The 57240-nt window shown below is 58.1% G+C and carries 52 protein-coding genes and 2 pseudogenes (1 of these 54 only partly in view); 24 read left to right on the forward strand and 30 right to left on the reverse strand.

Going from position 1 to position 57240, the window contains the following annotated elements; genetic code table 11:
* The 3 genes and pseudogenes from HBN61_RS12570 to hutC form a co-directional block, all read right to left on the reverse strand.
* A pseudogene (locus HBN61_RS12570) lies at positions 1-268 on the reverse strand (urocanate hydratase); the annotation flags it as partial.
* 273 nt (positions 269-541) lie between these two features.
* Positions 542-1120, reverse strand: coding sequence for a HutD/Ves family protein (locus tag HBN61_RS12575; RefSeq protein WP_169964519.1), 579 nt, complete (start codon positions 1118-1120; stop codon positions 542-544).
* Positions 1117-1872: a histidine utilization transcriptional repressor HutC gene (gene hutC, locus HBN61_RS12580; RefSeq protein ID WP_170046893.1), complete on the reverse strand. Its 756-nt coding sequence runs from the start codon at positions 1870-1872 to the stop codon at positions 1117-1119. The genes HBN61_RS12575 and hutC overlap by 4 nt, the downstream gene beginning before the upstream one ends.
* 101 nt (positions 1873-1973) lie before the next feature.
* Between hutC and HBN61_RS12585 the strand changes: the two genes are divergently transcribed.
* Entirely contained in the window at positions 1974-3338 is a 1365-nt protein-coding gene (locus HBN61_RS12585) for a formimidoylglutamate deiminase (protein ID WP_170046894.1), read from the forward strand.
* A 121-nt stretch (positions 3339-3459) separates the two neighbouring features.
* On the forward strand, positions 3460-4590 hold the full coding sequence (locus HBN61_RS12590) for a hypothetical protein (protein ID WP_169964525.1): 1131 nt from the start codon (positions 3460-3462) through the stop codon (positions 4588-4590).
* 64 nt (positions 4591-4654) lie between these two features.
* On the opposite strand, the gene HBN61_RS12595 is transcribed toward HBN61_RS12590, so the two are convergent.
* Positions 4655-6592: a RecQ family ATP-dependent DNA helicase gene (locus tag HBN61_RS12595; protein ID WP_170046895.1), complete on the reverse strand. Its 1938-nt coding sequence runs from the start codon at positions 6590-6592 to the stop codon at positions 4655-4657.
* Positions 6593-7874: 1282 nt separating this feature from the next.
* Between HBN61_RS12595 and HBN61_RS12600 the strand changes: the two are divergent.
* Positions 7875-8966: pseudogene (locus HBN61_RS12600) on the forward strand (IS630 family transposase).
* Positions 8967-9170: 204 nt separating this feature from the next.
* On the opposite strand, the gene HBN61_RS12605 reads toward HBN61_RS12600, so the two are convergent.
* Entirely contained in the window at positions 9171-9866 is a 696-nt protein-coding gene (locus HBN61_RS12605; protein WP_170046896.1) for a DUF4225 domain-containing protein, read from the reverse strand.
* Complete coding sequence (locus HBN61_RS12610; RefSeq protein WP_170046897.1) at positions 9863-10360, reverse strand: Hcp family type VI secretion system effector; 498 nt, start codon at positions 10358-10360, stop codon at positions 9863-9865. The genes HBN61_RS12605 and HBN61_RS12610 overlap by 4 nt, the downstream gene beginning before the upstream one ends.
* Before the next feature lie 313 nt (positions 10361-10673).
* Between HBN61_RS12610 and HBN61_RS12615 the strand changes: the two genes are divergently transcribed.
* Positions 10674-11024 carry a DUF1493 family protein gene (locus tag HBN61_RS12615; protein WP_169964532.1) on the forward strand — a complete coding sequence of 117 codons (351 nt, stop codon included), beginning with the start codon at positions 10674-10676 and terminating at the stop codon, positions 11022-11024.
* A gap of 66 nt (positions 11025-11090) precedes the next feature.
* On the opposite strand, the gene HBN61_RS12620 is transcribed toward HBN61_RS12615, so the two are convergent.
* Together HBN61_RS12620 and hslO are read right to left on the reverse strand one after the other, a co-directional pair.
* Positions 11091-12632, reverse strand: coding sequence for a phosphoenolpyruvate carboxykinase (locus HBN61_RS12620; RefSeq protein ID WP_094994272.1), 1542 nt, complete (start codon positions 12630-12632; stop codon positions 11091-11093).
* A 179-nt stretch (positions 12633-12811) separates the two neighbouring features.
* Complete coding sequence (gene hslO / locus HBN61_RS12625; RefSeq protein ID WP_170046898.1) at positions 12812-13714, reverse strand: Hsp33 family molecular chaperone HslO; 903 nt, start codon at positions 13712-13714, stop codon at positions 12812-12814.
* Positions 13715-13815: 101 nt separating this feature from the next.
* Here hslO and HBN61_RS12630 point away from each other — a divergent pair, with 101 nt between their 5' ends.
* Positions 13816-14613, forward strand: a complete 798-nt coding sequence (locus HBN61_RS12630; protein WP_094994275.1) for a phosphatase PAP2 family protein — start codon at positions 13816-13818, stop codon at positions 14611-14613.
* Positions 14614-14647: 34 nt separating this feature from the next.
* On the opposite strand, the gene hslR is transcribed toward HBN61_RS12630, so the two are convergent.
* The gene (hslR, locus tag HBN61_RS12635) at positions 14648-15055 is read right to left on the reverse strand and encodes an Hsp15 family ribosome-associated heat shock protein (protein ID WP_094994276.1); all 408 of its coding nucleotides are present in this window, start codon (positions 15053-15055) and stop codon (positions 14648-14650) included.
* 116 nt (positions 15056-15171) lie between these two features.
* Between hslR and rimA the strand changes: the two genes are divergently transcribed.
* Genes rimA through rimK form a run of 3 tightly spaced genes read left to right on the forward strand, consistent with a single transcriptional unit; the run spans position 15172 to position 17351 of the window.
* Positions 15172-15951 (forward strand): S6 modification regulatory phosphodiesterase RimA, encoded by a 780-nt coding sequence (gene rimA / locus HBN61_RS12640; RefSeq protein ID WP_094994277.1) that lies wholly within the window; start codon positions 15172-15174, stop codon positions 15949-15951.
* Positions 15952-15966: 15 nt separating this feature from the next.
* Positions 15967-16449 carry a retropepsin-like aspartic endopeptidase RimB gene (rimB, locus tag HBN61_RS12645; RefSeq protein WP_094994278.1) on the forward strand — a complete coding sequence of 161 codons (483 nt, stop codon included), beginning with the start codon at positions 15967-15969 and terminating at the stop codon, positions 16447-16449.
* The gene (rimK, locus tag HBN61_RS12650; protein WP_047272929.1) at positions 16446-17351 is read left to right on the forward strand and encodes a 30S ribosomal protein S6--L-glutamate ligase; all 906 of its coding nucleotides are present in this window, start codon (positions 16446-16448) and stop codon (positions 17349-17351) included. The genes rimB and rimK overlap by 4 nt, the downstream gene beginning before the upstream one ends.
* A gap of 71 nt (positions 17352-17422) precedes the next feature.
* On the opposite strand, the gene HBN61_RS12655 is transcribed toward rimK, so the two are convergent.
* Positions 17423-18736 (reverse strand): ATP-binding protein, encoded by a 1314-nt coding sequence (locus HBN61_RS12655; RefSeq protein WP_094994279.1) that lies wholly within the window; start codon positions 18734-18736, stop codon positions 17423-17425.
* Positions 18737-18847: 111 nt separating this feature from the next.
* The gene (ompR, locus tag HBN61_RS12660; protein WP_047272927.1) at positions 18848-19588 is read right to left on the reverse strand and encodes an osmolarity response regulator transcription factor OmpR; all 741 of its coding nucleotides are present in this window, start codon (positions 19586-19588) and stop codon (positions 18848-18850) included.
* A gap of 359 nt (positions 19589-19947) precedes the next feature.
* On the opposite strand from ompR, the gene HBN61_RS12665 reads away from it, so the two are divergent.
* The 4 genes from HBN61_RS12665 (at position 19948) to HBN61_RS12680 (ending at position 25084) form a co-directional block, all read left to right on the forward strand.
* A complete protein-coding gene (locus HBN61_RS12665) occupies positions 19948-22269 on the forward strand; it encodes a Tex family protein (protein WP_170046899.1) in 2322 nt (773 codons plus the stop codon).
* Positions 22269-22652, forward strand: coding sequence for a PaaI family thioesterase (locus HBN61_RS12670; protein ID WP_094994280.1), 384 nt, complete (start codon positions 22269-22271; stop codon positions 22650-22652). Before HBN61_RS12665 ends, HBN61_RS12670 begins: the two co-directional genes overlap by 1 nt.
* A gap of 198 nt (positions 22653-22850) precedes the next feature.
* Positions 22851-24434 carry a glutamate--cysteine ligase gene (gene gshA, locus HBN61_RS12675; RefSeq protein WP_169964536.1) on the forward strand — a complete coding sequence of 528 codons (1584 nt, stop codon included), beginning with the start codon at positions 22851-22853 and terminating at the stop codon, positions 24432-24434.
* A 386-nt stretch (positions 24435-24820) separates the two neighbouring features.
* Positions 24821-25084 (forward strand): DUF3077 domain-containing protein, encoded by a 264-nt coding sequence (locus HBN61_RS12680; RefSeq protein ID WP_169964538.1) that lies wholly within the window; start codon positions 24821-24823, stop codon positions 25082-25084.
* A 68-nt stretch (positions 25085-25152) separates the two neighbouring features.
* Here HBN61_RS12680 and argA read toward each other — a convergent pair whose 3' ends face one another.
* The gene (gene argA, locus HBN61_RS12685) at positions 25153-26451 is read right to left on the reverse strand and encodes an amino-acid N-acetyltransferase (RefSeq protein WP_170046900.1); all 1299 of its coding nucleotides are present in this window, start codon (positions 26449-26451) and stop codon (positions 25153-25155) included.
* Positions 26452-26586: 135 nt separating this feature from the next.
* Positions 26587-27738, reverse strand: a complete 1152-nt coding sequence (gene argE / locus HBN61_RS12690; RefSeq protein WP_170046901.1) for an acetylornithine deacetylase — start codon at positions 27736-27738, stop codon at positions 26587-26589.
* Positions 27739-27895: 157 nt separating this feature from the next.
* Here argE and HBN61_RS12695 point away from each other — a divergent pair, with 157 nt between their 5' ends.
* Complete coding sequence (locus HBN61_RS12695) at positions 27896-29284, forward strand: CYTH domain-containing protein (RefSeq protein WP_169964544.1); 1389 nt, start codon at positions 27896-27898, stop codon at positions 29282-29284.
* A 46-nt stretch (positions 29285-29330) separates the two neighbouring features.
* On the opposite strand, the gene HBN61_RS12700 is transcribed toward HBN61_RS12695, so the two are convergent.
* The 4 genes from HBN61_RS12700 to HBN61_RS12715 form a co-directional block, all read right to left on the reverse strand.
* Complete coding sequence (locus tag HBN61_RS12700; RefSeq protein ID WP_094994286.1) at positions 29331-29900, reverse strand: lipocalin family protein; 570 nt, start codon at positions 29898-29900, stop codon at positions 29331-29333.
* Between the two features lie 21 nt (positions 29901-29921).
* Positions 29922-30176: a hypothetical protein gene (locus tag HBN61_RS12705; RefSeq protein WP_094994287.1), complete on the reverse strand. Its 255-nt coding sequence runs from the start codon at positions 30174-30176 to the stop codon at positions 29922-29924.
* Between the two features lie 214 nt (positions 30177-30390).
* On the reverse strand, positions 30391-31401 hold the full coding sequence (locus HBN61_RS12710) for a class 1 fructose-bisphosphatase (RefSeq protein WP_094994288.1): 1011 nt from the start codon (positions 31399-31401) through the stop codon (positions 30391-30393).
* A gap of 202 nt (positions 31402-31603) precedes the next feature.
* Complete coding sequence (locus tag HBN61_RS12715) at positions 31604-34051, reverse strand: glycogen/starch/alpha-glucan phosphorylase (RefSeq protein ID WP_170046902.1); 2448 nt, start codon at positions 34049-34051, stop codon at positions 31604-31606.
* 252 nt (positions 34052-34303) lie between these two features.
* Here HBN61_RS12715 and HBN61_RS12720 point away from each other — a divergent pair, with 252 nt between their 5' ends.
* A complete protein-coding gene (locus tag HBN61_RS12720) occupies positions 34304-34741 on the forward strand; it encodes a YkgJ family cysteine cluster protein (RefSeq protein WP_047272954.1) in 438 nt (145 codons plus the stop codon).
* A 140-nt stretch (positions 34742-34881) separates the two neighbouring features.
* On the opposite strand, the gene typA is transcribed toward HBN61_RS12720, so the two are convergent.
* Together typA and thiI are read right to left on the reverse strand one after the other, a co-directional pair.
* A complete protein-coding gene (typA, locus tag HBN61_RS12725; protein ID WP_047272916.1) occupies positions 34882-36702 on the reverse strand; it encodes a translational GTPase TypA in 1821 nt (606 codons plus the stop codon).
* Positions 36703-36841: 139 nt separating this feature from the next.
* Positions 36842-38296 (reverse strand): tRNA uracil 4-sulfurtransferase ThiI, encoded by a 1455-nt coding sequence (gene thiI / locus HBN61_RS12730; RefSeq protein ID WP_170046903.1) that lies wholly within the window; start codon positions 38294-38296, stop codon positions 36842-36844.
* A gap of 337 nt (positions 38297-38633) precedes the next feature.
* Between thiI and glnA the strand changes: the two genes are divergently transcribed.
* From glnA to ntrC, 5 genes are all read left to right on the forward strand, one after another.
* Positions 38634-40040, forward strand: a complete 1407-nt coding sequence (gene glnA / locus HBN61_RS12735; RefSeq protein WP_047272914.1) for a glutamate--ammonia ligase — start codon at positions 38634-38636, stop codon at positions 40038-40040.
* 188 nt (positions 40041-40228) lie between these two features.
* Entirely contained in the window at positions 40229-40651 is a 423-nt protein-coding gene (locus tag HBN61_RS12740; protein WP_186347881.1) for a cupin domain-containing protein, read from the forward strand.
* Between the two features lie 7 nt (positions 40652-40658).
* Positions 40659-41183 (forward strand): DUF4124 domain-containing protein, encoded by a 525-nt coding sequence (locus tag HBN61_RS12745; RefSeq protein WP_094994292.1) that lies wholly within the window; start codon positions 40659-40661, stop codon positions 41181-41183.
* 265 nt (positions 41184-41448) lie between these two features.
* Complete coding sequence (glnL, locus tag HBN61_RS12750) at positions 41449-42534, forward strand: nitrogen regulation protein NR(II) (protein ID WP_094994293.1); 1086 nt, start codon at positions 41449-41451, stop codon at positions 42532-42534.
* On the forward strand, positions 42531-43964 hold the full coding sequence (ntrC, locus tag HBN61_RS12755) for a nitrogen regulation protein NR(I) (RefSeq protein ID WP_094994294.1): 1434 nt from the start codon (positions 42531-42533) through the stop codon (positions 43962-43964). Before glnL ends, ntrC begins: the two co-directional genes overlap by 4 nt.
* Positions 43965-44301: 337 nt before the next feature.
* On the opposite strand, the gene HBN61_RS12760 is transcribed toward ntrC, so the two are convergent.
* Positions 44302-44742, reverse strand: coding sequence for a hypothetical protein (locus HBN61_RS12760; protein WP_094994295.1), 441 nt, complete (start codon positions 44740-44742; stop codon positions 44302-44304).
* Here HBN61_RS12760 and trmL point away from each other — a divergent pair.
* The gene (trmL, locus tag HBN61_RS12765; RefSeq protein ID WP_094994296.1) at positions 44741-45196 is read left to right on the forward strand and encodes a tRNA (uridine(34)/cytosine(34)/5-carboxymethylaminomethyluridine(34)-2'-O)-methyltransferase TrmL; all 456 of its coding nucleotides are present in this window, start codon (positions 44741-44743) and stop codon (positions 45194-45196) included. The genes HBN61_RS12760 and trmL overlap by 2 nt on opposite strands.
* A gap of 59 nt (positions 45197-45255) precedes the next feature.
* Here the strand turns inward: trmL and secB are convergent, their stop codons facing one another.
* The 3 genes from secB to HBN61_RS12780 are packed head-to-tail and all read right to left on the reverse strand — an operon-like array spanning position 45256 to position 46450.
* Positions 45256-45738, reverse strand: coding sequence for a protein-export chaperone SecB (gene secB, locus HBN61_RS12770; protein WP_047272909.1), 483 nt, complete (start codon positions 45736-45738; stop codon positions 45256-45258).
* A gap of 41 nt (positions 45739-45779) precedes the next feature.
* Entirely contained in the window at positions 45780-46034 is a 255-nt protein-coding gene (gene grxC, locus HBN61_RS12775; RefSeq protein ID WP_094994297.1) for a glutaredoxin 3, read from the reverse strand.
* A gap of 2 nt (positions 46035-46036) precedes the next feature.
* Positions 46037-46450, reverse strand: coding sequence for a rhodanese-like domain-containing protein (locus HBN61_RS12780; protein ID WP_047272907.1), 414 nt, complete (start codon positions 46448-46450; stop codon positions 46037-46039).
* A 148-nt stretch (positions 46451-46598) separates the two neighbouring features.
* Between HBN61_RS12780 and gpmI the strand changes: the two genes are divergently transcribed.
* The 4 genes from gpmI (at position 46599) to HBN61_RS12800 (ending at position 51737) form a co-directional block, all read left to right on the forward strand.
* Complete coding sequence (gene gpmI / locus HBN61_RS12785) at positions 46599-48131, forward strand: 2,3-bisphosphoglycerate-independent phosphoglycerate mutase (RefSeq protein WP_170046904.1); 1533 nt, start codon at positions 46599-46601, stop codon at positions 48129-48131.
* A gap of 183 nt (positions 48132-48314) precedes the next feature.
* Positions 48315-49601 (forward strand): murein hydrolase activator EnvC family protein, encoded by a 1287-nt coding sequence (locus HBN61_RS12790; RefSeq protein WP_094994299.1) that lies wholly within the window; start codon positions 48315-48317, stop codon positions 49599-49601.
* Between the two features lie 35 nt (positions 49602-49636).
* On the forward strand, positions 49637-50953 hold the full coding sequence (locus HBN61_RS12795) for a S41 family peptidase (protein WP_094994300.1): 1317 nt from the start codon (positions 49637-49639) through the stop codon (positions 50951-50953).
* A gap of 1 nt (position 50954) precedes the next feature.
* Positions 50955-51737 (forward strand): divergent polysaccharide deacetylase family protein, encoded by a 783-nt coding sequence (locus HBN61_RS12800; protein ID WP_094994301.1) that lies wholly within the window; start codon positions 50955-50957, stop codon positions 51735-51737.
* Between the two features lie 3 nt (positions 51738-51740).
* Here the strand turns inward: HBN61_RS12800 and HBN61_RS12805 are convergent, their stop codons facing one another.
* The 7 genes from HBN61_RS12805 to HBN61_RS12835 all read right to left on the reverse strand — a co-directional run.
* Positions 51741-52496 (reverse strand): substrate-binding periplasmic protein, encoded by a 756-nt coding sequence (locus tag HBN61_RS12805; protein ID WP_094994302.1) that lies wholly within the window; start codon positions 52494-52496, stop codon positions 51741-51743.
* 71 nt (positions 52497-52567) lie between these two features.
* Positions 52568-53338 carry an imidazole glycerol phosphate synthase subunit HisF gene (hisF, locus tag HBN61_RS12810; RefSeq protein WP_003438568.1) on the reverse strand — a complete coding sequence of 257 codons (771 nt, stop codon included), beginning with the start codon at positions 53336-53338 and terminating at the stop codon, positions 52568-52570.
* A gap of 10 nt (positions 53339-53348) precedes the next feature.
* Positions 53349-54086 carry a 1-(5-phosphoribosyl)-5-[(5-phosphoribosylamino)methylideneamino]imidazole-4-carboxamide isomerase gene (hisA, locus tag HBN61_RS12815; protein ID WP_094994303.1) on the reverse strand — a complete coding sequence of 246 codons (738 nt, stop codon included), beginning with the start codon at positions 54084-54086 and terminating at the stop codon, positions 53349-53351.
* Positions 54087-54125: 39 nt separating this feature from the next.
* Positions 54126-54383 carry a DUF2164 domain-containing protein gene (locus HBN61_RS12820; protein WP_047279761.1) on the reverse strand — a complete coding sequence of 86 codons (258 nt, stop codon included), beginning with the start codon at positions 54381-54383 and terminating at the stop codon, positions 54126-54128.
* The gene (gene hisH / locus HBN61_RS12825; RefSeq protein ID WP_094994304.1) at positions 54383-55021 is read right to left on the reverse strand and encodes an imidazole glycerol phosphate synthase subunit HisH; all 639 of its coding nucleotides are present in this window, start codon (positions 55019-55021) and stop codon (positions 54383-54385) included. Before hisH ends, HBN61_RS12820 begins: the two co-directional genes overlap by 1 nt.
* Positions 55021-55614, reverse strand: a complete 594-nt coding sequence (gene hisB / locus HBN61_RS12830; RefSeq protein ID WP_047272898.1) for an imidazoleglycerol-phosphate dehydratase HisB — start codon at positions 55612-55614, stop codon at positions 55021-55023. The genes hisH and hisB overlap by 1 nt, the downstream gene beginning before the upstream one ends.
* A gap of 169 nt (positions 55615-55783) precedes the next feature.
* A protein-coding gene (locus HBN61_RS12835; RefSeq protein ID WP_094994305.1) for an OFA family MFS transporter crosses the window boundary here: on the reverse strand, positions 55784-57240 show its 3' portion. 205 nt of this gene lie beyond the right edge of the window; only the last 1457 of its 1662 coding nucleotides appear in the window; its start codon lies off the right edge, out of view; the stop codon is at positions 55784-55786.

Consider the following 57240-nt stretch of genomic DNA (forward strand, 5'->3'; position numbering starts at 1 on the left):
GCAAGGTTTCGTCATCATTCAGGTTCGTCAGGCTTTCAACAATTTTGTCGTAGCAGGCCCAGTTACGTGCTGCCCGGCCAATGCCGCCATACACCACCAGCTCGGTCGGGTTCTCGGCCACTTGCGGGTCAAGGTTGTTCATCAACATCCGCAACGGGGCTTCGGTCATCCAGCTTTTGGCCGTAAGACGGGTGCCACGGGCGGCGCGGATTTCACCTTCGCGGTGACGGGTGGACTCGGCTGGCGATTTAGGGGTTGTTGAAGTCACGGGTAACTCCTCAGCAATGGGCAGACGCACACTTATGTACTTGTACATACAAGCATATGCAAGTAAGCGGCCAATTTGGGAATTCTTCCCATGAAAATGACGAGAACCCCGAAAATAGTGGTCCGGAGCACCGTGAGGGATTTTCTGGAAGGAAAGAGAGAAGGCAGAGAGATGTTACGAGAGGAAATTTTTGCGCTGTTCTGAGGCATTCGGTAACAAACGGGCCCCAAGGTGAGCGCACAGCAGCGGCAGACCGCTGCTATGCGATATGCATCAGGCGGCACTTAACTCAATCACACAGCAGCGCCCTGTGACGGTGATTTCCAGCAACCGATCTGCATTGCTCAATTGCAGGCAATCGTAACGGCCAAGGTGTTCATGATGGGTGTTACCGACACCGACCTGGACCTGCTCGCTGGCACTGAATACCAGCACGGTGTGGGCCGAGGTGAAAAAGCGTTGCGGCGTTGTAGCCGCCAGCCATTGCAGGCGGGCGCGGAAGCGATCCGGGGCGTAAATCAGGTTGAAATCGCGGATCGGCCCATCTATCAGGGTGCAGCTCACTGCGCTTTCGCCGCTGAAGGCAAACGCATCGAACGGTAACAAGGCACGCGTGCGCGCGCCGTCCACTTGCAGATTCATGCCCGCGCCTTGTAGCACGCTGATGATGCGCTGATAGCCCTCAAACTGCGAAAAACCGCCCGACTCGCCAATGTCAGCAATCGACAGGCGCCAGCCAAAACCTTCAAGCCCCTCACCTGCATCGCGGGTGATTTCTTCGGTGCTGCCACCGCCGTTTTTCCACGGCATGCGCGGGTAATCAGCGGCGCGTAAAACGCTCAATGCATTCATTTACTGAAACGTCCTTCAAGGCGATGGCGGGAGCCGGGATGAATCAGCCGGGCCGCCGTCACGGGCTGGCGTCCCGACCAGGTCCGACGACGAACCAGCAGGCAGGGCTCGCCGGGTTCAATTTGCAGCAGCTTGCACTCTTTCGGGTCAGCCAGAATAGCTTCGACCACGTGTTCACCCTCCGTCAACGGTGCGACTTGAGACAGATAGGCGTAAGGCGTTTGCAGGGTGAAGTCCTGCTTGAGGTAATCCGGTGCTACCAGCGCATTTACGAAACGGTCCTCAATTTGCACAGGAATTCCATTCTCGTAATGCACGATCAACGAATGAAAAACCTTTTGCCCTTCGCGCATGTCCAGCACCGCCGCACGTTCGGAGCCGGCAGCTTCTTCGCCCAGGCTGATGACCTTGCAGCTGTGCTCATGGCCACGGGCGGCAATCTCGTCAGCGATGTTGTGAACTTCAAACAGTGCAGACTGGGTTTTGGGCTCGGCCACAAATGTGCCGACCCCTTGCATGCGGACCAGCAAGCCGTCAGCAGTCATTTCACGCAAAGCGCGGTTAATGGTCATACGGCTGAAGCCCAATTGGCTGACCAGCTCGCTTTCCGAAGGCACACGGTAATGCGGCGGCCAGTTACCACTCTTGATTTGTTGAGTGATCATCTGTTTAACGCGGGCGTACAGGGGCGCCGGACTATCGCCCATTTGGGCAGCCAGCGGGTTCACGGCAGGCGGAGTCGGCACGGGCATTCCTTGTTGATGAGTAAAGATGCGTAGCTTGCCGGAGTTTACCGAGCAGGCAAACGTCTGTATATGTATATACAAATAACAAACAATAGGGTGCGAAACCGATGTCCGTCTTCTTTGCCGAACGTGCGCTGTTATCCACAGGCTGGGCGACCAATGTCCGAATAGAGATCGGTGAAGATGGCCGGCTCGCGACAATCCAGCCTGATGCCCACGCGCAAGGTGCCGAACGCTTGAATGGCCCATTGTTGCCGGGCATGCCCAACCTGCATTCCCATGCGTTCCAGCGTGCCATGGCCGGTTTGGCGGAAGTGGCTGGCAACCCCAATGACAGTTTTTGGACATGGCGCGACTTGATGTATCGCCTTGTCGGCGAAATCAGCCCGGAACAGTTGGGCATCATCGCCCGCCAGTTGTACATCGAGATGCTAAAGGCCGGTTATACCTCGGTGGCTGAATTTCACTACGTTCACCACGACCTATCAGGTAAGCCCTACACGAATCCGGCCGAGCTGGCGTTAAGAATCAGTGAGGCCGCACGCTCTACGGGCATAGGTCTGACGCTGCTACCGGTACTTTACACACACGCCGGATTTGGGGGCCAAGCGCCAAATGACGGTCAGCGGCGTTTCATCAACAGCACAGAGCACTACCTGAAATTGCAGCAACAGTTAGCGCCATTGCTGGCCGGGCAACCGGCTCAAGCCCTGGGCGTGTGTTTTCACTCGTTGCGCGCTGTGACCCCGGAGCAAATCCATGAGGTCATGAGCGCCAGCAATAGCACGTGCCCGGTACACATACACATCGCGGAACAGCAGAAGGAAGTGGATGACTGCCTGAGCTGGAGCGGCAAACGTCCGATCGAGTGGTTGTATGACAACGTTGAGGTCGATGCACGCTGGTGCCTGGTGCATGCCACCCACGCCAACGCTGACGAAGTGACGCGCATGGCGCGTAGCCAGGCCGTTGCCGGGTTGTGCCTGACCACCGAAGCCAATCTGGGCGACGGTATTTTCCCGGCAGTGAACTATCTGGCACAGGGCGGCCGCCTGGGGATTGGTTCCGACAGCCACGTCTCCTTGAGCGTGGTGGAAGAACTTCGCTGGCTGGAGTACGGCCAGCGCTTGCGCGACCAGCGCCGTAACCGGTTGCATCGCGCCGGTCAGCCCATGGTGGGGCGTACGCTGTTTGACGCGGCGTTGGCTGGAGGCGCGCAAGCCATGGGGCAACCGGTTGCCGGGCTGGCGGTAGGCCAACGCGCCGATTGGCTTGTGCTGGACGGCAACGACCCGTATCTGGCCACGGCACAGGAAGATGCCATCCTCAACCGCTGGCTGTTTGCAGGCGGTGATCGTCAGGTGCGTGATGTGCTGGTCAATGGCAAGTGGGTAGTGCGTGAGGGTCACCATGCTGATGAAATCGAAAGCAGCCAAGACTTTACCCGCGTGCTCAAAGCGCTATTGGGGTAAGCCAGCAACAGTGACTGCAAACAGCTAAGGAAAGTATTCCCATAGCGGCCAAATCTCCTTCTGATGCAGGAGCTTTCCGATCGTTACCTTGCGTTCTCTCCAATGAACGCAAGGATTTATCGTGACTACAGTAACTGTTTATTTCTGCGGCACCGGCTCCACCAAGTTCGACGCGACCCACGAGAACTATTGGAATGGCGAGCTGATTTCGACGCTGGCGTCCCACAGCACAGGTCGTGAATTTGCTGAGTGGATCGTCGTCGATGGCCCCGGCAGCGGCAACTTGCAAGCCGATGAGATGTTCGTGCAGAACAAGGAATACGGCATGACCGGCAGCCTGTTCGGCAACGGCTGGGAAGAGAACGTGAAGCACGCGCTGAGCATTCTCAAAGGCAAGTGCGAATGGCAACGCGAGAAGCTCACCGAAGCGGAATATAACCGTCTCAAAGCGGCCGGTATCCCGATCGAAGACGTGACCGTTACCGGTTCATGGATGTGGCGCAAATACGATTACGGCAACCGCAGCGTGACCCAGCAACAACTGCAAGAGCAGTTGATCAAAACCTTCCGCAAGGACGGCGTGATTCCGACCAAGGTCAATCTGGTGGGCTGGAGTCGCGGCGCCGTCAGTTGCCACATGTTGGCTAACGCCATGCTCAACGACAGTGAGCTGAAAAACATTGCGGTCAACATTTTCGCCGTGGACCCGGTACCGGGCCCGCTTAACTTCCAGAATTCGCGGGTTGAGCTGGGTAAAAACGTTCAGGAGTACGTGGGCTTTTTCGCCCGTGACGAACGCTCCAAAGGGTTTTCTTGCGTGGTCCCGGAAACGGCATCCAATACGCGCGTCCACATTTACCCAATGGCCGGGCGCCATGCCACGCTGGTGGGCAACGCTGCGCCTGATGGTGACAAAGGCGCCAAGGTGCTGGTCGCGCCAGGGATGGTGGTGCGTCATTTCGCAGAAACCTGCCTGACCCGCTGGGGCGTGGCGCTGGATAAGCGCTTGAACCTGTCTGCTGCGGATCTGGAAGCCCAGCACAAAGCCATCGTCAGTGACGATGCGAAATACGCCGCGATGCATAAGTATTCCTACACCAAAATCACGGAGTCGGAGAAAAACGAACGTTACGCATCACTGGGCAGCAAAGGCATCGCCTTCAGCGCCATTAAAGGTGCGCCTTACCAGCCAGTGGCCGGTTTGTCGCAGAGCCTTGCGTACAGCCCCAACACCTACAAAGACATCCTTTGATGTAACGCGTTGAAGCCAACCCTCAGGGATGGGGGTTGGCACGTTCGTGTGCCTGAGGTCCGGGTCAAGCCCCTTGCACATACCGCGCGGCCCAATCGCGAACTTCAGCGTAGGGATACAACTCAAGGGCGGCAAACCCCGGAATGGCACGGGCTTTCATCTTGGTAAACATGGGCACGCTGATACCGCACAAGAAGCGGGTCAGCCGTTCTGCCGGGGGATAACAGCCCGTGTATTCCTGATGCCTGTGGATAAACGGGCCGCATAAGCCTTCAACGTTTTTATCCACAAGCGGCGCAAGCGGTGGCGGCTCAGGCAATTGCGCCACCTGCCCGGCGCAAACCGAACAATGCCCGCAACGTTGCGGTGCATTGTCGTCGCCAAAATACTGCGCCAAGCGATAGCTCAAGCACGTGTCGCTGGCAAACAGCGCCAACATGGCGTGAATGCGCGCGATTTCTGCACGTTCATGGGCCGTAAAGTAGCGATGCAGCTCCAGGCTCAGCGCATCGACGTCCACCTCGTTCACCAGCACGCTGTAAACGTCGGTCATCTGCTTGCTTTCGAGCTCAATCCAGCCTTTCTCCTGAAAATAGTCCAGCGCCTTGACCACGCGATTGCGCTCAGCCTGATGCTGTTCATACAGCGCATCGAAATTTACCGTCCACCAGGTTCGGGCGCGGCTGGAGGTCTGAATGATGCCCGACACAAAATCCCGGCGTTCGCCTTCAAACTGGGCCAACAAGGCCTCGGGCTCGATCAGGCACTTGAAACGGTACTCGGCGAAGTAGGCATAGCGCGGTGCAATCAGGCCACGCAGTTCCAGTTGCACCAACAGGGTTTTCAGGGGCAACTGACGGATATTGCTCTGATCGGACAAGGGCAGGAGCATAAATTCCCACTGACCCTCCGCGATTGCCGCACGCACGTCTTCCAGTACCGTGCGAATGCCTTGCAGCTCGGGGGTGTCGCCATAGACGAAGTTCTCCAGCACATTGAGGCTGTCCCGGTTGGCCAGCACCAGGCAATCCGACGCCTGGCCATCGCGCCCTGCCCGCCCGATTTCTTGGCTGTAATTTTCGATCGACTTGGGCAGGTCAAAATGCACCACATTGCGGATGTCACTTTTGTCGATGCCCATGCCAAAGGCGATGGTGGCAACGATGCAGTTCAACTGCCCGCCCATGAACTGACGCTGAATACTTTCGCGCTGATCGTGGGGCAAACCGGCGTGATAGGCACTGGCGCTGACGCCGTGCTGATTCAGGTGCTGAGCGATGTGCTCGGCCGTCTTCTGCAAGGTGACGTAGACAATACTCGGTTGGCCCTGACGCTCACCCATCCACTGCACCAACCGCTGGCGCTTGGCAGCACCGGTGACAGGTTCGACCCACAGATTGAGGTTAGCGCGGTAAAAACCGGTGGTGACGACATCGGCTTCAGCAATCGCGAACTTGATTTGCATGTCCACAATGACCGCAGGCGTGGCGGTGGCCGTAAGCAACAACACTTGTGGGATATTGAACTGGCGCTGATAGTCCGGAAGCTTCAAATAGTCGGGTCGGAAGTTATGGCCCCATTCCGAAATACAGTGCGCCTCGTCCACCACCAGCAAAGAAATCGGAACCTGCTGCAGAAAATTTCGGAAGCGCTCGTTTTTCAAGCGCTCAACCGAAATCATCAAAATTTTCAACTCCCCCGACTTGGCCCGCGCCATCACCGAACTGGCTTCATCGCGACCTTGTGCCGAGTCAATACTGGCCGCCGGGATGCCGTGGCGCTGGAGAAACGCCAGTTGATCCTGCATCAGCGCCAGCAGCGGCGAGACCACCAACGTCAGGTGAGGCAACAGTAGAGCAGGCAGCTGGTAGCACAGCGACTTCCCGGAACCCGTGGGGAAAATCGCAGCCGCTGAGCGCCCCGCCAACACCGCACGGATGGCCGCCTCCTGGCCGGGACGAAATTGTGGATAACCGAAAACCTGTTCCAGGGTGTTGTGCATCACTGTCACTCCATTGACCGTTGCAAAGCCCGCCAGGCTAACGCCCGCTGCGCAACGGATCGAGAAAAGGTCAGGGGAAATTGAAAGGGAATGATACAGGGTCGAGTTCAACTGTTCGGTGTTGATCGACGAAGGCAGACCTTCAGCCAGGGATACCCCCTGCCCTGCTGTGCTGATGGGTTGAGCGCTGCACAGCGATCGCAACTTCTTGCCTCGACCAGCCCCCTCAAGCGCTTAAGCCCGGTCACCATAGAGTCATTAATGCCGCGAGCCACGATCTTTCAGCGAGTGGCCGAGACGGGTGCATATCCAACCTGGCGGTTTTACTCCTGCTATTGCTACGAACATCCAGGGTCGTTGGATGTTGAAAAGTAGACATTTTTACTGGATGCACTCCCGTCTGCCGCCCAAGAGCTCTCTGCTTGATGGACGCGGCGGGCAAATACGCCGGGGTATTGATTAACCTCCTTGGTCTACAATCTAGTTCAGCGTCAGAACGAAAATTAAAGTCTGCCGGTGCCCAAGCCCGTCTCGACGAACACATCTGGGAAGAGGCGACCTTCATACTGTCGCCGAGGGCATTCACACGCTCCAACGCTATCTGCATCTGGTTAACCCGCGTCGCCCGCAACAGCAATAAAAAAAGCCTGCTGTCAGTGCGACCCCTACCAACCTTGAGACGATCAAAGCGACGCACTGTGGCAGCTTGACATCATTCGCAACTGTCGAGGCTCTGAAGGCGGAGGAGTGAGCTGACGGACTTTAAGCCCGCGAGAGGCGGTGCAGGCCTATCGGCCAGCGCCTAAATCCGAAAAACTTGCAAGTAATCGAATTTAACGGGAGGAACAGGCGGTATGAAATGGGAAAACTTACGCTATTACACAATTGTCATACTGATGGTTTTATCTTCCGGCGTATTCAATACCATGATCATTATTTGGGTGATCGAACAATTTACCACCCTCCATCAGAACATTTATTGGGAAACAGCCATTGTTATTTATCTCGCTATCAGCATAGTAGGGCTACGCTATGCCATACCTAGATTTAGAGGTGTGATATAGAGACTAATACCCTCGTCGCCACCTCAAACTGAAGGGCATGCATGATAAAAAATACAAGAAAACTCCCAAACGCTCGTAAACATACCAAAAAGTGATCACTCATATGAAAGGTCTACGTTACTACGTGACCGAAACGCGCCTAGTTGCCTGAGCGGTTAATTTATCTATCTAATGGTAACGATATACTGTGCGTCCAATGTCATGGATTGGTTATGCGCATGGCCCGACCGACTTCCCCCCTTCGCTTTAATGCCTTCTGATCTCATCGCCCTGCAAGGTTGGTTGCGTATGAGTACGCTGGAACAGAGCCTCGCCCAGCGAGCGCGTATCCTGCTTCTACTGGCTGACGGATTGACGCCCAAGGCCGTCAGCGAGCAGTTGCAGGTTACGCCGCCGACGGTATTCAAGTGGCGAAAACGTTATCTGGAGGCGGGAATCGAAGGGTTGAGCGATATGCCGCGCAGCGGCCAGCCACTCAAACTTGGGCACGATAAAATCAATGAAATCCTGACACTGACTACCCGGCGTGTACCCCAGGAGGCCACTCACTGGAGCGTCCGTTTGATGGCCAAGTATGCGCGGGTTACCACGTGGCAGGTTCGGCAGGTCTGGGCCGCTTCCGACCTCAAACCCCATCGTCTTAAGACCTTCAAAATCAGCAACGATCCTCATTTCGCCGACAAGGTAGTCGACGTGGTCGGGCTCTATCTGAACCCACCGGATAATGCCCTGGTGTTGTCGGTTGACGAAAAACCCAGATCCAGGCGTTGGATCGCACCCAACCGATGCTCCCGCTACGCCCAGGTCAAGTTGAACGCCGGACGCATGATTACAAGCGCCATGGTACGGCGAGTCTGTACGCGGCTTTCGACATCATGACCGTCCAAGTAATCGGACGGATTACCCAGCGCCATCGAGCCAAAGAGTTTCTGGCTTTCCTGCAACAGATTGAACGCAGCACGCCAGCCGGACTGGATCTGCATGGGATTCTAGATAACAGTTCGACCCACAAAACGGCTGTAATCAAGCAGTGGCTGGAAAAGCATCCGCGTTTCAAATTGCACTTCACACCAACCCGCGCGTCTTGGCTGAACGCCGTGGAAGGCTGGTTTGCACAACTGGAAAGACGAGCGCTCTACCGGGGTGCCTTCACCAGCGTCGCCGACCTAAAGGTGGCTATCCGTCAATTTATCGAGGCTCATAATGAGCATTCAGCCAAGCCGTTCAAGTGGAATAAAACGGCTGAGGCCATCATTAGCTCGGTATATAAAGCGAAGCTGAGCGTGATAAAAAATAAATTAATGGATTAACCGCTCAGGGCACCAGTGATGGGCGGATCAAAAAGTTGCTCCTCATTAATCACTTGACCAATAAACAGATCGCCCATTTTAAAGACGCTGGATTGATTTAACTTTTTATTGTATTCATGCAGCCATTGGCGTTATTGGCATGAGTTATGTAGCCCTGAGCTTTCGGGGGATGGCTATAAATACTCTTACACTGACACTACCACCTTATTTTTCAGCAACGTCATCTGGTTTCATGGCAGTGTAAAGAGACTGTATTGTGATGCTATCGACAAGGGCTTCTAGTGCCAGGTATAGCTTCCCTGTTTGTTTGTATGCTCGTTCATAATCGTCCGCGATAGTACGAAACAGCTTAAACGCACCGTCTTTGCGAACCTGCCTACCAAGCCCAATACCTGCCACGATCAAGTCGACAGAATAATAGGCCATATCACCACTGTAATCCCCCTGAAATTTATCTCTGTAAAGCTGTCTCACAGGACCCACAGTATCATTATTACCGTTATATATATTCAAAACCCCTTCATGTATGTTGTTGTAGCCGTGCCCCATCATATATACGCCATAAGGAGCCCCCAGACCTCTACTCGCGATTGTTATCTCAGCCCCTGTTTTTATTTGCACAAGACCTCCCGCAATGCCGATGCCCTTTTTAGCGTAGAACATCACTTTTTCGGCCAGCTGGTCGTACTCAACCCTCAACTCTTGAACACCTTCCCAAGCACTGATAACGCCCTCACTTACGTCCCGGATAACAGCATTCACATAATTGGCAATCACTGCGCTGAATTTGATTTGCAAGACACTGTCAGGCAGATACGTACCGCTTGAAGTACAGCCGAAAGACATCAGATCTGTTGCCGATTTAGTCACATCATGAATGTCATAGTGTTGGTCGCTCATAGTTGGACTTCCCAGGTACTGTATGAACTGGTACCGGCTTGTACGTGTGTCCACGTAATATCGCGATAACGGATAGCAATAAGTTCTTGTGGCTGACCGTCTGCCATATTGATGCTATGAGGGACGTGTGCGTTCATATAGGCAATCCGAGCGCCGGACAAACGAACCGTAAAGTACTTTTCCTGACTACCTATCGAAGACGTACGGTAAAAATCAATGGAGCATTCGATTTCTTCCCCATCATGCAATGCCCCGGCAATCAATGGCGAAGATTTGTCGATGTTCTTAGTGATGACAACTGGCTTGTGTTGCCCGCGTCCGCCAGTGACGCTCCCATCACTACCTGCCACCATGTCGTGGGAATACGCTAACACCATGATTTCATCAAAGTGACCCACTTGGCATTTATTACCGATTGAATCTTGGCTGGAGCAGCCGGAAGAGATGAGCCCTTGTTTTTTTCCAATGATTGACATGTAACCATGATGAGCCATTTTTACCCTCCCCCGAGTTGGCTAATCACTGTATGGCAGGAAGTAGCAATCAGTTGTAGGAATAATCCTTAAGTTCAACCAAAGACACAAAACCGCGGTTTGCATTCCGCTCTGAAGCTTGAGCGGTTAAACGGCAGCCAATGTGAGCACGCGCAAACCGAATGCAGGCCGACGAGGCTGAAGGTAAGCTCGCCCGCAATGACGGTGAGCCGAACACTGCGCTTATGACGAGCACGGCCATTTTCGATTGCAAGCCGGTACAACTGGGTAACGACGTTGTACTTCATCAACCTTGGGTTTACGGACACACCACATGAAACTCGCCACCGACCTCCCCGACACGCCCGCCTTGCGTGAGCTGATGCAATTGCTGCATGAAGAAATCGGTCTGCCGGAGCACAAAACCGTCAGCCTGAAGACGTCGATCAACCTTGATCTGGGCTGCAATGGCCGGGACGCCCAACAGTTGATGGAGGCGCTGGAAGAGCGCTTCGGGCTGACGCTGGAGGATTACGACGCCTATCGCTACTTTCAGCCTGCGGGGCATGACCCGCATCTCAAGCGCAGTGCCAAGGGCCGCGAAAGCAAAGTGCCCTTGACGATTGGCATGCTGTACGCGGCAATTGTGGCGCAGCACTGGGACACCGACAGCCTTGAAGCCTGATTAACAGGTACAAAAAAGCCGCCTTCTCAGGCGGCTTTTTGGTCAATCAGCATTCGGTACGAAGGTTTACGCCTTCGGACCGGCAGCCTTGATTGCATCGCTCACGTCGAACTTCTTGAAGTTTTCGGTGAACAGACCAGCCAATGCTTTGGCGGCTTCGTCGTACGCGGCTTTGTCAGCCCAAGTGTTGCGCGGGTTGAGCAGTACAGTGTCGACGCCCGGTACGGCTTTTGGCACGTCCAGGTTGATGATGTCCAGGTGCTCGGTTTCAGCACCGATCAGCGCGCCGCTCTGGATCGCAGCGATCACGGCACGGGTGGTCGGGATGTTGAAACGCTTGCCTACGCCGTAGCCACCGCCGGTCCAGCCGGTGTTGACCAGGTAAACCTTGGAGCCGAAACCGCGGATACGTTTGATCAGCAGCTCAGCGTATTCACCGGCAGGACGCGGGAAGAATGGCGCGCCGAAGCACGTCGAGAACGTCGACTTGATGCCGCTGCCCGAACCCATTTCAGTCGAGCCTACCAGTGCGGTGTAGCCAGACAGGAAGTGGTAAGCCGCTTGTTCTTCGCTGAGGATCGACACTGGCGGCAGTACGCCAGTCAGGTCACACGTCAGGAAGATCACGGCGTTAGGTTCGCCACCCAGGTTCAGCGGGGCGCGCTTTTCAATCAGTTCACGCGGGTAAGCGGCGCGGCTGTTCTGCGTCAGGCTGTCATCCGCATAGTCAGGCTTTTTGTTGGCGTCGAGTACGACGTTTTCCAGAACGGCGCCGTGCTGGATCGCTTTCCAGATGACCGGCTCGTTTTTCTCGGACAGGTCGATGCACTTGGCATAGCAACCGCCTTCGATGTTGAACACCACGCCCACACCCCAACCGTGTTCGTCGTCACCGATCAGGTAACGGCTTTCATCAGCCGACAAGGTGGTTTTACCGGTGCCGGACAGACCGAAGAACAGGGTCACGTCGCCGTCTTCGCCCATGTTGGCCGCGCAGTGCATCGGCAGGACGTCAACGGCTGGCAGCAGGAAGTTCTGAACCGAGAACAGGGCTTTTTTCATTTCGCCGGCGTAACGCATGCCAGCGATCAATACTTTTTTGGCCGCGAAGTTGATGATCACGCAACCGTCAGAGTGGGTGCCATCACGCTCAGGCTCGCACACGAAGTTCGGTGCGTTGATCACTTGCCACTCATCTTTGCCAGCCGGGTTGTATTGTTCCGGGTTGATGAACAGGCAACGACCAAACAGGTTGTGCCAAGCGGTTTCGGTGGTCATTTTCACGGGCAGGTAGTGCGCCGGGTCAGAACCTACATGAACGTGGGAAACGAAACGCTCGCGCTCACCGAGGTAGGCCGCAACGCGGTCCCACAGTGCGTCGAACTTGTCAGCCGGGAACTTGCGGTTGATCGGGCCCCAGGCAATGGCGTCCTGAGTGGTAGGCTCTTCAACGATGAAGCGGTCAGCTGGCGAACGGCCGGTACGGTGGCCCGTTTTAACAACCAGTGCGCCATTGTCGGCAAGCTCACCTTCACCACGGCTCAGGGCTTCTTTGACCAGATCGTCGATGCTCAGATCGGTGTACACGGCGTTATTAGCTTGCGTCATGAGGTTCCCCGTCGGCCATTGGCCGATTGCGCCAAACGTTTTGTAGTAGAAAATTTTGCACTACTACCGCGAAAAAAGTGGGCCGGATTATGCCAGAAACGCCCAAAAATAGTAGGCCCCACCTGTCAGAACCGCGTTATACCGGGCTTTGACAGGGGTTTTACCTGCGCTGAAACGTTTTAGTGGTGAGTGCCTGAAGGCGTCTCTACACCGGCGCCCGCGAACAATTGATCGACGTCTGCTGCATCGAACAGGTAGCGCTCGTTACAGAATTGGCAATCGATTTCAATATGACCGCCATGTTCTTTGACGAGCGCAAGCGCATCGTCATGACCCAGGCTGGACAATGCATTGCCAGATCGCTCGCGCGAGCAACTGCATTTGAACTCGATGCATTCATCGTCAAAAACGCGTACTTCTTCTTCGTGGAACAAACGCACCAGGATGGTTTGGTTATCCAGCCCCAACAGCTCTTCAACCTTCAGGGTATCGCCCAGCGCATTCAGGCGGTTCCAGCACTCCGCACGTTCGTCTTCGTCTTTGATGACTTCGGCAGGCAGTTGCTGCAAGAGCATGCCACGCGCGCGCTTTCCATCAGCCGCGAGCCAGAAACGGGTAGGCACCTGGTGCGACATCACGAAGTAATTGGTGAAACAGGCCGACAGATCATCGCCGTCCAGGTCCACGATGCCCTGATAGCGCTTGCCGATGGTCGGGTCGATGGTCAGGGCCAGAACCCCGTTGGGCATCAGGTCGCTGAGGGTCGCGTCCGGTTTGATCTGGTCCGCGTCAAATCGGGCCAGCCCGCGAATTTCATGGTGGCTGGTGATTTCAATCATCAGCAACGGAACGGCGCCTTCGGAACGGGCTTGCAGGCTCAGCAAACCGTCGAACTTCAAGGTGCTGACCAGCAACGCCGCAGCAGCCATCAGCTCGCCCAGCAGTTGTTGAACCGGCTCAGGGTAGGCGTGCTTGGCCAAGACCTCAGCGTAGCTGTGATCCAGCGAAACCAGTTCGCCGCGGGTGTCGCTGTTGTCAAAAATGAAACGTTGCGTGAAGTCGGTTTTGCGTAAATCTGACATAGGAATAGGGTTCTAAATTGGTGACAAAATGTGTTCGAGTCTTTATAAAGGCGCGTTTTTAGCACCTATCGGGTGCAAAGACCCAGCCAAGGGGGCATGTCATGAACAATCCCACTCTGTTCCAAACAAGGTGGAACCTCGGAGCCCTAGCGGGGTGTAATTTACTCGCTCTGGGGCTTTTGTGTTTCTGGTTATGGCCATTCGGCCAAATTCTCTGCCTGACTTTCGACGACTGGTTGTTCCATCTGCTCAATCGTCCATTGGCTGATAACCCTATATGGCTCCACATGTGGGCAGTTGCAAGTCTTCGCCCTTTCGATGTGGTTGTCGGCGTGATCATGCTGGCTTTGCTGATCAAAGGTAATTGGGTGTTTGAAGCCACTCAGGTGCGTCGCGCGCTGTTTGGTTTTCTGGCGATCCTGTTGCTGCTGGTGGTGATCCGCGCGCTGTTTTCCAAACTCACCGCCGCGATGGGTTGGCAGCACAACAGCCCGTCGATGGTGTTTGAAGACGCCATTCACCTGAGCGATTACTTCCCCGGCCTGGAAAAAACCTGGGAGCTCAAAGACCGCTCCAGCCAGAGTTTTCCGGGCGATCACGCCTCTGTGCTGTTGATTTGGGGCCTGTTCATGAGCGTGTTCAGCCGAAACGCTGGCCAGAAAGTCGTGATTTGGGGCCTGACGCTGCTGTTCATGATGCCGCGGCTCGTGGCCGGCGCCCACTGGGGCCAGGACGACTACATCGGCGGCTTGCTTCTGGCCTTGCTGGCGTTGGGCTGGGGCTATTACACCCCGTTCGCGGCCCGGGCGTCGGATCTTCTGCTGCGCGTGACAGCGCCGATCTTTTCGCTGTTGCAGCGTCTGCCACTGGTGTCTCGCATGAGCATCGTGCGCGGTTAAGCAACCCGCGTTGGCATGCGGTTCAAACGCCGCTCTACTCGGCGCCGCTGGCATCATGAAACTGATGCAGTTGGCGCCGTTGTTTTTTAGTCGGTTTACCTTCCGTAGTGATCCCCATTGCACCGGATTTACGCATCGCGGCAGCGTGCTCGCGTTTAGCGATGCTTTGCGCTGTTTCGGCGTACAACAATTGCGCTTGCGGTGCGCCACCACGCACGACTGAGAGCGCTTTGACTTCTACCGTTCGCTCTTCCAGGCCCACACGAATCTGCAGCTCATCGCCTACCCGCGGTTCTTTACTGGGTTTGCAGCGCTCACCTCGACAATGGACTTTGCCACTTTCAATGGCCGCCTTGGCCAGTGCCCGGGTTTTGAAAAAACGCGCCGCCCACAACCATTTGTCCAAACGGACCTTATCGTCTTCTTCTTGCTTCTGAGCCATTGGAATTCCTCTTCTTTGGCAGGGTCAGAACTGTACTACCGTTTCTAACGAATAGATGAATCTGGCACCCGGCTAGAATGCCGCTCCTCTCAGCGCCTTTGGCGAGGTTATGTCCCATGACGTTTTTCCCCGATTCCCTGACGGGCGCCAAAAGCCGCTGCGACGCTTGCCGGCAAGCCACGCCGCTGGGGTTCGATTTTCAGTTTGCCTACCAGCCGATCGTGGACCTGCGCGATCAATCGGTGTTTGCTCACGAGGCACTGGTCCGAGGCCCGTCCGGTGAAGGCGCGTTCGAGGTATTGCAGCAAGTTAATGACACCAATCGTTACCGCTTCGACCAGGCGTGTCGCACCCGCGCGATCAAGGGTGCGGCCACGCTGGGCATGCAGCAACATCTATCAATCAATTTCATGCCCAACGCGGTCTATCGGCCAGAACTGTGCATTCGCAGTACCCTGGAGGCCGCCAAAGCCCATGATTTCCCGCTCGACAAGCTGATTTTCGAAACGCTGGAAAGCGAACACATAGATAACTATCGCCATTTGACCCATATTCTGCGTGAATACCGCGAATTCGGTTTCAAGACAGCGATCGACGACTTCGGAGCCGGCTATTCGGGGCTCAATTTATTGGCGGATTTTCAACCTGACCTGATCAAGCTCGACATGGCACTCATCCGCGATGTCGATCAGGACCGTGCGCGTCAGGCCATTGTGCGCGGCGTTGTCATGATGTGTTCTGAATTGAACGTTACAGTCATAGCCGAAGGCATCGAAAGCGCTGGCGAGAGGGATTTCCTGGCCGATTGTGGAATATTTTTGATGCAGGGTTACTGGTTCGCCCGACCTGCATTCCAAGCGTTGGCCGAGGTTCGTCCTGCGGCCTGGATACGTTAATCGCGGTTACTCATATTGAAGACATTTGATCATCTGACCGTTGTCGGTCTGCGCGAGTGGGTGGCGCTTCCCGATTTGGGAGTTGCTGGCTTGCGCGCCAAAATCGACACCGGTGCCAGTACTTCCAGCCTGCACGCCACTGAAATCGAGCCTTTTGTGCGCGACGGTGTCGAGTGGGTGCGTTTCAACGCGCATTTGGGCACGCGGGTGCAACTGCGTCACCGCCGTTGCGAAGCCCCGTTGGTGGCGATAAAAACCATTAAAAGCTCGAACGGGCATACGCAAGTGCGCTATGTGATCCGCACCAGCCTCGCGCTGGGTGATCGGGTCTGGCCGGTGGAGTTCACCCTCGCTTGCCGCAAGTCCATGCGTTACCGTTTGCTGCTCGGCTCGAAAGCCCTGATCGATGGCCAATTGGTCGTTAATCCGGGCCTCAAATACGTTCAAGACAAACCGGTTTTTCCGGTCACTACCCTTTCTGCCACAGGTGCTGCATGAAGATCGCTGTGCTGTCGCGTAACCCGCGTCTGTATTCCACTCGTCGCCTGGTTGAAGCCGGGACAGAACGAGGCCACGAAATGGTGGTGATCGATACCCTGCGTGCCTATATGAACATCGCCAGCCACAAGCCGCAGATCCACTACCGGGGCAAGCCGCTGGAAGGCTTCGATGCCGTGATTCCGCGCATTGGTGCCTCGGTCACGTTTTACGGCTGCGCGGTGTTGCGTCAGTTCGAAATGATGGGGGTTTTCCCGCTGAACGAATCGGTGGCCATCGCCCGCTCGCGGGACAAACTGCGCTCCCTGCAATTGCTGTCGCGGCGTGGGCTGGGGTTGCCGGTGACGGGTTTTGCGCACTCACCGGATGACATCCCCGACCTGATCGAAATGGTCAATGGCGCCCCCTTGGTGATCAAGGTACTAGAAGGCACACAAGGCATCGGCGTTGTCCTGTGCGAAACCGCTACGGCGGCAGAATCCGTGATCGAAGCCTTCATGGGCCTCAAACAAAACATCATGGTGCAGGAATACATCAAGGAAGCTGGTGGCGCCGATATTCGCTGCTTCGTGGTGGGTGACAAGGTGATTGCAGCGATGAAACGCCAGGCCAAGCCGGGTGAGTTCCGCTCCAACCTGCACCGTGGCGGCAGCGCCAGCCTGATCAAGATTACCCCGGAAGAACGCATGACCGCCATTCGGGCTGCCAAGGTGATGGGGTTGAGCGTGGCGGGCGTGGACATCCTGCGCTCCAATCACGGCCCGTTGGTGCTGGAGGTCAACTCCTCACCGGGTCTGGAAGGCATCGAAACCACCACGGGCAAAAACGTGGCAGGGATCATCATTGAACATCTGGAGAAAAACAGCGGGCCGAACCTGACAAGAACCAAAGGCAAAGGCTGACGCCCGTAGCCTCTCAAGAAACAACGCGAGGCTGCGTCCACCGACAGCCTCGCGCGTCCTTCGTCGCGTATTTACACCGCGCCTCGGGGCAGCATCAGCCCCAACGGCAATCTGACGCGTGCTTCAAGCCCACCCCCTGAACGGTTGCGTAACTCGACATTGCCGCCATGCATTGAGGCGATGCGCTTGACGATGGCCAACCCGAGTCCGGTCCCCTTCCCGCCGCGTGCCCGATCGCCACGAATGAACGGGTTGAAGATGTCTTCCAGTTCGCAAGGGTCGATGCCTGCGCCGCGGTCCATCACGCTGAGCACCACATACGGCGCACTCACATCGCCCGACACATAGGCAGCCACTTCCACATCTTCACCCGCATGATGCAATGCGTTGCCGATCAAGTTATTGAGCAGGCGCTTCATCGATACCCGGCGCAGCGGGAACGGCTGAATCGGTTGCAGACGCAAACGAACCCGTTCTTCGTTCTGGTTGTAAGGTGCCACGACCTCACGCACCAGCTCGCACAAGTCCACCTCTTCGACCAGTTCGTCACGGCCATCGCGAATAAAAGCCAGGAACTGATCAAGGATCGCGTCCATGTCTTCGATATCGCGCACCATGTCATCCGTCAGGTCGTTGTGGTTGCCCATCAATTCCAGCGACAACCGCAAACGCGTCAACGGTGTACGCAAATCATGGGAAACACCTGCCAGCATCAACTCTCGCTCGCGACCCGCCTGCTCCACGTCTTCGGCCATCTGGTTGAAAGCACTGTAAACCTCCGTCATCTCACTCGGCGTGTCACTGATCGGCAACCGCACGCTACGTCCCTGACCCAGTTGACGCGCGGCATACACCAGGCGCTTGAGCGGTTGATTAAGCTGGCTGACGAAAATCCACGCCGACGCAGTGGAGAGCAAGCCAATGGCCAAAAACCAGCCCAACACGCTCCATATCTTTTGCCCGCGCAGCGGGTGCGGGTAGAGCGGCACTTTCAGCCAGCCATCCCCCAGGCTCGGCGCTCGAACCCATAAGGCGGGCGGGGAATGCACACGTAAACGAACCTCGGTATCAGCCCCGAGTTCGGCTTGCATCTGACGTTGGTAAGCGCCGCTGTACGGCCAATGCTGCTCCCCCTCGGGCACACCGCCACCCACCACCCGGATCAACCCGGCAGCATCGGCAATTTTTTCGCGATTTTCTTCATCGGCCGCCCAATAGGCACGTAACGTGAGGGCAACGCCGTGGCTGTACTGACGATCAACCAGGACATCTTCATTCATCAACAAGTACACCAATGTCAGTGCCTTGGAGAATAGAACGACGATCAGTACCAGCCAGAGGGTGCGCGAGAAGAAACTTTGGGGAAACCAGAGAGGGGTTTTCATAGATTGATGCTTTTGCAGTTTGCAGGAGCGCGCAGGGATATTCGCAGAAATGGAATTGCGGGCCACTCAGGTAGTGAACAACCTGTGTGACCCGCTCCTACAAATGATCCATCACTTGGTGGCGTTGCCGTCGGGTACAAACACATAGCCCACGCCCCAGACTGTCTGGATATAACGCGGCTTGGAAGGATCCGGCTCAATCATGCGACGCAGACGGGAAATCTGAACATCGATTGAACGCTCCAACGCATCCCATTCACGGCCACGCGCCAGATTCATCAGCTTGTCGCGCGTCAACGGCTCGCGAGCATGCATGACCAGCGCTTTAAGCACCGCAAATTCACCGGTGGTCAGCATGTGAACTTCATCACCGCGTTTCAGTTCGCGGGTCGCCAGTGACAACTCGTAATCACCGAACGTGACGCTTTCGTCTTCGCTGCCCGGCGCGCCCGGCACGGGCGCGGACTGGCGACGCAACACCGCTTTGACCCGTGCCATCAGTTCATCGGGGTTGAATGGCTTGGCCAGATAATCGTCGGCCCCCAGTTCAAGGCCCTTGATACGGCTAAGTTCATCGCCCTTGGCCGTGAGCATGATGATTGGCACGCGATTGTTCGCAGCGCGCAAACGGCGGCAGGCGGACAGACCGTCTTCGCCTGGAAGCATCAGGTCCAATACAACAAGATTAAACACCTCGCGGGCCAACAAACGGTCCATTTGCTCGACGTTTGGTACCGCGCGGGCACGATAGCCTTTGCTGGTGAAAAAACGTTCCAGCAGGCTGCTCAGGCCCGGGTCGTCGTCCACGATAAGAATTTTTTCGCCTTCAGCAGTGTGTGCAGTGCTGCTCATTAGATGCTCCTATGATCTCGGCGCGCATTATGGCGTAGCTGCTGTTATACGCATCGTGTGCATTGTTAGCAGATTTTTCCTTCACAGCCAGTACACAGATCAAGGCGCACGCTGCACGCAGTGCCCTGAATACGGGAACGCTGGTTATAATGCGCCGCCTTTTGTGTCAGGCAACCTCGAATTTTCAACCGCTGCGGCGCAATTATTTTTTTCAGTGCGTGCCGCAATGTGCAGACTTCACGGGTCAACAGGCTGCCCTTTTGGCCCAGGTAGCGGCGCTTTTTAAAGCCGCTCAACCAGCCTCGCAAGCCTTCAAGCCCGGGCCTGCGAGCCTGCATCACAATTTGTCAGGTGGTTTTATGGACAGCATCAACAGCCGCATCGCCGAAGAACTTGGGGTGCGCCCGCAGCAGGTCGAAGCGGCCGTCGCACTTCTGGATGAAGGCTCCACCGTACCCTTCATCTCCCGTTACCGTAAGGAAGTGACCGGCAGCCTGGATGACACCCAACTTCGTCATCTGGAAGAACGCCTGCGCTACCTGCGAGAACTCGACGAACGGCGCATCAGCATCCTCGCCAGCATCGAAGAACAAGGCAAGTTGACGCCAGAACTGGCGCGCGATATCAAACTCGCCGATACCAAAACCCGCCTTGAAGACTTGTACCTCCCCTACAAGCAAAAGCGCCGCACCAAAGGCCAGATCGCCCTCGAAGCCGGCCTCGGTGAACTGGCTGACGGCCTGTTCAATGATCCGAACCTGAACCCCGAAACAGAAGCCGCCCGTTTTGTCGACGCCGAAAAAGGCGTGGCCGACGTCAAAGCCGCCCTCGACGGCGCCAAATACATCCTGATGGAGCGTTTCGCCGAAGACGCCACCCTGTTGGACAAACTGCGCAGTTTTCTCAAGCAGGAAGCCACCCTCAGCGCCCGCGTCATCGCAGGCAAAGAAGAGGAAGGCGCCAAGTTCCGCGATTACTTCGAGCACGACGAGCCACTCAAAAGCATGCCGTCGCACCGGGCGCTGGCCATTTTCCGCGGGCGCAATGAAGGCATCCTCAGCGCGTCGCTCAAAGTGGGCGAAGAATTGCCCGGCACGATGCACCCCGGCGAGATGATGATTACCGAACGTTTCGGCCTGCAAAACCAGAACCGTCCGGCTGACAAATGGCTGGGCGAAGTGGTGCGCTGGACGTGGAAGGTCAAGCTCTATACACACCTTGAAACCGATCTGCTGGGTGAACTGCGCGACGCCGCAGAAACCGAAGCCATCAACGTGTTTGCGCACAACCTGCACGACTTGCTGCTGGCCGCGCCTGCTGGCCCGCGCGCTACCCTTGGCCTGGACCCGGGCCTGCGCACCGGCTGCAAAATTGCCGTGGTCGATGCCACCGGCAAACTGCTGGAACACGCCACCGTGTACCCGCACGTGCCGCACAACAAGTGGGATCAAACCATCTCGATCCTGGCTGCCCTGTGTGCCAAACACGCGGTCGAACTGATCGCCATCGGCAACGGCACCGCGAGCCGCGAGAGCGACAAGCTGATCATCGACCTGATCAAAAAATACCCTGCACTGAAAGTCACCAAAGTCATGGTGTCTGAAGCCGGGGCCTCGGTGTACTCGGCATCGGAGTTGGCAGCCAAAGAATTCCCGGACCTGGACGTGTCGATCCGTGGCGCTGTTTCGATTGCGCGCCGCCTGCAAGATCCGCTGGCCGAGCTGGTCAAAATCGACCCCAAATCCATTGGGGTCGGCCAATACCAGCACGACGTGTCGCAGCTCAAGCTGGCGCGGGGTCTGGACGCCGTTGTGGAAGACTGCGTAAACGCCGTGGGGGTGGACGTAAACACCGCCTCGGTGGCGCTGCTGGCCCGGATCTCCGGCCTCAACGCCACGCTGGCGCAAAATATCGTGAACCATCGCGATGAAAACGGTGCCTTCAAAACCCGCGCGGCGCTGAAAAAAGTCAGCCGTCTGGGTGAAAAAACCTTTGAACAAGCCGCCGGTTTCTTACGCGTCATGAACGGCGACAACCCGTTGGACGGCTCGGCGGTTCACCCCGAAGCCTACCCGCTGGTCAAGCGCATTGCGTCCGACACCGAACGCGACATTCGTTCACTGATTGGTGATGCGAGCTTTCTCAAGCGTCTCGATCCGAAGAAATTCACCGATGAAACCTTCGGTTTGCCGACGGTCACCGACATTCTGCAAGAGCTGGAAAAGCCGGGCCGGGATCCGCGTCCCGAGTTCAAGACCGCCGAGTTCCAGGAAGGCGTCGAAGACCTCAAAGACTTGCAACTGGGGATGATTCTGGAAGGTGTCGTCACCAACGTGACCAACTTCGGTGCGTTCGTCGATATCGGTGTGCATCAGGACGGTCTGGTGCATATTTCGGCGCTGTCCGAGAAATTCATCAAAGACCCGCGTGAAGCAGTCAAAGCCGGTGACGTGGTCAAGGTCAAGGTGATGGAAGTCGACATCCCCCGTAAGCGGGTGGGCCTGTCGATGCGCATGAGCGACACCCCCGGCGAGAAAATTGACGGGGCGCGCGGCGCACGTCCGGGCGCTTCGGGGCGCCAGCAAAATACCGCACCGCGCAAGGAAACCGTGGCCGCGGCCCCTGCCAACAACGCCATGGCATCGCTGTTCGCCAATGCCAAGCAACTGAAAAAACGCTGATGGACATCCCGGCCGGGCTGACCCAAAGCGCGTTCAGTGAACTGATCGGCTGTCGCGTGGTGCAACTTGATGAAGGCGCGGCCCACGTCGCCCTGAGCCTTGAGCCGCACCTGCGCAACCGGGGCGGCAAACTGCATGGCGGGGTGCTGTTCAGCCTGGTCGACATCAGCATGGGGCTGGCCTGTTCCAGTACCCATGGCTTCGATCAGCAAAGCGCCACCCTGGAATGCAAGATCAACTACATCCGGGCGGTGTCCGAAGGCGAAGTGCTGTGTATCGCCAAGGTCATCCACCCCGGTCGCCGCACGCTGGTCGTTGAAGCTGACGTCTGGCAGGGCGAAAAGCGGGTCGCAAAAGCGCAAGGCACGTTCGCTGTCCTGTAGCGGTCACCCGTCGATTTAGGTTAATTTCGGCACTGCATACGCGGTGCCGAAATGCGCCTGGAGCGCCTGGGACCGACACAGGGACGGGGCTGAGCACTTCTTTTAAAAGTCAGGCGACCACGCCGGCTTCAACTTCACCCTTGTAGACCGTCCTGACCACCCCCATATTGGGGCGACTGACGCGTGAAGGAATCCAACTTGAGCCAACTTCTCAACCGCCGCCTGGCTCTGCTCAGCGAGCGCGCTAACCTCACTCTGCTGGAGCAGTGTCTGCACGGGATCGAGCGCGAATGCTTGCGCGTCACCGGCGATGCCCGCCTGGCCCAGACGCCGCACCCCGAAGAACTGGGGTCGGCCCTGACCAACGATCAAATCACCACCGACTATTCCGAGTCGCTGCTGGAGTTCATCACCCCGGCCCTGGCCGACCCGGCTGAGACGCTGGCCAGCCTCGACAAGATCCACCGTTTTGCCTACAGCAAACTCAACAACGAGTACCTGTGGAGCCCTTCAATGCCGTGCCCGTTGCCGGCCGAAGCGGATATTCCGATTGCCTACTACGGCACGTCCAACATCGGACAGCTCAAGTACGTGTATCGCAAAGGCCTGGCCCTGCGTTACGGAAAAACCATGCAGTGCATTGCCGGCATTCACTACAACTTCTCGTTGCCTGAAGCCCTTTGGCCTGTGCTGAAAGCGGCAGACGGCTTTGTGGGCACAGACCGCGATTACCAGTCGAGCGCCTACATCGCGCTGATCCGTAACTTCCGCCGTTACAGCTGGCTGCTGATGTACCTGTTTGGCGCCTCGCCTGCGCTGGACGCAGGCTTTTTGCGCGGCCGGGCTCACCAACTCGAACAACTGGACCCCGACACGCTCTACCTGCCGTACGCCACCAGCTTGCGCATGAGCGACCTCGGTTATCAGAGCAACGCTCAGGCGGGCCTGACACCGTGCTACAACGACCTCAACAGTTACACCGACAGCCTGCGTAAAGCCGTGGCAACGCCCTACGCGCCGTATGTCGAAATCGGCACGCACCAGGACGGCGAGTGGGTGCAACTGAACACCAACATCCTGCAAATCGAAAACGAGTACTACTCCAACATCCGCCCCAAGCGTGTGACCTACAGCGGCGAGCGTCCGATTCAAGCGCTCATGTCCCGTGGCGTGCAGTACGTTGAAGTGCGTTTGCTGGACATCAACCCGTTCCTGCCCGTGGGCATTGACCTGCCCGAAGCCCGCTTCCTGGATGCCTTCCTGCTGTACTGCGCCCTGCAAGAAAGTCCGCAGTTCGACAGCGCGGAGTGCGGCAGTTGCACCTCCAACTTCCTCAGCGTCGTCAAAGAAGGTCGCCGCCCGGGCCTGCAATTGCAGCGTGACGGTCAACCGGTGGACATGAAGGAATGGGCAGCCGAACTGCTGGAACAAATCGCACCACTGGCCGCGTTGCTGGATCAAAGCAAGGGTGACGATGCGCACAGCAAGGCACTGGATGAGCAACTGGCGAAAATCAAGGACGTGTCACGGACCCCGTCGGCCAAAGTGCTGGCCAGCATGGCCGAACACAAAGAAAGCTTCGCTCAGTTCTCCATGCGCCAAAGCATTGCCCACGCTGACTACTTCCGCAGCCAGGCACTCAGCCCTGAAGACCAGGACGCTTTTGAAGAAAAAGCCCGCAAATCGATTAACGACCAAATGGACATTGAAAAAACCGAACAGGGTGATTTCGACCTGTTTGTGGCGTCGTATCAGGCGAGTATTTTGGCGATCAGTAACTGAGGGATGGCTGGCAGCCCGTCAGCCAAACCCCGAAGACGTTCAGGTTTCGCCGTGTCAGAGGCGCGCACGCAAAGGTGCCGCCTCCTACACGAACTGCGGCAACGGATGGCTTCGGGGCGTTGAGTGCAGGCGTACCGTACACCGCCGCTGAAATAAACAGTGGCCGGGCCTGGAAACCCGAGTAACAATTACGCGCCTTAGCGCCATGTACCCTTCGGGGAGTTGGCGTTTTTTGTGCGTCAGTCTTCATCTTATGACGGCTGTGCGCGGGAGGTCTTCGGACCTGCCGGGTTTGCCTAATTGTCCCGGTTTCCAGCCTGCGTACAGCTGTCACCTTCGCCTGGACACGAACCTGACAGCTCTTAAACATATTAGGAGCACACTCAATGACTACCCCTTCCCCGATCAACACCCTCGGCGTCGTAACCTTCGGCCCGTGCGGCGAAAATGACCAACCTCTGTTTTGCGTTAACCCCGGTATACCTTTGCGTCAGGCGCTGGAGCACGTCTCGGCGTTGTTGTTTTGCGCCAAAACGCTGGCCCTGGATGCCGCCCTGGAGAAAGACGGGGAACGCCATGCCTGGGCGTCGCACTACTTGTGCGACATGGGCAAGGCCGTTATTGATGATGTGTGTTTGCAGGCGTTTTAACGACGCACCGAAGCCGCCGCTCGACGCAGGTGTGCTTTGAACGGCGGTTTCAGTCGGCCGTGCAGGCGTTACAGGGCTTTTTCGAAGATTTTCGAATTGCGCTGAAAGTTGTACAACGAGGCGCGGGCTACCGGCAGGCGTTCCACACTGCTGGGCTCGAAGCCGCGCTCGCGGAACCAGTGGGCGGTGCGCGTGGTTAAGACGAACAAGGTGTTGAGGCCCAGCGCCCGCGCACGGTTTTCGATGCGTTCAAGCAATTCATCGCCGCGACGGCCGTGGCGGTATTCCGGGTTCACGGCCAGACAGGCCAGTTCGCCCGCCTCAGAATCGGCAATCGGGTACAACGCCGCGCAGGCGATGATCATGCCTTCACGCTCGACCACGCTGAATTGCTCGATCTCGCGCTCCAGCACTTCGCGTGAGCGACGCACCAGAATGCCCTGCTCTTCCAGCGGGCTGATGAGGTCCAGCAAACCGCCGACGTCTTCAATCGCGGCTTCGCGGATTTTTTCGAACTGCTCCTGCGCCACCAGTGTGCCGCCGCCGTTACGGGTGAACAGCTCGGTCAGCAGTGCGCCGTCTTCGGCATAGCTGACGATATGGCTGCGGGCCACGCCGCCACGGCAGGCCTCGGCGGCCGCTTCCAGCAGTTCAGCCTGATAATCGCTGCCCAGACGCTTCATGTGGGCGGGCACTTGTTGCGGCCGCAGCTCGCGCACCAGACGCCCGTCTTCATCGAGCAAGCCCGGCTCGGCGCCAAACAACAGCAGTTTATCGGCCCCAAGGTCGATGGCGGCACGGGTCGCAACGTCTTCGCAGGCGAGGTTGAAGATTTCGCCAGTCGGCGAATACCCCAGCGGCGACAGCAGCACGATGGAGCGTTCGTCGAGCAGGCGGTTGATGCCCTTGCGGTCCACCCGCCGCACTTCGCCGGTGTGGTGGTAGTCCACGCCATTGAGTACGCCAATCGGACGCGCCGTCACCAGATTGCCGCTCGCCACCCGCAGGCGCGAACCCTGCATCGGTGAGGACGCCATGTCCATCGACAGCCGGGCTTCTATCGCAATGCGCAGTTGACCGACGGCGTCGATCACACATTCCAGCGTCGGGGCGTCGGTGATGCGCATGCCTTCGTGGTAATGCGGCGTCAGCCCGCGGGCTTGCAGGCGGCTTTCGATTTGCGGGCGCGAGCCATGCACCAGCACCAGCCGAACGCCCAAACTGTGCAGCAGCACCAAGTCGTGAACGATGTTGCCGAAATTGGGGTGCGCCACGCCGTCGCCGGGAAGCATGACGACGAAGGTGCAATCGCGGTGGGCATTGATGTAAGGGGACGCGTGACGTAGCCAGTTAACGTAATCGGGCATAACCGGAGCCTGTAAAAAAGTGAGTCGCCTAAAAAGGGCACAAACAGCAAACGCACAACGGGCGGGGGTTATCGTCGAAACTGACTTGGCGACACGCGTGCTCTCCTTGTGTGTACGGGTTGGACCTGCGGCGATTTACAGCGCCGGGGTCAGGCAATAGTGTTCGATCAATTGACTGAGTAGACGCACCGTCGGCTGCAAACGTGACATGTCGAGGTGTTCGCCCGGCTGATGTGCGCAGCTGATGTCGCCGGGGCCGAGGACAATGGTTTCGCAGCCAAGGCGCTGAAGATAAGGCGCTTCGGTGCCAAACGCTACTGCTTCGGCACGGTGCCCGGTCAGACGTTCAGCCACACGCACCAGTTCGCTGTCGGCCGCCTGCTCAAAGGGCGCTACGCCTGCCGCGAGCGGAGCGAAATCAATCTGTACCTGATGGCGTTCAGCCAGTGGCTGGAGCTTGCTGCGGATGATAGCCCGCAGCGCCGTCGGGTCCATCCCCGGCAAAGGCCGCAGGTCGAATTCCAGCGAGCACTGGCCGCAGATGCGATTCGGGTTGTCGCCGCCGTGGATGCAGCCAAAGTTGAGGGTCGGCTGCGGCACGCTGAATTGCGGGTTGCGGTATTCGTGCAGCCATTGCTGGCGCAGGGCCTTGAGTTCACTGATGGCGTCGTGCATGGCATCCAGCGCGCTATGGCCCAGGCTTGGGTCAGAGGAATGGCCGCTGCGCCCCAGAATCTCGATGCGCTCCATCATCACGCCTTTATGCATGCGGATCGGTTTGAGCCCGGTCGGCTCGCCAATCACAGCCACACGGCCCAGCGGGCGACCCGCTTCGGCCAGTGCCCGGGCGCCGGCCATGGAGGTTTCTTCGTCGCACGTGGCCAGAATCAGCAAAGGTTGCTTGAACGGTTGATCGAGCAGCGGCCGGACGGCTTCGATGATCAGCGCGAAAAAACCCTTCATGTCACAGCTGCCCAGTCCGACCCAGCGGTTATCCACTTCTGTCAGCTTGAGCGGATCGGTCTGCCACAAGGCTTCATCGTACGGCACCGTGTCGCTGTGGCCTGCCAGCACCAGCCCGCCGGGGCCGCTGCCATAACTGGCGAGCAGGTTGAATTTACCGGGGCTGACCTGCTGGATGTCGATGGCGAACCCAAGGTCTCCCAGCCACAGGGCCAGTAGATCAATGACCGGGCGGTTGGTTTGATCCAGGTGCGCCTGGGTGCAACTGACGGACGGCGCGCTGATCAAGGCAGCGAATTGCTCTTTGAGGGAGGGTAAAGGCATGCGCTGACTTCCTGTTGGCGGGGCGAGGCCCATCATAGGGCCATCTGAGCAGCAGAATAAACCCATGCGGGGCGCCGGGGCGGCGAGTCCTGTACACTGCACGGCCTTGGCAGCCACACCTTTCCCCGGCTGCGCACCGTTCCTGGATTTTCCGGCCATGCAGAAAGAAACCGAAATCAAACTCCGCGTCAGCCGCGAAACCCTCGCCGCCTTGCGCGAGCACCCTTTGCTGAAAAAGCGCAACAAAAGTGGCTGGGAAAGCCGTGAGTTGCTCAACCAATATTTCGATACCCCGGAGCGCGACCTGGCTAAGGCCAAGGTTGCCCTGCGCTTGCGCCGTGATGGCGAAGACGTGATCCAGACCCTCAAGACCCGTGGCGAGAGCGTTGCCGGTCTGTCGGTGCGCAATGAATACGACTGGCATTTGCCTAAAGCCAAGCTCGACGTCAAAAAACTCGACGGCGAATGCTGGCCCGAAGCGTTGGCCGAGCTGGACAAAAAAACCCTCAAGCCGATTTTCACCACTGATTTCGTGCGCGAGCGCGCTGAAATCTCGTGGGGTCGCGGCAAAGCCAAAGTGGTGATCGAAGCCGCACTGGACGTGGGCCACGTGATTGCAGGCAAGCAGAAAGAAGAAATCTGCGAGTTGGAACTCGAACTGCGCGAAGGCGAACCGGCTGCCTTGCTGGAACTGGCTGCCGAGCTGGCTGAAAAACTGGCGTTGATGCCGTGTGACATCAGCAAGGCAGAGCGCGGTTATCGCCTGTTCGACGCCAACAGCTACTCGGTGAGCCTGCCAGCCCCTGAGCTGACGCCTGAAACCCCGCTGGATGACGCGTTTGCCGCGCTGGCGTGGCATTTGCTGGCCAGCAGCCAGCGTTTGGCCGAGCAATACCGCTTCAATGGCCACTGGCGTCTGTTGCAAGACTGGGTGCAGCAATTGATTGACCTGCGCGCGCTGGTCAGCAGCCTCGGTCAGGCCGCGCCACGCCAATCCACCAGCACCTTGCGCGCCTCGCTGGACGCACTGCTGGAAGACTGGCGCCCGCTGGTGCAGATCGGTCAGGACGACGAAGACGTGCGCAAAGCCGCGCCCGAGCAGTTCCTCGAAGAACTCGAAGACCCGCGCTGGGGCCAATTTTCCCTGAACACGTCGCGCTGGTTGATGGAGCGCAGCTGGACCGTGGATCGTGGCACGACCCGTGGCAATCGTCAGGGCGCGGCACAGCTGAGCAGTTGGCTGCCACGTTTGCTGTCGGATGAAGCTATCGCGTTGCGTCTGAACCGTTACCAGCAGCAACCAGAAGATTTGGCAGAGCAGTTGCCGCGCATCGAGCGCATTCAAGCGTGGCTGCGTTTGGCCCGTGGCGTGCTGGAGATTGCGGAAGTGGACCGTTTGTTTGGCGAGATGAACAAGCTGCAAGAGCTGGCCAATCAGCCACTCACAGACGATGTTGAACACAATGATGCGTTGCTCGATGCCCGCAAGCATCAAGCGATCGCGGTTTACCAGAACCGCGCCTGGAAGACCTTGCTGCGCGCGTAAGCATCATGCAAAGGGCCCTCAGCGCTCGCTGAGGGCCCTCTCCCACTTATTGCGCAGTCTTGGGCATGTCCGCGTCGGGCGTGCGCCAGATCAGGCGTGTGGTGTCGTAGCCTTGCTGTTGAGCCTTGCTGAGTAACTCGTCACGGGTTTGCTGATCAATGGTCGGTTTGCGCGACAGCAACCACAGGTAGCGACGGTCCGGGTTACCGACCAGCGCAGTGCTGTAGTTGTCCCCCAGATACAGCACCCAGTAATCGCCTTTAGTCACACCCGGCAACAGCGTCGAGACCCAGTTATCAAACTCAACCCACAATTTGTCGGTCTTGCCCGGCACTTGAGGCGTCGCTGTGCCTTTGGCCTCCTGCCACTTGCCGTCTTCGGTCAGGCAGCGGTTGAGCACCGCCACATTGCCATCGGGCTTGAGGGTGTATTGAGCTTGGGACTGTGCGCAATTGCGCTGGAAGAACATCGGCAACCGCGCCTGCTCATACCAAGTGCCTTGATAGCGCTTGAGGTCGACGTTATCGACGGTTTTGGGGGCCAGTGCATCGCTGCCGGAGCTGGAGCACCCGGCCAACACCAACGCAGTGCCCAGACACGCTAAAAGTCGCTTCATGGGTAACGCTCCTGTTCAGTCTTATTTCAAGCCCTGACCCGAGAACATCAGCACTTTGTCACCTGCATATTGCACGCTGATAAAGCTGTTTTTATCGCCCCAGGTGCAGCTCGACATACCGAGTGCGCCCGAGCAATCCGTCGGGTTGCCCAACAGCTTCTCCACCTCGGCCTTGGGCATACCGGCCGACAGTTTTGAGTAGTTCTCTTGATTGACCTTGCTGCAGGCCGCCAATAACACACAGAACGACAACAACGCCAAAGAACGCAACTTCATGGAAAAGCTCCTGAATGGGAAAGTCGGCATCGCTGCCTCGGTGAGAGCTTAGAAGAGAAAAGCGCGGGGTGGTTCCCGACAGGCCGGGGTTTTGTTGCAGGCGGGCAGGTAGAGCTCAGGCAACGCGCTGTCGAGGCTGCCGGGTAATGGCGAGACGGTGCACAGATCGGGGGGGCTTGCCCCCCCTTCGCAGCCTGCGGCAGCGACTGCGCGCTTAGGCTTTGTGGTAAGCCGTAATGCGCGCCACTTCTTCTTTGGAGCCCAGGAATACCGCAACACGCTGGTGCAGGCCTTCAGGCTGGATGTCGAGGATGCGCTGGTGGCCGTCAGTGGACGCGCCGCCTGCCTGCTCCACAAGGAACGACATCGGGTTGGCTTCGTACATCAAACGCAGCTTGCCTGGCTTGGAAGGCTCACGGCTGTCACGCGGGTACATGAACACGCCACCACGGGTCAGGATGCGGTGGACGTCTGCCACCATCGCGGCAACCCAACGCATGTTGTAGTTCTTCTTCAGCGGACCTTCTTCACCGGCCAGCAATTCGTCAACGTAGCGCTGTACCGGGGCTTCCCAGTGGCGCTGGTTAGACATGTTGATGGCGAATTCCTGCGTGGATTCAGGAATGCTGATGTCTTCGTGGGTGAGCACGAAGCTGCCCATTTCGCGGTCCAGGGTGAACCCTTTAACGCCATCACCCAGGGTCAGCACCAGCATGGTTTGCGGGCCGTAGATCGCATAACCGGCCGCCACTTGGGTGGAGCCCGGTTGCAGAAATGCTTTTTCGCCCAGGTCGCCGTTCTCGGCCAAGTGGCCTTCAGGGCAACGCAGCACGGAGAAAATCGTACCGACGGGCGCGTTGATGTCGATGTTGGACGAGCCGTCCAGCGGGTCGAATACCAACAGGTAGGCGCCTTTCGGGTATCTGCCCGGGATCTGGTAGGCGTTGTCCATTTCTTCGGATGCCATACCGGCCAGGTGACCGCCCCATTCATTGGCTTCGAGCAGGATTTCGTTGGAAATCACGTCAAGCTTCTTCTGGACTTCGCCTTGCACGTTTTCGGTGCCCATGCTGCCCAGAACACCACCCAGGGCGCCTTTGGACACGGCGTGGCTGATCTCTTTGCAAGCACGCGCCACCACTTCGATGAGGAAACGCAAATCAGCAGGCGTGTTGTTGCTGCGGGTCTGCTCGATCAAATAGCGACTCAGGGTAACGCGGGACATGTAAGGCTCCGAACTAGGGGGAGGGGGCAAAAAACCCGCGCAGTTTAACGCGTGTTGCCGTGCAAATCTTCTAATCAGACTCAGATCCGGCCGAGCGGGTTCAGTTGCGGGCAAAAAACAGCCAAAACCCGTAACTGCCGCCCTGTGACGAGGCTGCGTCCGGTCGCAGCCTCGCGGTGGTTCAGTAGCGCCAGCAAGACCGTTAGAGCGCCTTCCAAATCTCGGTCGCATACTCACGAATGGTGCGGTCGGAAGAGAACCAGCCCATGCGCGCGGTATTGAGTACCGACGTGCGCCACCACGCATCGTTGTCGTGCCACAGCGCTTCAACACGCATTTGCGCATCCCAATAAGCGTCAAAGTCAGCGCACACCAGGAAGCGGTCGTAATCAATCAGCGAGTCGATCAGCCCCGTATAGCGCGCCGGGTCATCGTGAGAGAACACCCCGCCGCGAATCGCCTGCAACACATCATTGAGCCGATGAGACGCGGCGATTTCCGGCCCGGCATTGAACTCGCCACTGAGCTTGCGGGCTTCGACCTGTTGCGCGGTGAGGCCGAAGATAAACATGTTTTCTGAGCCGACACGCTCGCACATTTCGACGTTGGCGCCGTCGAGCGTGCCAATGGTCAACGCCCCGTTGAGGCCGAACTTCATGTTACTGGTGCCCGACGCTTCATAACCGGCGGTGGAAATTTGCTCGGACAAATCGGCCGCCGGGATGATGTTCTCCGCCAGGCTGACGTTGTAGTTGGGCAGGAACACCACTTTGAGCAAACCACGCACAGTCGGGTCGTGGTTGATGGTGCGCGCGATGTCATTGGTCAGTTTGATGATGAGTTTGGCCTGTTGATAACTGGCCGCCGCTTTGCCGGCAAAGATCTTCACACGCGGCACCCAGCGGTTACCCGGCTCGGCACGGATTGCCTGATACAGCGCCACGGTGTGCAGCAGGTTCAGCAACTGGCGCTTGTACTCGTGGATACGTTTGACCTGCACATCGAACATGGCTTCGGGGTTGACCACAATGCCGAGGCGCTCATAAATCAAGGCCGCCAAGGTGCATTTGTTTTGCAGCCGCTGTTCAGCGAATCGCTTGCGAAAGTCTGCACGCCCGGCAAACGGTTCCAGCTGGATCAGGTTGTGCTCGGGATCGTCCTGAAATTGCGGGCCTAGCGCATCCACCAACAGTGCCGTCAGCGGCGGGTTGGACTGGTAAAGCCAGCGCCGAAAGGTCACGCCGTTGGTTTTGTTGTTGATGCGGTCCGGGTACAGCTTGTGCATGTGCGAGAACACGGTGCTGCGCATCAATTGCGTGTGCAGCCCTGACACGCCATTGACGCTGTGACACCCCAAAAACGCCAGATTGCCCATGCGCACACGGCGGCCGTTGTCTTCCTCGATCAACGACACGGCGCGCAGCACGTCAAAGTCATGCACGCCCTGTTCGCGCAGCGAATCAATGTGCAGCCCGTTAATCAGGTAAATGATCTGCATATGCCGGGGCAGCAAACGCTCCATGAGCCCCACTGGCCAGGTTTCAAGCGCTTCGGGGAGCAAGGTGTGATTGGTGTAGGCCAGGGTTTCGACCGTGACCTTCCAGGCGGCACCCCACTCCACGCCGTGTTCATCGACCAACAGGCGCATCAACTCTGCGACGGCAATGGACGGATGGGTGTCATTGAGCTGGATGGCCACGTGCTCGCCAAGATCGAGCAATGCGAAGCCCTGATCCAGATGGCGCCGGATCAAGTCCTTCAACGATGCTGCCACGAAGAAATATTCCTGACGCAGCCGCAGCTCCTGCCCGGCTTCGTTGCTGTCCGCCGGGTACAGCACCCGCGAAATGCTCTCAGCGCGCACCACCTCTGCGACCGCGCCCAAGTGGTCACCGGCATTAAAGCGTTCGAGGTGCATCTCGTGCACCGCCCTGGCCCGCCATAAGCGCAACGTGTTGACGCTGGCACCGCGCCAGCCCACGACCGGGGTGTCGTAGGCAATCGCACGCACGGTTTCGCCCGGCCACCAGACCTGCCGCGGGTGACCCTGTTCATCGATGAGGGTTTCGACCGCTCCGCCGAAGCCGATGAGGTACACCACCTCCGGCCGCTCAAACTCCCACGGGTTGCCAAAGTCCAGCCAGTTTTCGGTCTGCTCCTGTTGCCAACCGTCCACGATGCTTTGGCGAAACAACCCGTGTTCATAGCGAATGCCGTAGCCGTGGGCCGCGACGCCAAGGGTGGCCATGCTCTCCATGAAACACGCCGCCAGACGGCCAAGCCCTCCATTGCCCAGCGCGGCATCGGGTTCAAGCAAACGGATTTGCTCCAGATCCACCCCCAGCTCGGTCAGCGCTTCACGCGCAATGTCGAGCAAACCGAGGTTGCTGAGGCTGTCGTACAGCAAACGGCCGATCAGAAACTCCAGCGACAGGTAATACACCCGCTTCTGGCCTTTGCGGTAAATCTGCCGTGTGTTGTCCATCCAGTGCTCGACCATATGGTCTCGGGCGGCCAGCGCAATGGCTTCGAACCAGTCATGATCGAACGCGTGTTCCGGGTCCTTGCCCACCGCGCAGGTCAGTTTGGCCAGTACGGCGGCGCGGAAGGCCGCCACTTGTGCATCACAAACAAGCGGTTCCTGGGACATCGATACAACCTCAAGCGAGATGGAGCGATTTGAAGAACGAATGGTGTCAGCCTAGACGCTCTGACAGAAGGAAGCGGCTTGTGTTCGAGATTTTTGCGCGATCCTGCGGATAAATCGGCCAAGCAAACAATGCACCGGATGGCGGCACAAAACGGCGGCGCTCGATAGTGAGCAAAAAACCGGCAAATGGTTGTTCAATTCTTGCTCAACCCCGGTATGATCGCGCGCCCTGTTACACGCTGGAATATAAGCCTGATGAAGTCCAACCTGATCGCCGCCGCGGAAATCGACCGTCTCGATACCTGGGCCAAATACACCGCGCCCATGTGCGGCTCCTGCATTTCCAGCTGCTGCACCCTACCGGTCGAGGTCAAGGTCAAAGACTTGATCCGCATCGGGCTGGTGGATGAATTCGAACTGGGCGACCCGCCGAAGAACATCGCCAAGCGTTTGCAAAAAGAAGGGATTGTGGAACGTTTCAACCAGAAGTCGGGCATCTTCACGCTGCAGCGCATGAGCAACAATGACTGCCTGTACCTGGACCGCAAATCGCGCATGTGTACCATCTACGAAAAACGCCCTGATACCTGCCGCAACCACCCGCGTATCGGGCCGCGACCAGGGTACTGCGCGTATATTCCCAAAGCGGTCGAGCGTAAGAACAGCAGCGTTAAATTGATGGATTTTTAAGGCTCGAATTACCCTCAATCCAGGCCCCTCTCAAGGCAGGGAGTTGGAGTGACGGGCAACAGCGCACACAAATCCCGCACATAAAAAAACGCCCCCGACCGCAAGGCCGGGGGCGTTTTTGTAACCGCTAACTAATTAACTTAGTTTTTGGCCTTTTTGGCAGCGCGGGTACGCTCGCCTTCGTCCAGGATCTTCTTACGAAGACGGATGGACTTAGGCGTCACTTCACACAGCTCGTCGTCCTGGATGAATTCCAGAGCCTGTTCCAGGGTGAAGCGAACAGGTGGAACCAGAGCGATGGTTTCGTCTTTACCCGAAGCACGCATGTTGTCGAGCTTCTTGCCCTTGGTAGGGTTAACGCCCATGTCGGTGTCACGGCTGTTCAGACCAACGATCTGACCGTTGTAGATCTCTTGACCGTGTTCAACGAACAGCTTGCCACGCGCCTGCAGGGTTTCCAGGGAGTAGGTCAGCGCCTTGCCCGTTTCAACCGATACCAGAACGCCGTTCTGACGGCCGGACATGTGGCCGGACTTCATCACGTCGTAGCGATCGAAGATCGAGGTCAGGATGCCAGCACCGTTGGTCAGGGTCAGGAACTGGTTACGGAAACCGATCAGACCGCGAGCAGGGATGTTGTATTCCAGACGTACACGGCCCTTGCCATCCGGCACCATGTTGGTCAGGTCGCCCTTACGCAGGCCCATCTCTTCCATCACCTTGCCCTGAGATTCTTCAGGCAAGTCGATGGTGACGTTTTCGAACGGTTCGTGCTTAACGCCGTCAACCATGCGGATGATTACTTCTGGACGGCCAACGCCCATTTCGAAGCCTTCGCGACGCATGGTTTCGATCAGAACCGACAGGTGCAATTCACCACGGCCCGATACTTTGAACTTGTCAGCCGAGTCGCCTTCTTCAACGCGCAGAGCAACGTTGTACAGCAGCTCTTTGTCCAGACGTTCCTTGATGTTACGGGATGTCACGAACTTGCCTTCTTTACCGCAGAATGGCGAGTCGTTTACCTGGAAGGTCATGGAAACGGTTGGCTCGTCAACGGTCAACGGCTTCATCGCTTCAACGTTCATCGGGTCGCACAGGGTGTCGGAGATGAACAGCGAGTCCATACCGCTGATGCAAACGATGTCGCCTGCTGCAGCTTCTTCAACGTCTACACGGTGCAGACCGTGGTGACCCATCAGCTTCAGGATACGACCATTGCGGCGCTTGCCGTCAGCGTCGATAGCAACAACCGGGGTGTTCGGCTTGACGCGACCACGGGCGATACGGCCAACACCGATAATGCCCAGGAAGCTGTTGTAGTCCAGTGCCGAGATTTGCATCTGGAACGGACCGTCACGGTCTACGGCTGGTGCCGGTACGTTGTCGACAATCGACTGGTACAGCGGGGTCATGTCTTCAGCCATGTCGGTGTGGTCAAGACCAGCAATACCGTTCAGGGCAGAGGCGTAAACCACTTTGAAGTCCAGCTGTTCTTCAGTAGCGCCCAGGTTGTCGAACAGGTCGAAGATCTGGTCCAGAACCCAATCAGGACGCGCGCCCGGACGGTCAACCTTGTTGATTACCACGATTGGACGCAGGCCGGCTTCGAACGCCTTCTTGGTCACGAAACGGGTTTGCGGCATAGGGCCGTCTTGAGCGTCAACCAGCAGCAGAACGGAGTCAACCATCGACATCACGCGTTCTACTTCACCGCCGAAGTCGGCGTGGCCCGGGGTGTCCACGATGTTGATGTGGTAGCCGTTCCAGTTGATGGCGGTGTTTTTCGCCAGAATGGTAATACCGCGCTCTTTCTCCTGGTCGTTGGAGTCCATCACGCGCTCGTCGTTGAGCTCGCCGCGCTCCAGAGTGCCGGATTGACGCAAGAGTTTGTCTACCAGGGTGGTTTTACCGTGGTCAACGTGAGCAATGATGGCGATGTTGCGTAGATTTTCGATCACTTGTGTATCTCGATCAGAGGATTCGGTGTGCTGACAGGTCGTGGCAGCGATTAACAATAGAGTCAGGCCTTGCCGTTACAACTTGACGGCGGCGTCGGGGGGCCGGTGACGCAGGCCACAGGCATACAGCCCCGGGCTCTTAGCTCGGTCGATAAACGCGCACATTGGCATGTCCCTCACTGAGCAAATGGTGAGCATGCAGGCGACTCATCACGCCTTTGTCGCAATACAACAGGTACTGACGGGTGTCATCCAGTTCCTTGAAGCGGCTGTTCAGAGCATAGAACGGCAACGCTTGTACTTCGATGCCAGCCAGTTCCAGCGGCTGATCTTCCTGAGCATCCGGGTGACGGATGTCGAGAACGATCTGGCCCGCCAGCACTTCGCTGACCTCTTCGACTTGCAAGTCCTGGCCCAACTCATCGATCACACGATCAATCGGCACCAGTTTGGCTCGCTCGAGCGCACGCTCAAGCACGGCCATATCAAACTGTTGTTCTTCATACTCCACGCGTGGACGCTTGGCGTGGGTCTTGGGGTTGACCGAAATCACCCCGCAATATTCAGGCATGTGTTTGGCGAAGTCGGCGGTGCCGATCTCGGTCGCCAAATCGATGATGTCCTGCTTGTGGCTGGCGATCAGCGGGCGCAAGACCAGTTTGTCGGTCACGCAATCGATCACGGACAGGTTGGGCAGCGTCTGGCTGGACACCTGTGAAATCGCTTCGCCCGTCACCAGTGCGTCGATATCGAGCCGGTCCGCAATACGGGACGCAGCGCGCAACATCATACGCTTCAAAATGACGCCCATATGACTGTTATCGACTTTGCCGAGAATTTCGCCCAGCACTTCTTCGAACGGCACGCTGACAAACAGCACGCGCTGCGAGCTGCCGTACTTCTTCCATATATAGTGCGCGACTTCCATTACGCCCAGTTCATGGGCCCGGCCGCCGAGGTTGAAGAAGCAAAAGTGGCTCATCAGGCCGCGGCGCATGATCTGGTAGGCCGCGACCGTAGAGTCGAACCCGCCGGACATCAGCACCAGCGTCTGCTCCAGCGCGCCCAGCGGGTAACCGCCAATGCTGTCGTGCTGGCTGTGAATCACAAACAACCGTTGGTCGCGAATTTCGATCCGGACTTCGATTTCCGGGTTTTTCAGCGAGATTCCGGCCGCTCCGCACTCGCGACGCAGCTTGCTGCCCACATATTTCTCGACATCCATCGAGGAAAACGGGTGCTTGCCCGCGCGCTTGCAACGCACCGAAAAGATCTTGCCCGCCAGCGAATCGCCGAAGTGCAGTTTGCACTTCTCGACGATGTCGTCGAAGTCACCCAACGGGTACTCATCGACCTGCAGAAAATGCGCGATGCCCGGCATGCAGCTCAGGCGTTCGGTCATCTCTTTCAGGGCTTTGGGGTCGCTCACACGCGTTTGCAGCTCGATGTTGTCCCACACACCACTCACTACCACAGCCGGGTCCAGATCGCGGAGCACGGTACGGATGTTTTTGGCCAATTGACGGACGAAACGCATCCGAACCGGGCGGCTCTTGATAGTGATCTCGGGGAAGACTTTAACGATTAGTTTCATGAAAACAGCGCGCGAGCAGCCTGCCAAAAAAGGGGGGCGCGGATTATAGCGGAAATTGCTCAAGGTTTAACCAGTTATCGTACAAACGGTTTTGGCCGCACCAAAATAGAGCAAAAAGGCAAGTTTTCGCTTCATTTGAGTGCGGTTAAAGGCATGAATCGGTAGGCTGCACCGCTTACCTGCCTGAGTTTGGCGCATTACACCCAAGTCAGGGCACTGGCATGCAATTTGCTCCCTTGTGAGGCAGGTTGCCTTGGCAGAGTATTCTGCGCCGGCATCAAGCACATTACTAAGGGCGCACCACTACTTACCCGCCCGAAGCCACCCCGGAGGACATATGTCGAAGTCGGTTCAACTCATCAAAGATCATGACGTCAAGTGGATTGATCTGCGCTTCACGGACACCAAAGGTACTCAGCACCACGTGACCATGCCGGCCCGTGATGCGCTCGATGAAAACTTCTTCACCGACGGCAAGATGTTCGACGGCTCCTCCATCGCTGGCTGGAAAGGCATCGAAGCCTCCGACATGATCCTGCTGCCAGACGACAGCACAGCGGTTCTGGACCCGTTCACCGAGCAGCCTACGCTGATCCTGGTGTGCGACATCATCGAGCCTTCGACCATGCAAGGCTATGACCGCGACCCGCGTGCCATCGCTAACCGTGCCGAGGAATACCTGAAGTCCACCGGTATCGGCGACACCGTATTCGTTGGCCCGGAGCCTGAGTTCTTCATCTTCGACGAAGTGAAATTCAAGTCCGACATCTCCGGTTCCATGTTCAAGATCTACTCCGAACAAGGTTCGTGGATGTCCGACCAGGACGTTGAAGGCGGCAACCGTGGTCACCGTCCAGGCATCAAGGGCGGCTACTTCCCGGTGCCACCGTTCGACCACGACCACGAAATCCGTACCTCCATGTGCAACGCCATGGAAGAAATGGGCCTGGTTATCGAAGTTCATCACCACGAAGTGGCAACTGCTGGCCAGAACGAAATTGGCGTGCAGTTCAACACCCTGGTGAAAAAGGCTGACGAAGTTCAGACCCTGAAGTACTGCGTACACAACGTGGCAGACGCCTACGGCCGTACCGCGACCTTCATGCCAAAGCCTCTGTACGGCGACAACGGTTCAGGCATGCACGTGCACATGTCCATCTCCAAAGAAGGTAAAAACACCTTCGCGGGCGAAGGCTATGCCGGTCTGTCCGACACTGCCCTGTACTTCATCGGCGGCATCATCAAGCACGGTAAGGCCCTGAACGGCTTCACCAACCCGTCGACCAACTCCTACAAGCGTCTGGTGCCAGGTTTCGAAGCGCCGGTCATGCTGGCCTACTCGGCACGCAACCGTTCTGCCTCGATCCGTATCCCTTACGTGTCCAGCCCTAAGGCTCGCCGTATCGAAGCACGTTTCCCGGACCCGGCAGCCAACCCGTACCTGTGCTTCGCAGCCCTGATGATGGCGGGTCTGGACGGCATCCAGAACAAGATCCACCCAGGCGACGCCGCCGACAAAAACCTGTACGACCTGCCGCCTGAAGAGGCGAAAGAAATCCCGCAGGTGTGTGGCAGCCTGAAAGAAGCCCTGGAAGAGCTGGACAAGGGCCGTGCGTTCCTGACCAAAGGCGGCGTGTTCAGCGACGACTTCATCGACGCTTACATCGCCCTGAAAAGCGAAGAAGAAATCAAAGTACGTACCTTCGTACACCCACTGGAATACGAGCTGTACTACAGCTGCTAATCCCGTGACACCGGCGCTGGCCGCGTGAATAAAAAAACCTCCTTCGGGAGGTTTTTTTTGCTCGGTCTTACACCTATTCCAGCCTTGGCTTGCACGGTACATCAACCCTGACCGACAGCCACTCTTCGCCGTCCTGCGTAGCTTGAGTCCACTCAACCACTGCCTTCAAACCACGCCAGGACTCGCCAATGGTGCTCTCACGCCTTATCCCCTCATTCCTGCTCATTACTGCCTGCCTGAGCTTCGCGGGTTGTGCACAGACCTCAACCGGCGTGCAGACTCAACAGCTCCTCAAAACCGCGTACGCCTGGGAAGGTACACGCTACGACGCGTACCCTCAGGGACGGCCTGAATTAAGTGTTTTGAAAATTACCATTCCCGCCAAAACCACCCTCAACTGGCACACCCACCCGATGCCCAATGTGGCCTATCTGGTTTCCGGCGAACTGCTCGTAGAAACCCGCGAGGGCAAACAAACCCGGCTGACGCCCGGTCAGGTGCTGCCCGAAGTGGTGAACGTGGCTCATCGCGGTACCAGCGCAAACACCCCCGTTGAGCTGATCGTCTTTTATGCGGGCACCACAGACCTGCCGCTGTCCAAACCCGACTGAGCCCTCCATGCGAAGCCTTGTGCTACTGACCCTTGCGCTGATCGCTGTGCCCGGCGCTGCGCAGCCTTACACCTACACCGATGAAGCCGGCACAACCCACTACACCGACATGCCTGGGCGCAATGTGCTTAGCGAGCCGGTGGTGCTTCCCCCCCTTAATCGACTCCCCGCACGGGCGATAAACCCAGAGGCCGATCCGCTGGCTGTGTTACCCGAGCGTGAAAGCCACCCGGTGGTTTTCAAGTACAGCGCGCTGGAGGTCCGCGGCTTACCAGAAGGTCAAGCACTGAGGGCCAACAACGGAACATTCAGCGTTCAGGTACATATCGAGCCAGCCCTTCGTGAAGAGCACCGTATTCAACTGGTACTCGATGGTAAGCCCTACGGTATACCCAGCCGCTCGGGCGAGTTCGAACTGGTCAATATTGACCGGGGAGAGCATCGCCTCGCCGTGAATGTCCTGGGACGCAACACGGTGGTGCAACGCAGCACGGGCGTGATGTTTGATCTGCAACGCGTGCGTGTGCGCTAGGGCCACGCCCCTCTCTGCACAGCACCTTGCAGCCATATTGAAAGCAGCCTCACAATTTGCACTATATTGGTGCATGAATGGCGGATTCTCAGACTACGCAACCCAATTTGGTTCGAAGCGCTGCGTCGAGCCTCCCCCGGCATCCTCTAAAAGACCTGTAACCCCTTATTTCGGACTATTCACGCTTCTTTTCGGAGCCTTGGTTTGGTTTTTGCATTTTCTTAGTCTCAGCGTGTAACCCGCGCACGTAATCCGGGATCGGCCCATGACCATCAGTGATGCCTTGCACCGACTGCTACTCGACAACCTGACCACAGCGACCTTGCTGCTCAATGCCGATTTGCGCCTTGAGTACATGAACCCCGCCGCCGAGATGCTGTTGGCCATCAGCGGTCAACGCAGCCATGGGCAATTCATCAGCGAACTGTTCACCGAATCCACGGAAGCCCTGCATTCACTGCGTCAAGCTGTTGAACAGGCCCACCCTTTTACCAAGCGTGAGGCCATGGTGACCTCGCTCACCGGTCAAACCCTCACCGTGGACTACGCCGTTACGCCGATCCTGAGCGCGGGCACCACGTTACTGCTGCTCGAAGTGCATCCACGCGACCGCTTGCTGCGCATCACCAAAGAAGAAGCCCAGCTGTCCAAGCAAGAGACCAGCAAAATGCTGGTGCGCGGGCTGGCCCATGAGATCAAGAACCCTCTGGGCGGTATCCGCGGGGCCGCCCAGTTGTTGGCCCGTCAGTTGCCGGACGAAGGCTTACGCGACTACACCAACGTCATCATTGAAGAAGCCGACCGTCTGCGTAACCTGGTAGACCGCATGCTGGGCTCCAACAAACTGCCGCTGCTGGCCATGACCAATGTGCATGAAGTCCTTGAACGGGTCTGCAACCTGGTCGAAGCCGAGACCCAGGGCAGCATCACCCTGGTGCGCGATTACGACCCCAGCCTGCCCGACCTGCTGATCGACCGTGAACAAATGATTCAGGCTGTGCTCAATATCGTGCGCAATGCGATGCAGGCCATCGGCGGCCAAAACGAACTGCGGCTGGGGCGTATCACCCTGCGCACCCGCGCCATGCGCCAGTTCACCATTGGCCACATTCGCCATCGGCTGGTCACCAAAATCGAAATCATCGACAACGGCCCGGGCATCCCGGGCGAGTTGCAGGACACCCTCTTCTTCCCGATGGTCAGCGGGCGCCCGGACGGTACCGGACTCGGGCTGGCCATCACCCAGAACATCATCAGTCAGCATCAAGGGTTGATCGAGTGTGAAAGCCACCCCGGCCACACGCTCTTCTCGATCTTTCTGCCACTGGAACAAGGAGCCGCATCGACATGAGCCGAAGTGAAACCGTGTGGATCGTCGACGACGACCGTTCAATCCGCTGGGTCCTGGAAAAAGCGTTGCAACAAGAAGGCATGACCACACAAAGCTTCGACAGCGCCGATGGTGTCATGAGTCGTCTGGCTCGCCAGCAACCGGACGTCATCATTTCCGACATCCGTATGCCGGGCGCCAGCGGGCTTGATCTGCTGGCCAGGATTCGCGAACACCACCCTCGCCTGCCCGTGATTATCATGACCGCCCACTCGGATCTGGACAGCGCAGTCGCGTCCTATCAGGGCGGGGCCTTTGAATACCTGCCCAAGCCGTTTGACGTGGATGAAGCCGTGTCGCTGGTCAAGCGTGCCAATCAGCACGCCCAAGAGCAGCAAGGTCTGTCCGTGGCGCCCGCGCTGGCCCGCACCCCGGAGATCATCGGTGAGGCCCCGGCGATGCAAGAAGTGTTTCGCGCCATCGGGCGCTTGAGCCACTCCAACATCACGGTGCTGATCAATGGCGAGTCGGGCACCGGCAAAGAGCTGGTGGCCCACGCGCTGCATCGACACAGCCCGCGTGCTGCTTCGCCATTTATTGCGCTGAACATGGCCGCCATCCCCAAAGACTTGATGGAGTCCGAGCTGTTCGGCCACGAGAAAGGCGCGTTTACCGGCGCTGCCAACTTGCGTCGCGGGCGCTTTGAGCAAGCGGACGGCGGTACCCTGTTTCTGGATGAAATCGGTGACATGCCTGCCGACACCCAAACCCGCCTGTTGCGGGTACTGGCCGATGGCGAGTTCTACCGTGTCGGTGGGCACACGCCGGTCAAGGTCGACGTGCGCATCATCGCCGCCACCCACCAGAACCTGGAAACCCTGGTGCAGGCCGGCAAGTTCCGCGAAGACTTGTTCCACCGCCTGAACGTTATCCGTATCCACATCCCGCGCCTGTCGGACCGCCGCGAAGACATCCCGACCCTGGCCCGCCACTTCCTCAGTAGCGCGGCTCAAGAACTGTCGGTCGAGCCCAAGCTGCTCAAAGCCGAGACCGAGCAATACCTGAAAAACCTGCCGTGGCCCGGCAACGTGCGCCAACTGGAGAACACCTGCCGCTGGATCACCGTGATGGCGTCTGGCCGCGAGGTACATATCAGCGACTTGCCACCCGAGCTGCTGAACCTTCAAAACGATGCATCGCCTGTCACCAACTGGGAGCAAGCCCTGCGCCAGTGGGCCGATCAGGCGTTGGCCCGTGGCCAGTCCAACTTGCTGGACAGCGCCGTGCCGACCTTTGAACGCATCATGATCGAAACCGCGCTCAAGCACACAGCCGGGCGCCGCCGCGACGCCGCTGTACTGCTGGGCTGGGGTCGCAACACCCTGACCCGCAAAATCAAAGAGCTGGGGATGAAGATTGATGGCGACGAGGACGACGGCGACGACACCTGATTCACCGCTGAAAAGGGAGGTTTCGCACCCTTGGCTGGCAGCACGCACCATTAGCGTGCACCGCTCTAGCGCAAGGGTTTGAGACGAGCTTCTTGTCAAAAACCGTCACCTGACAAAAAAGCCCCGGATTCCGGGGCTTTTGCGTTTTTGTTCATTTTTTATGAGCCAATCCGTGAAAACTGGCACGCGCCCTGCAATAACCCGGATAACGCTTTAGGGGACCCTGGTACAGGCAGGCCAGGACTCCCCACTTTTACACCCGCGACCTGGATGCTCTTGGCATCAAGGCGCACCCCGGTTTGGGGAACCCGGTACAGGCAGGCCGGACTTCCCTCTTTTATTGCTCACGCACGTTGACCTGCAAACGCCAGCGCCCGTCCTGCGGCGCGCCGGCCCATTCGCCCAGCAGGGCGCGGGCCGCCACCACGGTTAGCAACAAGCCTGAGTCGGTGCGTCGCACCCGCCAGTTCGCTTCTTTATCGTTGAGCTTGAACTGACCGTTCTGCGCCTTGCCTTGGGCATCGAACAACAGACCAACCGTGCCATCGATCATTTCACCATGCAGCTTGGGTTCATCGCTGAACCACACCACCAAGGCGCCCGGTAACACCTCGACCTGTTGCAATTGAACGGGCTCGGGCGTGGTCAAACGGCCGATCATCATCCCCACCATAAAACCTACAATCGCCAAAGAACCTAAAACACGCGGCCAGAGTTTAGGTCGCGGGTCCTCTTCGAGAGTAGAATCCTGCCCATCTTTTAATTCGGAGCCGTGCATGTTTCACGTCATCCTTTTTCAACCAGAAATTCCGCCGAATACCGGCAACATTATCAGGCTGTGCGCCAACAGCGGCTGCCACCTGCATTTGATTGAGCCCATCGGCTTTGAACTCGATGACAAGCGCTTGCGCCGCGCCGGGCTCGATTACCACGAGTATGCGCCGCTCAAGCGTCATGCCGATCTGGCCAGTTGCCTTGAAAGTCTGGGGCACCCGCGCCTGTTTGCCTTCACCACCAAAGGCTCAAAGCCGTTTCATGACGTGCAGTTTGCCGAGGGCGATGCCTTTATCTTCGGGCCTGAAAGCCGTGGCCTGCCGCCTGAAGTGCTGGACGCACTGGACGGCGAGCACCGCTTGCGCCTGCCGATGCGCGAAGGCTGCCGCAGCCTGAACCTGTCCAACACCGTAGCCGTCGCGGTGTATGAAGCCTGGCGCCAGCAGGGTTTCAAGTAACCCGGCCATGGCCCCATAAAAAAAGCGCCTTTACGGCGCTTTTTTGTCACATCGGCTGCTTACTGAACAGTCGGTGTGCCTTCTTCCTGCATGCGCTGCAGCTCTTGCGCGTACAGGGCATCGAAGTTCACCGGAGACAGCATCAGGGCCGGGAACGAACCACGGGTCACCAGGCTGTCCAGGGTTTCACGGGCGTAAGGGAACAGGATGTTCGGGCAGAACGCGCCCAGGGTGTGGTTCATCGAGCCTGCATCAAGGTTTTTGATCAGGAAGATGCCAGCCTGTTGCACTTCAGCAATGAACGCCACTTCTTCAGCGTTTTTGACCGTGACCGACAGGGTCAGTACGACTTCGTAGAAATCACCTTCCAGCGGCTTCTGACGGGTGTTCAGATCCAGCGCAACTGTCGGTTCCCACTGCTGACGGAAGATCGCCGGGCTTTTCGGCGCTTCAAACGACAGGTCACGCACGTAGATGCGCTGCAACGAGAATTGTGGGGAAGTATCGTCTTCAGTCGCAGCGGTGTTCTGTTGGTCAGTCATCACAGATCCTTGTTGATCTTGGGGCTTATAGAGAATGAGAGTCAGACGTTCAGCAGCGCGTCCAGTTTACCGGCGCGCTCAAGCGCGAACAGGTCATCGCAGCCGCCCACGTGTTTGCCATTGATCCAGATTTGCGGCACCGAGGTACGGCCTGCTTTCTGAGCCATGTCGGCGCGCACTTGTGGCTTGCCATCGACCTTGATTTCTTCAAAGGCGACGCCTTTCTTTTCAAGCAGGCCTTTGGCCCGCATGCAATAAGGGCAATAGTCGCTGGAATAAACGATGACCTTGGACATGCTTACTTCACCACAGGCAGGTTATCGGCACGCCAGCTGGCAATGCCACCGGACAATTTGGCGGCGTTGTAACCGGCTTTCAGCAGTTCGCGAGCGTGGGAACCGGAGTGCTGGCCTTGAGCGTCAACCAGAATCAGGGTTTTGCCCTTGTGCTTGTCCAGCTCGGCAATGCGCGCCATCAGTTTGTCTTGCGGAATGTTCAGCGCACCCACGATGTGGCCGGCGGCGAAGTCCTTGGCCGGGCGAATATCAATCACCACACCTTCGTCGCGATTGACCAGGCCGGTCAGTTCGCCGGTGCTGATGCTACGTCCGCCACGGCTCATTTCGTGGGCAATCAACAACGCCAGCAGGATGACAAACGCGCCCACCAACAGGTAGTGGGAAGTGGCAAATGCAATCAGGTGATCAACCATCAGAAGGTTCCAGGGTCGTAAAATGTGGGCCAGTATACACAGCCGCCTTGGTCGGCCAAACCCCGCCCGGCGGTGACGCCACATGAACTTCGCTTTAAACTGCCCGTCCTCTGCAACCCTTCTTCTAAACCAGCCACGAGTGGGATCTATGACTACCACGCCTAAACCTTTGGTCCTGATCATCCTGGATGGCTTCGGTCACAGTGAAAGCCACGAACACAACGCCGTTTATTCGGCCAAGAAACCGGTGCTCGATCGTCTCTGCGCAAGCATGCCAAACGGCCTGATCTCAGGTTCAGGCATGGATGTCGGCCTGCCGGACGGGCAAATGGGCAACTCCGAGGTTGGCCACATGAACCTGGGCGCTGGCCGCGTGGTGTATCAAGACTTCACCCGTATCACCAAGTCGATCCGCGACGGCGAGTTCTTCGAGAACCCGACCCTCTGCGCGGCGGTCGACAAGGCTGTTGCCAACGGCAAGGCCGTGCACATCATGGGCCTGCTGTCCGACGGCGGCGTGCATAGCCATCAAGATCACCTGGTGGCCATGGCAGAACTGGCTTTCAAACGCGGCGCCGAAAAGATCTACCTGCACGCGTTCCTGGATGGGCGTGATACCCCGCCAAAAAGCGCAGCGTCTTCGATTGAATTACTGGACGAAGCATTCAAAGCCCTCGGCAAAGGCCGTATTGCCAGCCTGATCGGCCGCTACTTCGCCATGGACCGCGATAACCGCTGGGACCGCGTCGAGCAAGCGTACAACCTGATTGTTGACGGCAAAGGCGAGTTCAACGCCCCCACCGCCCAAGCAGGCCTGCAAGCAGCGTACGACCGAAACGAAAGCGACGAATTCGTCAAAGCCACGACCATCGGCGAGCCGGTCAAAGTGGAAGACGGCGATGCTGTGGTCTTCATGAACTTCCGCGCCGACCGCGCCCGCGAGCTGAGCCGCGTATTCGTCGAAGACGATTTCAAAGCGTTCGCACGTGCCCGTCAGCCAAAACTGGCCAGCTTTGTGATGCTGACCCAATACGCGGCCAGCATTGCGGCACCGAGCGCCTTTGCTCCGGGCAGCCTGGAAAACGTACTGGGCGATTACCTGGCGAAAAACGGTAAAACTCAGCTGCGCATTGCCGAGACCGAAAAATACGCCCACGTGACCTTTTTCTTCTCCGGCGGCCGCGAAGAGCCTTTCCCGGGCGAAGAACGCATCCTCGTACCATCGCCGAAAGTCGCGACCTACGACTTGCAGCCAGAAATGAGCGCGCCCGAAGTCACTGACAAGATCGTCGATGCCATTGAGCACCAGCGTTACGACGTGATCGTGGTCAACTACGCCAACGGCGACATGGTGGGCCACAGCGGCGTGTTCGATGCAGCGGTCAAAGCGGTGGAATGCCTGGACGCCTGCGTGGGCAGGATTGTCGAAGCGCTGGAAAAAGTCGGCGGCGAAGCCCTGATTACGGCCGACCACGGCAACGTCGAGCAGATGTCTGACGAATGCACCGGCCAGGCGCACACGGCTCACACCTGCGAACCGGTACCGTTTATTTATGTTGGCAAACGCAATCTCAAAGTACGTGAGGGTGGCGTGCTGGCAGATGTGGCACCGACCATGCTCAAGTTGCTGGGGCTGCCACAGCCAGAAGAAATGACCGGCAAATCGATCCTGGTCGACTAATGTAAACCTGTGACCGCTGGCACAGGCTGCCTAAAAGGACGGTGCAACGCTCAAGCAAACCGGCGTATGCACCGCCCTGCGCAGCCTGCGGCAGCGACTACGGGTATTTCATCTCACGGATTTCTCATACTTAACGAGGGCGGGCATACTAGGCCGTCCCATTCCCCAGGTGTCGCCCGCCCCATGCTCCGCGCCCTTATAGCCCTGACTCTCACGTGCATGCTGCAACCGGCCTTTGCCGATGAGCGTGCGCAAACCCAACAACAGCTTGAAGCCACCCGCCAGGACATCGGCGAGCTGAAAAAACTGCTCGGCAAACTCCAGGAAGAAAAATCCGGCGTGCAGAAAGACCTGCGCAGCACCGAGACTGAAATCGGCAAGCTGGAAAAACAGGTGGAGGAACTGCAAAAAGAACTAAAAAAGAGTGAAGGCGAGCTGCTGCGCCTTGATAGTGAGAAAAAAAAACTCAACAGCGCAAAAGTTGAACAGCAACGCCTGATCGCCATTCAGGCCCGTGCTGCCTACCAGGGCGGGCGTCAGGAATACCTGAAAATGCTGCTCAACCAACAACACCCCGAGAAATTTGCCCGCACCCTCACCTATTACGATTACCTGAGCCAGGCCCGCCTGGAACAGCTGAAAGGGTTCAATGAAACCCTGCGCCAATTGGCCAACGTCGAAGCCGATATCAACCTGCAACAGGCGCAACTGCTGACGCAAAAAAGCGCACTCGACAGCCAGCGCGCCGAGCTCGACAACGTCAAAGCCGAGCGCCAGCAAGTGCTGGCCAAGCTCAACAAAGATGTCAAAGACCGCGACCAAAAGTTGCAAGCCCGCGAGCAGGATCAGGCAGATCTGGCTAAAGTCCTCAAGACCATCGAGGAAACCCTGGCGCGTCAGGCACGCGAAGCCGAAGCCGCCCGCCAGAAAGCCTTGCTGGCCCAGCAAGAAGCAGAACGCAAACGCCAGCGCGAGGCTGAATCGGTTGTGACCGACGCCCCGCGTAAACCGGTCAAACCTACACCCGGCGCACTGGTCTCCAGCGCCGGGGTTTCGTATGGCGGACCTTTTTCTCAGGCACGCGGCAAACTTCCGTGGCCCGTTGATGGTCGATTGCTAGCGCGTTTCGGTGAAAGCCGTGGCGATGATGCCCGCACCAAGTGGGACGGGGTGATGATCAGCGCAGGCGCTGGCACTCAGGTGCACGCCGTGCACGGTGGACGCGTGGTGTTCGCCGACTGGCTGCGCGGCGCGGGCCAACTGGTCATTCTGGACCACGGTAATGGCTACTTGAGCTTGTATGGCCACAACCAGACGCTGCTCAAGTCTGCCGGAGACATCGTAAAAGCCGGGGAAGTGATTTCCACCGTGGGTAACAGCGGTGGCCAGGCCACTCCGGCGCTGTATTTTGCTATTCGTCAGCAGGGCCGCCCCAGCGACCCCGCACAATGGTGCCGCGCTCAAGGATGAGCCCATCACCTTTAATACGTAGGAGTTCGCTCAACATGCCGCACTTGTCCCGCCTCAACTCGCTGGCCCTGACAATCGCCTTGGTGATTGCTTCGCCTCTGGCCCTGGCGGCCGGGCAGACTGCCCAGCCCGCCGCCACTGCCGCCAGCGCCAAGGCCCCGCTGCCGCTGGATGAGCTGCGCACCTTTGCCGAAGTCATGGACCGGATCAAAGCTGCGTACGTTGAGCCTGTGGACGACAAGACCCTGCTTGAAAACGCCATCAAAGGCATGCTCAGCAATCTTGATCCGCACTCTGCGTACCTTGGGCCTGAGGATTTTGCCGAACTGCAAGAAAGCACCAGCGGTGAATTCGGCGGGCTTGGGATCGAAGTCGGCACCGAAGACGGCAATATCAAAATCGTTTCGCCCATCGACGACACCCCTGCCAGCAAGGCCGGGATTCAGGCAGGCGATTTTATCGTCAAGATCAATGGCCAGCCGACCCGCGGCCTGACCATGACCGAAGCTGTGGACAAGATGCGCGGCAAGGTCGGGCAAAAAATCACCCTGACCCTCGTACGCGATGGCGGCACGCCGTTTGACGTGACCCTGACCCGCGCCAACATTCAGGTCAAAAGCGTGAAGGCGCAATTGCTGGAAGATGGCTATGGCTACATTCGCATCACCCAGTTCCAGGTCAAGACCGGCGAAGAAGTCGCCGCAGCCCTCGCCAAGTTGCGCCGTGACAATGGCAATAAAAAGCTCAAGGGCATCATTCTCGACCTGCGCAACAACCCCGGCGGCGTCCTGCAATCGGCAGTCGAAGTGGTGGATCACTTCATCACCAAGGGCCTGATCGTTTACACCAAAGGGCGGATCGCCAACTCCGAACTGCGTTTCTCGGCCACTGGCAAAGACCTCAGCGAAAACGTACCGCTGGTGGTGCTGATCAACGGCGGCAGCGCCTCGGCCTCGGAAATCGTCGCGGGCGCCCTGCAAGATCAAAAACGCGGCGTGGTCATGGGCACTACCAGTTTCGGCAAAGGCTCGGTGCAAACCGTGCTGCCACTGAACAACGACCGCGCGCTGAAAATCACCACCGCGCTGTATTTCACCCCGAACGGACGCTCGATTCAGGCCCAGGGCATCGTGCCGGACATCGAAGTCAACCGCGCCAAAATCACCCGCGAGCAAGACACCGAGTACTTCAAGGAAGCCGACCTGCAAGGTCACCTCGGCAATGGCAACGGCGGCGCCGACAAGCCGACCGGTTCTGGCGTGAAAGCCAAGCCGATGCCACAGGATGATGACTTCCAGTTGAGTCAGGCGCTGAGCCTGCTCAAAGGGCTGAGCATTACGCGCGGCAATTGAGATGCGCTTTTCGCTCGTCCTCAGTCTGCTCTGCTGCCTGACCGGTGCCGCCCACGCGGCGCCGGCCAGCCATCCCGCCACCCCGCACAAGGCTTACCTGAGCCTGATCATCGATGACTTGGGGCAAAACCTGCCACGCGACCGCCGCGTGCTAGGCCTGCCCGGCCCGGTCACCACGGCGGTCATGCCCGATACACCCCACGCCGCCGAGTTTGCCCGCGAAGCCTACAAGGCGGGCAAGATCGTCATCCTGCATATGCCCATGGACCCGGCCACCGGGCCGTTTGCATGGCACCCCGACTTGCCCCTCGATGAACTGGAAAAGCGCCTGAACGCTGCGTTCAAGGCCGTGCCGTACACCAGCGGCATCAACAATCACATGGGCAGCCGCATGACCTCCCAACCGCAGGCCATGGCCTGGTTGATGAGCGACTTGCAGCGACGGCACAAATTTTTCGTCGACAGCCGCACCAGCGCACAGACTGTCGCGGCGGCCGAAGCACAAAAAATCGGCCTGGCCAGCGTGTCGCGGGATGTGTTTCTGGACGACGTGCGCACCGAGCAAGCCATCACCACTCAGCTTGAAACCGCTATCAGACTGGCACGCAAGCAAGGCTCGGCGGTGATGATCGGCCACCCGTATCCGCAAACGCTGGCAGTACTGGAGCGCGAGTTACCCAAGCTCAAGGCTCAGGGCATTGACTGGATTGATATTCGGCAAATGATCGGTGTGCGCAGCAACAAAGCGATGGCCGGGCACGGCAAGGACGGGGTTTACCGCTAACGGTTACAAATACTTGGCGCGTATTTTATCAACCACGCCTTCGGCCCGCAGTTGATCCAGCGCGTTCTGCAATTTGGCCACCACGGCGTCAGGCACTTCTTTGTTCAGCGCCAGATACAGCTCGGCCTGATGGAATCGCAACACCGTTTTGAACCCTGAAATACCCACTTGTCGCGCCAGAAAACGGCCAGCCGGATCACCCGTGGCCCACAAGTCGATCATCCCGGCTTGCAGCCGTCTCGCGTTGTCCTGATCGCGCAACACGATCACGGGCTTCAAGCCTTGCTTCTGAAGGGCGAGCGCAATCACATCTTCTTTGTAGGCGCCAATCCGGTAGGCGCTGGCCTGTTCCAGCGAGGTCAGGCTGATCGGGCTGTCGCCACGCGCCAGTAACACCCAGTCATCCGGTCCGATAGGCCCGACCCATTTGAACAAGGCTTCGCGCTCAGGCACGCGGGCGGTGACGAAGACGCCAAAGCCGGGTTTTTCAAGGGCAAGGTTGTAGATACGCTCCCAGGGGAAACGCAGGGTCATGCTGTAGGGGATGCCCGCCCGGGCGAAGGTGGCACGCAACACATCGACGGCGATGCCTTCGAGGTTCTGGTCTTGCGCGAAGTTTTTGCCGTTTTTCGCCATGTTGTAGGGCGGGAAATTTTCAGTCAGCAACACCAGCGGCGTTCGCGAAACCTCCGCAGCAAAAACGGTGCTGGCCAGCCACAGCGTGGCACTGGCGACAACAGGCAATATTCGTTTCAACATACTGGCGACCTAAATCCATGGCGTGCCCAAGAGTGCCGTGGGCTCGCCATGCTGTCCAGTAGCCTTTCGGGTTAGCGCACCACGATCCCGCGCTCGGCCATGTAGGCTTTGGCCTCGGGTACGGTGTATTCGCCAAAGTGGAAAATACTCGCCGCCAACACTGCACTGGCGTGGCCTTCGAGGATGCCATCGGCCAAATGTTGCAGGTTGCCGACGCCGCCCGACGCAATCACCGGAATGCCCAACGCATCGCTGATGGCGCGCGTCACGCCCAGATCAAAACCGCTTTTCATGCCGTCCTGATCCATGCTGGTCAACAGAATTTCACCGGCGCCCAGCCCTTCCATCTTCATCGCCCACTCAACGGCATCGAGGCCGGTTGGCTTGCGCCCGCCGTGGGTGAAGATTTCCCAGCGCGGGGTTTCGCCCGGCAGTGAAACCTTCTTGGCGTCAATTGCCACCACGATGCACTGCGAACCGAAATGCTGCGCTGCCTCGCCCACAAACTCAGGGTTAAACACCGCGGCGGTATTGATCGAGACTTTGTCCGCGCCCGCATTCAGCAAGTTGCGGATGTCCTGAATGCAGCGCACGCCGCCACCCACGGTCAGCGGGATGAACACCTGGCTGGCCATGCGCTCCACGGTGTGCAGCGTGGTGTCGCGGCCATCGACGCTGGCCGTGATGTCGAGAAAGGTAATTTCGTCGGCACCCTGCTCATCGTAGCGACGGGCGATTTCCACCGGGTCGCCCGCATCACGGATGTTCTCGAACTTGACGCCCTTGACGACCCGGCCGTTATCCACGTCCAGACAAGGGATGATGCGTTTGGCTAGCGCCATGACGTTCTCCTCAGGCCTTGTAGCTGTCGCAGAAGGCTTGGGCCTCGGCCACATCCAGAGTGCCTTCGTAAATCGCACGGCCGGTGATGGCACCCACGATGCCCGGCGCCTTGGCGTCCATCAGGGCCTTGATATCGCCCAGGTTGTGGATGCCGCCCGAGGCGATTACCGGGATGCTGGTCGCGGCCGCCAATTTGGCGGTGTAGCTGACGTTGCAGCCCTGCATCATGCCGTCTTTGGCGATGTCTGTATAAACGATGGCCGACACGCCGTCCGCTTCAAACCGCTTGGCCAGATCGATCACTTCTACAGTGCTGACTTCTGCCCAGCCATCAGTGGCCACGAAGCCGTCTTTAGCGTCCATCCCCACGATGATTTTGCCGGGGAATGCACGGCAGGCTTGAGCCACGAACTCTGGGTTTTTCACCGCTTTGGTGCCCAGAATCACGTAACTCACACCTGCCTTGACGTAGTGTTCGATGGTTTCCAGCGAGCGAATCCCGCCACCGATCTGGATCGGCAAATGCGGGTAACGCTTGGCAATGGCCGTGACCACTTCGCCATTGACCGGCTGGCCTTCAAAAGCACCGTTCAAATCCACCAGGTGCAAGCGGCGGCATCCGCCGTCTACCCATTTGGCGGCCATGCTCACCGGGTCATCGGAGAACACCGTGGAATCTTCCATGCGGCCCTGGCGCAGACGTACACAGGCACCGTCTTTAAGATCGATAGCGGGGATAATCAGCATCTGGCAAACCTTTAAATTCGGGAGTCAGTGACTCGGAAATCAGTTCTTTTCGAGTGCCCACAGATCGCTTTCGATGCTCTCGAACCTCTCTTTGAGGTGCGCCTGCACATCGAAAATCGCGCGATTGTAGTAATGCGGCGCGATTTCGCGGGTGAACAGCTCAAGGATTTCAGCCGCTTCGAACGAACCGAGGTCCAGTTCGAAACGGTCTTCCATAAAGCGTTTGATCTTGCTGTTGGCTTCGTTCTCTTGCTCAGGGGTGAGCGTGAGAATCGGTGGCTTTGGCTTACGCGCCATTACCAGCGGCCATCCCAGGCCACGAAGTTTTCCAGCAACTGCAAGCCGTGGGTATGGCTCTTTTCGGGGTGGAATTGCACCGCGAAGCGCGAGCCTTCAGCCAGCGCGGCCGCAAAGTCGACGCCGTAATGCCCGCCACCCACTACCTGCCGGGGATTGCCCGCTGCGATGTAGTAGCTGTGAACAAAGTAGAAACGCGCCAGGTCCGGGATGCCGTGCCACAACGGGTGATCGACCTTCTGCTGCACTTCGTTCCAGCCCATGTGCGGCACTTTGAGGTGCTCGCCGTTTTCGTGCAGGTCTTTGCCGAAAAACTTCACCTGACCGGGGAACAGGCCAATGCAGTCGACCCCGCCGTTCTCTTCACTGCTGTCGAGCAAAGCTTGCATGCCGACACAAATGCCGAGAAACGGACGGTCCTGGCTGACCTCGCGCACCAGCGAATCGAAGCCCAGGCGACGGATTTCCGCCATACAGTCGCGAATCGCGCCCACACCGGGAAACACCACGCGGTCGGCTTCACGGATCACATCCGCATCGCTGGTAATCAGCACGCGACCGGCGCCGACGTGCTCCAGCGCTTTGGCGACCGAGTGCAGGTTACCCATGCCGTAATCGATAACCGCCACTGTCTGCATCAGAGCACGCCCTTGGTTGAAGGCATTTGCCCGGCCATGCGCTCATCGAGCGTTATCGCCATGCGCAATGCGCGGCCGAAGGCCTTGAACACGGTTTCGATCTGGTGGTGCGTATTGGTGCCACGCAGGTTATCGATGTGCAGCGTTACGTTGGCGTGGTTCACGAAGCCCTGAAAGAACTCCTGAAACAGGTCAACGTCAAAGCCGCCGACGGTGGCGCGGGTATAAGGAATGTGCATTTGCAGGCCCGGACGGCCGGAAAAATCGATGACCACACGCGACAGCGCTTCATCCAGCGGGACATAAGCGTGACCGTAGCGGGTCATGCCTTTTTTGTCGCCAACCGCCTGGCTGAAGGCTTTACCGAGGGTAATGCCGACGTCTTCGACGGTATGGTGATCGTCGATATGCAGGTCGCCTTTGCACTCGATGTCCAGGTCGATCAGCCCATGTCGGGCGATCTGGTCGAGCATGTGCTCAAGAAAAGGAACACCGATATCGAATCGGGCCTTACCGGTACCATCCAAGTTGATCGAGGCTTTGATCTGGGTTTCCAGAGTATCGCGCTCGACTGACGCCTTACGTTCGGCCATCACCAGCTCCGCAAAATCATTGGGCGAAAAAGGTGGCCATTATAGGCACGGGTCCGGCAAACAGAAACACGCAAGGGGATAAGACTGACAGAGCGCGGTTTCGCACCTCAGGTGTGGCCGCTGCCAAAGGCCGCGAGAAGGCGCCGCATTGAATGCGGCGCCCTTGCGGTTACTGGAACAACACCGCCGTTTTCTGCACGGTGACCCACACGCCCCACAACAGCGGAATCCCCACCGCCAGCCATGCTGCCACGGTCAACGGCAGGCTGCCCGGCGCGGCTTTCCACTCCAGCGATGTGTTGGCATCAGCGCCCTTGTCATGGCCCAGCGCCTGCTCGGCCGCCAACTGTGCATCGGTCATGAAGTACTTGTCGGCCACCGGGCGCACCAGCAAGTTGCAGATGAAGCCCAGCACCAGTAAGCCCGCCAAAATGTACAGCGTGATGTCGTACGCCGCAGCACGCTCGACGCCGATGCTCAGCTGGTATTCACGCAGGTAGTTGACCAACACCGGCCCCAGCACGCCTGCCGCCGCCCAGGCTGTCAGCAGACGACCGTGGATCGCCCCCACCATTTGCGTTCCGAACAGGTCCGCCAAGTAAGCCGGAACCGTGGCAAAACCACCGCCATACATCGACAAGATGATGCAAAACGCTGCCACGAACAGCGACACATTGCCCAGATGCCCCAGGTTGGGCACCAGCGCGTACAGCGCAAAACCCAGCGCGAAGAACACGAAATAGGTGTTTTTACGCCCCAGGTAATCGGAGAACGATGCCCAGAAAAAGCGTCCGCCAATATTGAACAGGCTCAACAACCCCGTGAAGCCCGCCGCAATTGCCGCGATCTGCGCCAGTTGTGCTGTGTCCAGTTGGCTGAATGACAGGTCGTTGCCGAGCAACTTACCGGCGAACACTTCCTGCAACAACGGCGAAGCCATGCCCAGAATGCCGATACCGGCCGATACGTTGAGGCACAGCACCAGCCACACCAGCGCAAATTGCGGGGTTTTCCAGGCCACACTGACGTGAACATGACGCTGGGTGATCATTGCGTTTGCGGCTTTTTTCGCCGGTGGCGTCCAGCCTTCAGGTTTCCAGCCGGTCGGCGGTACACGATAAGCCAGCGCACCGCCGATCATGAACACGAAGTAAATCGCCGCCATCACCAGGAAGCTCTGCCACACGCCCACGCTGTCGGGCGTCGCAAAGTGGCCCATCAACGCAGCCGCCAGAGGCGCACCTACCATGGCACCCCCGCCAAAGCCCATGATCGCCATGCCGGTAGCCATGCCGCGCTTGTCCGGGAACCACTTGATCAAGGTCGATACCGGCGAGATGTAACCCAGCCCGAGACCGATACCGCCAATCACCCCGGAGCCCAGCCACATCAGCCAGATCTGGTGGGTGTAAATGCCCAGCGCCGAAATCAGCAAACCGCCACACCAGCACAGTGCTGAGACCACGCCTGCCTTGCGCGGCCCGGCATGCTCAAGCCAGCCACCCCACACGGCAGCCGAACATCCCAGAAAGATAAAGAACAAGGTGTAGATCCAGCCGAGCATCGAAATCGGCCAGTCGCATTGCGACGAAAACACCTGCGCGATAAAGCTCATGTCCGGTGCAC

It is taken from the genome of Pseudomonas sp. WS 5071 (assembly GCF_012985765.1).
In the GTDB taxonomy this organism is placed as follows: domain Bacteria; phylum Pseudomonadota; class Gammaproteobacteria; order Pseudomonadales; family Pseudomonadaceae; genus Aquipseudomonas; species Aquipseudomonas lundensis_A.

Coding starts and splice junctions, on each gene's coding strand:
- HBN61_RS12575 (WP_169964519.1), bottom strand. CDS start 1,120: ATGAATGCATTGAGCGTTTTACGCGCCGCTGATTACCCGCGCATGCCG.
- hutC (WP_170046893.1), bottom strand. CDS start 1,872: ATGCCCGTGCCGACTCCGCCTGCCGTGAACCCGCTGGCTGCCCAAATG.
- HBN61_RS12585 (WP_170046894.1), top strand. CDS start 1,974: ATGTCCGTCTTCTTTGCCGAACGTGCGCTGTTATCCACAGGCTGGGCG.
- HBN61_RS12595 (WP_170046895.1), bottom strand. CDS start 6,592: ATGCACAACACCCTGGAACAGGTTTTCGGTTATCCACAATTTCGTCCC.
- HBN61_RS12605 (WP_170046896.1), bottom strand. CDS start 9,866: ATGAGCGACCAACACTATGACATTCATGATGTGACTAAATCGGCAACA.
- HBN61_RS12610 (WP_170046897.1), bottom strand. CDS start 10,360: ATGGCTCATCATGGTTACATGTCAATCATTGGAAAAAAACAAGGGCTC.
- HBN61_RS12615 (WP_169964532.1), top strand. CDS start 10,674: ATGAAACTCGCCACCGACCTCCCCGACACGCCCGCCTTGCGTGAGCTG.
- HBN61_RS12620 (WP_094994272.1), bottom strand. CDS start 12,632: ATGACGCAAGCTAATAACGCCGTGTACACCGATCTGAGCATCGACGAT.
- hslO (WP_170046898.1), bottom strand. CDS start 13,714: ATGTCAGATTTACGCAAAACCGACTTCACGCAACGTTTCATTTTTGAC.
- HBN61_RS12630 (WP_094994275.1), top strand. CDS start 13,816: ATGAACAATCCCACTCTGTTCCAAACAAGGTGGAACCTCGGAGCCCTA.
- hslR (WP_094994276.1), bottom strand. CDS start 15,055: ATGGCTCAGAAGCAAGAAGAAGACGATAAGGTCCGTTTGGACAAATGG.
- rimA (WP_094994277.1), top strand. CDS start 15,172: ATGACGTTTTTCCCCGATTCCCTGACGGGCGCCAAAAGCCGCTGCGAC.
- rimK (WP_047272929.1), top strand. CDS start 16,446: ATGAAGATCGCTGTGCTGTCGCGTAACCCGCGTCTGTATTCCACTCGT.
- HBN61_RS12655 (WP_094994279.1), bottom strand. CDS start 18,736: ATGAAAACCCCTCTCTGGTTTCCCCAAAGTTTCTTCTCGCGCACCCTC.
- ompR (WP_047272927.1), bottom strand. CDS start 19,588: ATGAGCAGCACTGCACACACTGCTGAAGGCGAAAAAATTCTTATCGTG.
- HBN61_RS12665 (WP_170046899.1), top strand. CDS start 19,948: ATGGACAGCATCAACAGCCGCATCGCCGAAGAACTTGGGGTGCGCCCG.
- HBN61_RS12670 (WP_094994280.1), top strand. CDS start 22,269: ATGGACATCCCGGCCGGGCTGACCCAAAGCGCGTTCAGTGAACTGATC.
- HBN61_RS12680 (WP_169964538.1), top strand. CDS start 24,821: ATGACTACCCCTTCCCCGATCAACACCCTCGGCGTCGTAACCTTCGGC.
- argA (WP_170046900.1), bottom strand. CDS start 26,451: ATGCCCGATTACGTTAACTGGCTACGTCACGCGTCCCCTTACATCAAT.
- argE (WP_170046901.1), bottom strand. CDS start 27,738: ATGCCTTTACCCTCCCTCAAAGAGCAATTCGCTGCCTTGATCAGCGCG.
- HBN61_RS12695 (WP_169964544.1), top strand. CDS start 27,896: ATGCAGAAAGAAACCGAAATCAAACTCCGCGTCAGCCGCGAAACCCTC.
- HBN61_RS12700 (WP_094994286.1), bottom strand. CDS start 29,900: ATGAAGCGACTTTTAGCGTGTCTGGGCACTGCGTTGGTGTTGGCCGGG.
- HBN61_RS12705 (WP_094994287.1), bottom strand. CDS start 30,176: ATGAAGTTGCGTTCTTTGGCGTTGTTGTCGTTCTGTGTGTTATTGGCG.
- HBN61_RS12710 (WP_094994288.1), bottom strand. CDS start 31,401: ATGTCCCGCGTTACCCTGAGTCGCTATTTGATCGAGCAGACCCGCAGC.
- HBN61_RS12715 (WP_170046902.1), bottom strand. CDS start 34,051: ATGTCCCAGGAACCGCTTGTTTGTGATGCACAAGTGGCGGCCTTCCGC.
- thiI (WP_170046903.1), bottom strand. CDS start 38,296: ATGAAACTAATCGTTAAAGTCTTCCCCGAGATCACTATCAAGAGCCGC.
- glnA (WP_047272914.1), top strand. CDS start 38,634: ATGTCGAAGTCGGTTCAACTCATCAAAGATCATGACGTCAAGTGGATT.
- HBN61_RS12740 (WP_186347881.1), top strand. CDS start 40,229: ATGGTGCTCTCACGCCTTATCCCCTCATTCCTGCTCATTACTGCCTGC.
- HBN61_RS12745 (WP_094994292.1), top strand. CDS start 40,659: ATGCGAAGCCTTGTGCTACTGACCCTTGCGCTGATCGCTGTGCCCGGC.
- glnL (WP_094994293.1), top strand. CDS start 41,449: ATGACCATCAGTGATGCCTTGCACCGACTGCTACTCGACAACCTGACC.
- ntrC (WP_094994294.1), top strand. CDS start 42,531: ATGAGCCGAAGTGAAACCGTGTGGATCGTCGACGACGACCGTTCAATC.
- trmL (WP_094994296.1), top strand. CDS start 44,741: ATGTTTCACGTCATCCTTTTTCAACCAGAAATTCCGCCGAATACCGGC.
- HBN61_RS12760 (WP_094994295.1), bottom strand. CDS start 44,742: ATGCACGGCTCCGAATTAAAAGATGGGCAGGATTCTACTCTCGAAGAG.
- secB (WP_047272909.1), bottom strand. CDS start 45,738: ATGACTGACCAACAGAACACCGCTGCGACTGAAGACGATACTTCCCCA.
- grxC (WP_094994297.1), bottom strand. CDS start 46,034: ATGTCCAAGGTCATCGTTTATTCCAGCGACTATTGCCCTTATTGCATG.
- HBN61_RS12780 (WP_047272907.1), bottom strand. CDS start 46,450: ATGGTTGATCACCTGATTGCATTTGCCACTTCCCACTACCTGTTGGTG.
- gpmI (WP_170046904.1), top strand. CDS start 46,599: ATGACTACCACGCCTAAACCTTTGGTCCTGATCATCCTGGATGGCTTC.
- HBN61_RS12790 (WP_094994299.1), top strand. CDS start 48,315: ATGCTCCGCGCCCTTATAGCCCTGACTCTCACGTGCATGCTGCAACCG.
- HBN61_RS12795 (WP_094994300.1), top strand. CDS start 49,637: ATGCCGCACTTGTCCCGCCTCAACTCGCTGGCCCTGACAATCGCCTTG.
- HBN61_RS12800 (WP_094994301.1), top strand. CDS start 50,955: ATGCGCTTTTCGCTCGTCCTCAGTCTGCTCTGCTGCCTGACCGGTGCC.
- HBN61_RS12805 (WP_094994302.1), bottom strand. CDS start 52,496: ATGTTGAAACGAATATTGCCTGTTGTCGCCAGTGCCACGCTGTGGCTG.
- hisF (WP_003438568.1), bottom strand. CDS start 53,338: ATGGCGCTAGCCAAACGCATCATCCCTTGTCTGGACGTGGATAACGGC.
- hisA (WP_094994303.1), bottom strand. CDS start 54,086: ATGCTGATTATCCCCGCTATCGATCTTAAAGACGGTGCCTGTGTACGT.
- HBN61_RS12820 (WP_047279761.1), bottom strand. CDS start 54,383: ATGGCGCGTAAGCCAAAGCCACCGATTCTCACGCTCACCCCTGAGCAA.
- hisH (WP_094994304.1), bottom strand. CDS start 55,021: ATGCAGACAGTGGCGGTTATCGATTACGGCATGGGTAACCTGCACTCG.
- hisB (WP_047272898.1), bottom strand. CDS start 55,614: ATGGCCGAACGTAAGGCGTCAGTCGAGCGCGATACTCTGGAAACCCAG.